We start from the raw sequence: 57671 nt of genomic DNA, 5'->3' as shown, positions 1-57671 counted from the left end.
GATTAAGATGATGACGTGGACGGAAGCATTCGGCGAATTCTCCGGCCACGGCTTCCAAAAAACAGGCTTCCCTCAGGATTGGACGGTGTTCTACTGGGCATGGTGGCTGGTGTTTGCGCCGACCATCGGTTTGTTTATCGCCAAAATTTCCAAAGGCCGCACCATCCGTCAAATGGCGGTCGGCTCGATTTTCTTCGGCTCGCTCGGCTGCTCGGTGTTTTTCATCATCTTGGGCAACTACGGCATGTATCTGCAATTGACCGGCGCGCTCGATGTGGTGGCCGTGTTGAATGAGCAAGGTGCTACCGCCACTATTTTTGCCGTATTGAACACCTTGCCGATGGCGAAATTGGTGATTGCCGTGTTTACCGTGTTGGCGATTATCTTCACTGCCACCACGTTCGACAGCATTTCCTACATTCTTTCTTCGGTGGTGCAGCATGAAGTCAACGACGAGCCACACCGCTGGAACCGCTTGTTCTGGGCGTTTACTTTATGCTTCATGCCGGCGGTGTTGATGTTTATCGGCGACTTGTCCACCCTTCAGACGGCCTCGATTTTTGCCGGTGCGCCTTTGCTGATCATCATGAGTTTAATCATGTTGGCAACCATCAAAGCAGCCAAATACGATTTACACTACCAACCGGATTATTCACTCAGCACCATTCACATCGAAACCGTGCCGGATAATGCACCGTGGGAAGACGGCGATACTTCGCAGGCACCGGAAGGCTCGGTATTGGCGCAACAGGCGATTTATGAAGAAATGCGCCAGCAAAACAATGAAAACAATAAGAACCCTTAACTCGGCTTTCAGACGGCCTTTTGATGCGCATCAGGCCGTCTGAAAAGCCTGTCCCCTTGCCAATTGAATGTCTTTCGATAAGGGCGTATATTAATTATTCAAAATAAAATAATTTAATACCATCCAACAATCTTGGAGAAAATCATGTCGAAACAACTTACTGTTTTGAATATTTCTGCTGTATTGATTGTGGCGATTACCGCCATCGGTTTGATGTTTCCCGCAGCCTTCGGCCACTACGCCGATGTGATTTACCAATACATCGCGGCGCATTTCGGCTGGCTGTATATGCTGTCGGTGTTTGTGTTTGATGTGTTTTTAATCGGGCTGATTTTCACGCGCTACGGCAAATTGAAGCTGGGGCGTTTCGATGAGAAACCGGAATTCAGCACCGCTTCATGGATCGGTATGCTCTTTTCCGGCGGCTTGGGCGTAGGGATTGTGTTTTGGGGCGTGGCCGAACCGATGACGCATTTTGCCAGCCCGCCGCTGCCAGGTGTTGAGCCGGGTTCGATTGAGAGCGCACGCATGGCGATGGGCTATACTTATTTCCACTGGGGTTTGTCGCAATGGTCGATTTTTGCCATTGCCGGCCTGATTATCGGCTTATTTCAATACCGGATTAAGAAAGACAGCTTGGTATCGACCTCGATGGAAACGCTGTTTGGCCACAATTACCCGACCTTTTGGCGCCGCACGGTCGATATTTTAGCGGTGATTGCCACCGTGATGGGTATTGCTACGTCCATCGGCATGGGCGTATTGCAGATTAACGGCGGCCTGACCTATGTGTACGGCCTGCCGGGCAATCCGTGGACACACGCGGCGATTTTGGCGGTGATTACGGTGATTTTCGTGATTTCGGCCTCGTCGGGCTTAAGCCGCGGCGTGAAATGGCTGTCAAACATCAATATGGCGATTGCGCTCGGTTTGACGCTGTTTATCATGATTCTGGGGCCGACTTCGGTGATGTTGAAATCGCTCGTGACCGGCATCGGCGATTATTTGACGCACTTTATCGATTACAGCCTGCGCCTTGACCCGTTCCGCAAAGAAAGCAACTGGGTAGAAAAATGGACGGTGTTTTACTGGGCATGGGTGATTTCATGGAGCCCGTTTATCGGCGCGTTTATCGCCCGCATTTCGCGTGGCCGCACCATTCGTGAATTTGTTGTGGGCGTGTTGATTGTGCCGCCGCTGATTTCGTTTTTATGGATTGCGGCATTCGGCGGCACGGCGATTTATCAGGATTTGTATGCCAATGCGGGCTTGGCGCAGGTAGTGGCCAATGATTACACGCTGGCGATGTTTGCCTTTTTGGAGCAATTCCCACTGCACACATTTACTTCTACCGCCACGCTGGTGTTGATTGCCACCTTCCTGATTACCTCTGCTGACTCGGCCACACATATTCTGGCCAGCATGAGCAGCGGCGGTGCGCTCAATCCGACATTGCGCCTGAAAATTGTCTGGGGCTTTTTGCTGTCGGGCATCATTATGGCGCTGCTGGTGGCGGGCGGTTTGAAAAGCCTGCAAGCGGGTTCGATTGTGGCCGGTTTGCCGTTTACGATTATTCTGATTTTGATGTTATTCGCGATTATCAAAGTGCTCCGCATCGAAGCGCATTTGGTGCTGCCGGACACATTGCCGATTAAGCGCCCTGCCGAAGAAGCGGAACGCTATCACCGCGGTGAAGAAGAAGTGCCGACCCACCGCCCAAGCGAAGAATTTCCCGATTAAGTTTCATCTTCAGGCCGTCTGAAACCTGGATGCTTTTCAGACGGCCTTATCCCCCGACAATAATCAATCAAACATAAGGAGAAAGCCTATGCAGAATTCCGCGTTTTCCGGCGGCGCCAAGCTAGCGGTGAATAAAACCGTGTTTTTGGCATCGTCTGTGATTACGGTGGCGCTGATTTTGTTCACCATTTTATTTCCTGCCGTCAGTGAAACCGTGCTCGGCGGTGCGCTCAAATGGGTATCCGACCATTTCGGCTGGTATTACATGCTGGTGGTGGCTGCTTACGGCGTGTTTTCGCTGTTTGTCGGCGTCTCGCGCTACGGCGACATCAAACTCGGGCAAGACCAAGACAAACCGGCTTTTCCGTTTTTGGCGTGGGCGGCGATGTTGTTTTCCGCTGGTATCGGCATTGATTTGCTGTTTTTCGGCGTATCCGAACCGCTCACCCACTACCTTGCACCCAATATCGGCGAAGGCAGCACACCTGAAGCGGCACGCGCGGCCTTGGCGCAAACTTTTTTACACTGGGGTTTGCACGGCTGGGGCATTTACGCGCTGATCGGCATGGCTTTGGCTTATTTTGCTTACCGTAAAAACATGCCGCTGGCTTTACGCAGCGCCTTGCTACCGATTTTCGGGCAAAAACGCGTCAACGGCTGGCTCGGCAACACCGTCGATATTTTCGGCGTGGTGTGCACCCTGCTCGGCATTGCCACCAGCTTGGGTATCGGTGTATTGCAAGCCAATGCAGGTTTGAACCATGTATTCGGCATCGACACCAGCAAAACGGTTCAGACGGCCATTATCTTGGGCGTAGTCGCAGCAGCAGCGTTATCGGCCATGTCGGGCGTGGACAAAGGCGTGCGCCGTCTTTCCGAAATCAATATGCTGGGCGCGACAGGCTTGTTGATTGCGCTGTTGGTGATGGGGCCGACGGTGTTTCTGTTCAACGGCTTGGTGGACAACATCGGCAGCTATTTCCAAACCATCATGGACAAAACCTTCCGCGTGTATGCTTATGAAGGCGAATCCGGCGCGGAATGGAAATCGGCTTGGACTATTTTCTTCTGGGCTTGGTGGGTGGCATGGGCGCCGTTTGTCGGCCTGTTTATCGCGCGCATTTCACGCGGCCGCACGCTGCGCGAATTTGTGTTCGGCGTGATGTTTATCCCGTTGGGCTTTATCTTTGCGTGGTTCTCGATTTTCGGTAACAGCGCCATCGATTTGGTCAACAGCGGTCAAGCGGCCGATCTGGCCAAAACCGCAGTCGAAAATCCGGCGATGGGTATGTTTTTGCTGTTTGAACATTATCCGCTGGCCGGTTTGTGGTCGACCATGGGCGTGATTATCGGCTTGATTTTCTTTGTGACTTCTGCCGACTCGGGCGCTTTGGTATTGGCAAATTTGAGTTCGCGCGATTTGGCTTCCACCGCCGATGCGCCGGTGTGGCTGCGTTTATTCTGGGCAGCCGGCACAGGCTTGGTGACATTGGGCTTACTGTTTGCCGGTGGGTTTGCTTCTCTGCAATCGGTGTCGGTGGTAGCCGGTTTGCCCTTCTCGCTGATTTTGGTGCTGTACATGATTTCGATGTGGATCAGCCTGCGCCAAGAAGGCATGAAGCGCAAAGCAGGCCAAGTTGACCGCGCATTGGTGCTCGACAACGGCCTAAACTGGCGCAACCGCTTAAGCCGTTTGACCAACTTCCCTGACCTTCAGACGGCCAAACATTTCATGACCCATACATTGGAACAAGCCATGGCGGAAGTGGCGATTGAATTGGAAAAAAAACGCCTTGAAGTCGAGCTCACCACCGAAAACGGCGGCTTGGTGCATCAAATTGCCGTTCGTTACCCTGAACAAAGCGATTTTATCTATCGTGTGGAACTGATTGAAGCAGAAAAACCGATTTTCGCGCTCGGCCAAGCAGGCAATTTGGCTTCCAGCCAAGAGCATGAAAAATACTACCGCGCCGAAGTCTTTTTGATTGAAGGCAGTCAGGATTACGATATTCTCGGCTACACCAAAGAGCAGGCGATTATCGATATTTTGAATCAATATGAACGCCATATTCAGTTTCTGTATATGGATCGCTAAGCGCTAAAACATCAAGGCCGTCTGAAAATCCTTTTTCAGACGGCCTTGAGTATATCCAGCGTAACAACCATTAGGCAGCTTCTTTTTGTTCCGCCTTATCCACGGCTTTACGCTCTTGTTCACGTTTTTCACGTTGCTGGCGCATTATTTTGCGCGCTTCCCGATTACGGCGGGATTTTTCGATTCTGTCGGAAATGCGCTGGTTGAGCGTTTTTTCCGGGCGTTTGGCCGCAATCACATCATCTGCCACTTGGCTCAAAGTCACATCGTTCAGATCAAATACTTGTGCTTTATCCAAAGAAGCGGCATTTACAGATGCGGCGAGCATCAACACCGGCACCCACCATAACAATCGGCTTGCGTTGTTCATATCGTTCTCCTTCACAGTTTTCAGACGGCTTCACATTCATGCCCTTGCCTGATGGATTTATGATAGCAATTTCACCACTCGAATGCATGCGCTTTTTTGTCTCAACCTGTATGTAAAGGCCGTTTGAAAAACTATTTCCAAACGGCCTGAAACCATTATCATCTTCTTAGCCTAACGTTACCATTTCAATCTGCTCCATGCTTCGACCCAAGAAACGCTCGCCGATGGTTCGGAAACGCAGCGGAATGTCGCTGACATAAAAGCGGTAATCCGGTGCGGGATTGTCGGTATTGAGCAATCCGGCTTCGGTTAAGGCTTTGGCGGTGGCTTCGGCAGTAGTGATGGCCGAATCGACCAGAGTCACGTTTGGCGCTTCCTGACTGATGAGCGGCTTGAGCAGCGGAAAGTGGGTGCATCCCAGCACCAGCGTATCGATGTCGTCCACCAGCAGGGGTTTCAAATATTCGCGCACGGTCAGACGGGTGACTTCATGCTCAAGCCACCCTTCTTCCACCAGCGGCACCAGCAAAGGCGAGCCGCTCGATTTGCAGGTGTACGGCAAAGACATCACGCTCAACGGCAGCCACACCGTTGCATTGGAAAAATAAGGAGGGCGCAAAATGACTTTTACCGCAGTGCTCTTTGATCTCGATGGCGTCATCACCGACACCGCCGAGTACCACTACCGCGCATGGAAAAAGCTCGCCACAGAACTGGGCATCAGCATCGACCGCAAGTTTAACGAGCAGCTCAAAGGCGTATCGCGCGACGATTCGCTCAAACGCATCCTCGCACACGGCGGCAAAACCGTCAGCGAAGCCGAGTTCGCCGAACTGACCCGCCGCAAAAACGACAACTACGTTGAGATGATTCAAGCAGTCAAACCCGAAGACGTGTATCCCGGCATTTTGCCCCTACTGGAAGCATTGAGGGCAAACGGCAAAAAAATCGCCCTCGCGTCCGCCAGTAAAAACGGCCCATTCCTGCTCGAACGCATGGGGCTGACCCACTTCTTCGACGCCATTGCCGACCCTGCCGCCGTCGCGCATTCCAAACCTGCCCCCGACATCTTCCTCGCCGCCGCCGAGGGCGTGGACGCAGACATCCGCCAATGCATCGGCATTGAAGACGCCGTCGCCGGCGTCGCCGCCATCAAAGCCGCCGGCGCCTTGCCCATCGGCGTGGGCAAAGCCGAAGACTTGGGCAGCGACATCGCGCTAGTGTCCGACACCGCCGAGCTAACCTACGCCTACCTGCAAAACGTGTGGGCACAGTCAGGCAGATAAAATACTCAGGAAGTAGAAAGGCCGTCTGAAAAATATTTCAGACGGCCTTTCTACTTTTAGAACAAAATAATAACCCAACTTACGCAACCCTAAAAACTGAATGCCAATTTCTCAACCATGCTATTCAAATTTATTTGAACGATTTTTTTCTAACCAGCCAACCTTAACAATCCCTATTAAAATGCGCGCCAATATTTTGCCGTCTAGCGTATGCGGCTTGGGCGACAGCGAGGCTGCATTCGAGTAGGTTGCGGTTTTCGTATTCGGACGCGGTGTGCGGTTCGGCTTGGTTTTGCTTCCAAAGCCGCAGTTGGGCGATAGCATGGCGTAGGTCGGTATCGTTGCGTAGGATGCCCAGATGGCGTTGGTTGAACGTTTGCAGGACGGGGCGGCTGAATGTGTTTTGAAGGTCGTCTAAAAAGATGTCTGTTTCGGCGGTGGGGTTTTCAGACGACCTTTTGGACGGTACGGTTTGGAACGCTTGTCCGTCCGCGATGGTTTGGGCGGCAAGTCTGGCGGTAACGACGCATTCGAGCAAGGAGTTGCTGGCGAGGCGGTTGGCTCCGTGCAAGCCGGTGCAGGCGGTTTCGCCTAAGGCGTAGAGCTGTGGCAGGGAGGTTCTGCCGCTGGGGTCGGTTTGGATGCCGCCGCAGGTGTAGTGTTGCACTGGGCGGACGGGGATGGCTTGGTGCGTGATGTCCAAGCCGCATTGGGACAGGCAGTGCCGATGGATGGACGGGAAATGCTGACGGACGAACTCTGCGGGTTGATGGCTGATATCGAGTGAGACGAAGTCTTGCGTTTGCTTGGCGATTTCGGCGGCGATAGCGCGGGCAACGATGTCGCGCGGCGCAAGTTCGGCGCGGCGGTCGTAATGCGGCATAAACCGTTCGCCCGATTGGTTGGTCAGGATGCCGCCTTCGCCACGTACGGCTTCGGAAATCAGGAAGGTGCGGCCGTTTTCAGACGGCCTTGCCAGGCCTGTGGGGTGGAATTGGATAAATTCGAGGTTTTCGACTGCGCAGCCTGCGCGTATCGCCATGGCGATGGCGTCGCCCGTGCATTCGGGTGGCGTGGTGGTGGCGGCGTAAATCTGTCCCAAGCCGCCGCCTGCAAGTACGGTATGGCGGGCGCGGATGCGGTAGGTTTCTTGCGTTCGACAGTCGAGGACGGTCAGCCCGCACGCCGCGCCTGATTCGATTTGAATGTCCAACGCCATCTGCCGCTCGCAAACGCGGATGTTCGGGTGGCGGCGTATTTGGGCAATCAGGCTCTGCATGACGGCTTCGCCCGTGTAGTCGGCGACGTGGGCGATTCGGCGGCAGGTGTGCCCGCCTTCGCGCGTCAGGTGCAGGTCGTTATTATTTTGGTCGAACGCCACGCCCTGCGCCAGCAGCCATTCGATTGCCGGTTTGCCCTGCGACAGGATGGTGCGGACGGCGGCTTCGTTGCACAAACCTGCACCCGCTTCCAAAGTATCGGCGACGTGTTTTTCGATGTCGTCCTCTCCCGACCACGCCGCCGCAATCCCTCCTTGCGCATGACGGCTTGCGGTGTCGTCCAGCCGGTTTTTACACAAAATGACGATGCGGAACGACTCAGGCAGCGACAGGGCGAGCGTCAGTGCCGCCAGCCCGTTTCCGGCAATCAATACGTCGCAATCGGTTTGCATGGTGTTGTCCTTGTTTGAGGGGTCGTCTGAAACGGCAATATGGACGGAAAATCAGGCGGGGCCCATACCGTTGAACACATCCCCGCGCTTGAGTCCTGCCGCGAAGTCGAGCATACGCTGCAAGGGCAGTTTGGCGGCTTCGCCCAGCTTCCTGTCCAACAGAATTTCGTTGTGTCCGCTTGTCAGGGCGTATTTGATGCCGCCCAGCGAATTCATCGCCATCCACGGGCAGAACGCGCAGCTTTTGCAGCTTCCGCCGTTGCCCGCCGTCGGTGCGGCGATAAATTCTTTGTCGGGCGCCTGCTTTTGCATTTCGTGCAGGATGCCCAAATCGGTCGCCACGATGAATTTTTTTTCAGGACGCGATACGGCGGCCTTGAGCAATTTGCTGGTCGAGCCGACCACGTCGCCCAGCTCGATGACGCTTTGCGGCGATTCAGGATGAACCAGCACCACCGCGTCGGGGTGTTCCGCCTTCAACGCCGCCAGTTCCTGCCCCTTGAATTCGTTGTGGACGATACACGAACCCTGCCACAGCAGCATATCCGCGCCCGTTTCGCGGCGGATGTAGTCGCCGAGGTGGCGGTCGGGTCCCCAAATCAGCTTCTCGCCGCGCGATTTCAGATACGACACGATTTCCAACGCCACCGAAGACGTTACCACCCAGTCGGCACGCGCTTTCACGGCGGCGGAAGTGTTGGCGTACACCACTACCGTGCGGTCGGGGTGTTGGTCGCAAAACGCTGAAAACGCCTCTTCCGGACAACCCAAATCCAAAGAACATTCCGCTTCCAAATCAGGCATCAGCACCGTTTTTTCAGGGCAGAGGATTTTCGCGCTCTCGCCCATGAATCGCACACCCGCCACCACCAATGTACCGGCTTCGTGTTCCGCGCCGAAGCGTGCCATTTCCAGCGAATCTCCCACACATCCGCCCGTTTCCAAAGCCAAATCCTGAATCAACGGATCGACGTAATAATGCGCCACCAAGACCGCATTTTTCTCCTTCAGCAAGGCCTTGATTTCGTCTTTCAGACGACCTGCCGTTTCGCGGTCGGGCGTGTCGGCAACCTTTGCCCACGCCTGACGGATTTGGCAGGCAGAAGTCGGCGTTTGGATGAGTGGCATATCATAATCGAACGAGCGGCGGGCGGCGGTTTGCATGAGACTTCCTTATGGCTGGTTTTTCAGACGGCATAAAGATTTGCCGTTTATATTTTGAAATATTTTTATATTATGCTCAAATTGAGTATAATAAGCAAGGTCGTCTGAAAACCGCTTTGGTTTACAATAAGGTTTTCTCTTGAATGAAAGCCACGCATGGATGCCTATCCTGAAACAGCAGCCAATACGCAAAGTATCGTCGAGCTTGTTCCTGTACTGATCGCCATTACAAACGACAGCTTGAGGGTTTTGACAGTTGCCAAAGGAGAGCTATTACCCAATGGCCTGCTTGCACCGCTTCGCCACTCTCTACAAGCAGGAGTCAGGATGTGGGTTGCCAAACAGACATCACAGCCTATGGGCTATGTGGAACAGCTTTATACGTTTGTAGATACGCGCCGTCAAAACGAGCAAGGCCTACCTGTCTTGTACGTCAGCTATTTGGGGCTGGTGCGCGAGGCAGCCGACAGCATCCTGCACCCCGACGCAAAATGGCAGGACTGCTACGGCTATTTTCCATGGGAAGATTTGCGTACCGACGACGGGCTGCGCGACGCCATCGTCAGCCGCCTGCGCATTTGGGCAAACTCGGCGGATACGGAGGAAGTGCGCCAAAAGCGGCTCAAGCGCATTCATTTGTGCTGGGGGGTCGAACCGGAAAACTGGTCGGAAGAATACGTTTTGCAACGCTATGAAATGCTGTATGAAAGCGGCCTGATAGCGGAAGCCGCCGAGCCGCAGGTAAACTTCGACTTCGCGCTCACGGGGCAGCCCATGCGCCACGACCACCGCCGCGTATTGGCGACAGCTTTATCCCGCCTACGTGCCAAAATCAAATACCGTCCCGTGATTTTTGAACTGATGCTGCCCGAATTTACACTACTGCAACTGCAAAACAGCGTCGAAGCCATCAGCGGCAGATTGCTGCACAAGCAAAACTTCCGCCGCCAGATTCAGCAGCAAAACCTCATCGAGCCGTCGGATACCGGCGTATCAGGCAGCAAAGGCCGTCCTGCACAGCTTTACCGATTCCGAGATGACGTTCTGCCCGATCAGCTGATTTCTGATATCGGACTGCCGCTGGGTAGCTGCTAACTGATTTTCAGACGGCCTCAAATGAAGTTTTGCCCCATCGGGCAATATCAATATTTTTCAACAAAGGAACCTTCATGTCGTCTGAAAACAATCTTCTTCCTCTTCCCGATACCCTGTTGCGCCCCATGGTAGAACAAGCCTTAAGCGAAGATCTGGGCAGGCGAGGAGATATCACGTCCGCAGCCGTTATAGCGCCCAATAAAACTGCCAAACTTTTCCTGATCAGCCGCGAAGATGGCGTAATAGCAGGCATAGATTTGGCGCACCTTGCCTTTCAGACGATGGATCCGTCCGTCCGTTTCCAAGCTGAAATTCAAGACGGGCAAGCCGTTCGCGCAGGTCAGACGCTTGCCGCCGTCGAAGGCAACGCCCGCGCGCTGCTCACCGCTGAACGCACCGCGCTCAACTACCTCACGCACTTAAGCGGCATCGCCACCGCCACCGCGCATGCCGTTGCCGAAGTCGCCGAATACGGTACAGACATCGTGTGCAGCCGCAAAACAATCCCACTGCTTCGTGTCCTGCAAAAATATGCCGTCAGAGCAGGCGGCGGCGTAAACCACCGCATGGGCTTGGACGACGCCATCCTTATCAAAGACAACCACCTCGCCTATTGCGGCAGCATCGCCCAAGCTGTGCAGCAGGCAAAGCAGGCAGTCGGACCGTTGACCTGCGTGGAAATCGAAGTGGACACGCTGGCACAACTGGACGAAGCCATCGCGGCGGGCGCGGAACGGATTTTGCTGGACAATATGGACGACGAAACCTTAAAAGAAGCGGTAAACCGCTGCCACACACAAACCGCCCACCCTCACACCGTCTATTGCGAAGCATCGGGCGGCATCGGCTTCAACCGCCTGAAACGCGTGGCACAAACCGGCGTGGACGGCATCGCCCTCGGCTATCTGACCCACAGCAGCCGCTCGTTGGACATAGGCTTGGATTTCTTGGCTTAAGTTGGCTATAAAGCAAAGGCCGTCTGAAATTCCAGACGGCCTTTAATATCACCCATCAACCCAACGTTACCATTTCAATCTGCTCCATACTCCTACCCAGGAAGCGTTCACCGATGGTGCGGAAGCGCAATGGGATGTCGCTGACGTAGAAGCGGTAATCCGGGTTGTCGTTTTCTGTATTTAGCAAACCTGCTTGCGCCAAGGCTTTGGCGGTGGCTTCGGCGGTGGTGATGGCGGAATCGACCAAGGTGACGTTTTGCGCTTCGCGGCCGATAAGCGGTTTGAGCAGTGGGAAGTGGGTACAACCCAACACCAGCGTGTCGATGTCGTCGGCCAAGAGTGGCTTCAGGTACTCGCGTACGGTCAGGCGGGTGACTTCATGCTCAAGCCACCCTTCTTCCACCAGCGGCACCAGCAAAGGCGAAGCCTGGGTGCGCACCAAGGTATCGGCATTTTGCGCGTGAATGGCGCGGGCATAGGCATTGCTGTTGACGGTGGTGTTGGTGGCGATGATGCCGATTTTATTGTTGCGCGTAGTCGCCAGCGCGGCTTCGGCACCGGCGGAAATCACGTCCAATACGGGCATGTTACCGGCTTTTTGGCGGATTTTCGTGCCGGCGGTCGCCGCAATGGTATTGCAGGCGATGACCAAGGCTTTGACATCGTGTTCCAATAAAAAATCAACGATTTGCAGAGAAAAGGTTTCGATAGTGGCGCGTGATTTGGTGCCGTAGGGCACGCGGGCGGTATCACCGAAATAGACGATGTTTTCCATCGGCAGCCGCTCCATCAATGCGCGAACATTGGTCAGGCCGCCGACGCCGGAATCAAATACGCCGATGGGGCGTTGTTTGCTGATACTCATGATTGGTTGGGTTTAAAAGTCAATATGGCGGTTATTGTACACGCTTTCAGACGGCATTTTAATAGCCGTTTCGGCTGATGTTTTATCCGTAAACCCAGGCCGTCTGAAAGCAGCCCACCTGTATTTTTTAATCAACCCTGCTTCTCTACTTGGCTTTTACGCCAACTTTATCTAAATTTATCATTTGTAAGGTTTGCAAATCGGCGAGTTTCCAGCATAATTTATACTTTATATCACAATAACAAGGCTGAATTTTATGACTGATGGTGCGGGCGTGAGCCGTTTTCTCGCCGACGAAGAAGCGACTTTGGCGTTGGGCGCAAACTGGGCGAAATCGCTGAGTGCACCGTTGGTGGTTTATCTGCAAGGTGACTTGGGCGCCGGCAAAACCACGTTTACACGCGGTTTGCTGCGCGGTTTAGGGCATCAGGGTGCGGTAAAAAGCCCGACTTATGCCATTGTCGAATCCTACCCGCTCGCCGATTTTACACTGCACCATTTCGATCTCTACCGCTTCAGCACACCTGAAGAATGGGAAGATGCCGGCTTAGACGATTTATTCGACGGCCAAAGCGTTTGCCTGATCGAATGGCCGCAGCAAGGCGGCGAATTTACGCCCGCCGCAGACATCACCCTTTCATTAAATCACGCAGAACACGGCAGAACAGTAGTGTTCACCGCCCACACCACTCACGGCCGAAAAAGTTTGGAAGCATGGTTAAACTGACACGACGACAAATAGTCCGCCAAGCGGCGGGTTTGTTTTTTACACTGACGCCGGTTTCTGCCGCGTTGGCCAAAACCGCCAAGCCCGTTCAATTTGTGGCCGCCCGTATCTGGCCGGCACTCTCCTACACACGTGTGACGATTGAAGCATCTGCGGTATTGCGGTTTCAGCATTTTTTGCTCGACAACCCCAACCGACTGGTCGTGGATATTCAAAATGTCAACATCAATACCGTTTTACAAGGCATTTCCAAAAAAGTGTTGGCCGACGATCCTTTTATCCGCAGCATCCGAGTCGGCCAAAACACGCCGACCACCGTGCGCATCGTGATTGATTTAAAACAAAGCGTGCATCCGCAAGTGTTTGCACTGGCGCCGGTGGGCGGTTTCAAACACCGCTTGGTAATCGATCTTTATCCACACGGCGTAGATGTCAATGATCCAATGATGGCTTTGCTCAACGGCAATGCTTCTTCAGATCCATTACGCCCGCGCAGAGTGAATACCCCATCCCCGCCAAGCAACAGCAAAACACGCCGCCCTATCATCATGCTTGACCCCGGTCACGGTGGCGAGGATCCCGGAGCCATCAGTAAAGGGGGACTGCAAGAAAAGAACGTCGTCTTGTCTATCTCGCGCGAAGTCAAAAAACGACTGGAAGCCTTAGGCTATACAGTTTACATGACACGTAACGAAGATGTTTTTATTCCGCTCAATGTTCGCGTAGCCAAAGCCCGAGCAAAAAAGGCCGATTTATTTATCTCGATACATGCTGACTCATTTACCAGTCCCACCGCCCGTGGCACCGGTGTGTATATTCTCAACCCGCGCGGAGCCAGCAGCGCAGCAGCCAAATTTCTGGCACAAACCCAGAATAACGCCGATGCCATCGGTGGTGTCCGTGCCAGCGGCAACCCCTTCGTAGATAATGCCTTGCTCGATATGGCGCAAACCGCCACCATGCGCGACAGCCGTAAGCTCGGCCAATCGGTGTTGACGGAATTAGGTAAGCTCAATCAGCTTCACAAAGGCCGTGTGGATGAAGCCAACTTTGCCGTATTACGTGCGCCTGATATTCCATCGATTTTGGTCGAAACGGCATTCCTGTCCAACCCGATTGAAGAAAAGCTGTTGGCCGATGCGTCTTTCCGCATCCGCTGCGCCCAAGCGATTGCCACAGGCGTGCAGAAATATGTCAATTCAGCGATTTTGCGCCGTTAAGATAAATAAGATAAAGAGGCCGTCTGAAATTCAGACGGCTTTTTTTCTTCAATAAAATCAATCCAAAATCTTCTTACCCAAAATCACAATATCTGCCAACTGCGTTTCCAAATCGCACACCTGCGGCAAACGCCCCCATTCTTCAAAACCAAACGAACGGAACAAGCGAATACTGGCGTGATTGTGACCGAAAATCACCGCCAACACATTGCGGATGCCCAACGACGGCGCACGCTCCAGCATATAGCGCAGCAACACTTTACCCACGCCGACACCGCGTACATCCTGCCGCACATACACGCTGATTTCCGCGCTGATGTGGTAGGCTTGGCGCGGATAATAATCGCTGAAGCTGCCCCACGCCACAATCTCGTTGCGCACATCCCTTAACACCAGCAACGGCCGTTTGCCGCCATGCGCATCAAACCACGCCTGCCGCTCGGCTACCGTCACCGACTGTAAGTCTGCCGTCGATTGGCGCGACTCAATCGTGCTGTTGTAAATAGCGACAATGGCAGGCAAATCGTCCTGCACCGCTTCGGCAACCACATATTGCATTTCAGACGGCCTTTACTGAATCAGTTTCGATACAGTTTTAAACGCCGGATGCTTCGCGTCGCCCAATAATTGGAACAACACGCTTTCGCTGTTGCTCACCACCGCACCTGCATCGCGCATTTGCTGCAACGCATTGTCTTTATTGGCCGGATTACGCGAAGTGGTGCAATCAAACGGCACATACACCGCCAAGCCCTTAGCGCGCAAATCCAACACCGTTTGCAGCATGCACACATGCGCTTCGGCACCAAGCAAAATCACGTTTTCAATTTTCTTCTCATTCAACACAGCTTCCACTTCGGCAATCACCGCCGAAAAACGCGTTTTCTCAAACACCGCTGCCCCATCGCCCAACAAAAGCTGCACCGCCGGCACGGTTTTACCCAAGCCCTTCGGATACTGCTCCGTCGCTACCAACGGCACGTCCAAAGCCTGCAAACCCTGAATCACCACACGGCTGCGCTCAACCATCGACTCCGCATCGTGCAACGCAGGCAGCAAACGCTCCTGAATATCGACCACGATGCATAATGTATTTTCCGGTTTCATGATTTTTTCTCCTTTTTCAGACGGCATAAATAATGTGATTGGATTGTACCGTAAACGCAGGCCGTCTGAAAAATATTGCGTTTCAGACGGCCTTAAATCACACCCCCAAGTACCCTTCCCGGCTGCTCAACCACCGATCCAAGTGCGCCTGCACAATATCCGGCCGTTCGGCAATCAGTTTCGGCGCAATTTCGCGGGCTTGTTCGAGCAGGTGCAAATCTTCTTCCAAATTGGCAAACCGCAGCATCGGTACGCCGCTTTGACGTGCGCCTAAGAATTCGCCGGGGCCGCGGATATTCAAGTCTTGGCGGGCGATTTCAAAGCCGTCGGTGTGTTCGTAAATCACTTTCAGGCGCGCTTTGGCCAGTTCGCTTAATGGCTCGGTAAACAGCAGCACGCAGGCGCTGGCGGCGGCGCCACGCCCCACACGGCCGCGCAGCTGGTGCAATTGCGCCAAGCCCATGCGTTCGGCGTGTTCAATCACCATCAGGCTGGCATTGGGTACATCGACACCAACTTCAATCACGGTCGTCGCCACCAACACATTCAGACGGCCTGCGATAAATTCGGCCATCACTTCGGCTTTTTCGGCGGGTTTCATGCGGCCGTGCACCAAGCCGATGTTGAGTTCGGGTAAGGCCGTCTGAAGCTCGGCAAGAGTATCAACGGCGGTTTGCAGTTGCAGCGTTTCGCTCTCTTCAATCAGCGGACACACCCAATACGCCTGCTGCCCTTTTTGGCAAGTGCCCAACACCAGCCCTTCGACTTCGGCACGGCGCACGCTATTCACCAGCCGTGTTTTAATCGGCGTGCGGTTGGGCGGCAATTCGTCGATGACGGACACGTCCAAATCGGCGAAAAAGCTCATGGCCAATGTGCGCGGAATCGGCGTGGCCGACATCATCAGCTGATGCACGTCGTTGCCTTTGTTTTTTAGGGCCAAACGTTGCGCCACGCCGAAGCGGTGTTGCTCGTCGACAATCACCAAGCCGAGATTGTGGAAGGCAACATCGTCTTGAAACAGCGCATGCGTGCCAACGGCGATTTGGGCAAGGCCGTCTGAAATAGCGGTTTTGTTGCTGTCTTTTTCTTTTTTGCGCTGGCTGCCGGAAAGCCAAGCCACGGTCAAACCGAGTGACTCAAACCATTGTTTGAACTTGATAAAGTGTTGTTCGGCCAAAATTTCGGTCGGCGCCATTACCGCGACTTGCGCACCGGCTTCGATGGCGGTGAGTGCGGACAAGGCGGCGACAATGGTTTTACCGCTGCCGACATCGCCTTGCAGCAGGCGGTGCATGGGAAAGGTTTCGGTCAAATCTTGCTTGATTTCGCCCACCACGCGCTGCTGCGCTTGAGTCAGGGAAAATGGCAACGAGTCAAGCAGCTTTTGCACCAAGCTGCCGTCGCCGTTTAACGGTGCCGCTGCGCCGCTGACGCGTTTTTGCCGCGCCAAGCGCATGGACAGTTGCTGCGCCAACAGTTCGTCAAATTTCAGCCGCTGCCATGCGGGCAAGGTGCCATCTGAAAGCTGGTGTATGGTGAAGCTCGGCGGCGGCGAGTGCAGCAGGCGCAGGCTTTCGGCCAAGTGTGGCAGTTTCAGACGGCCTAATAAATCGTCGGGCAAGGTGTCGTGCAAAGGAATGCTGTCTAAGGCCGTCTGAACAATGCGGCGCAGGGTCGGCTGGTTTAAGCCGCTCACCGTCGGGTAAATCGGTGTAAGGCTTTCGGCCAAACCGGTACTCTCGGCATCGCGGATTTTCGGGTGAATCATCTCATCGCCGTAAAACCCGCGCTTGATTTCGCCCACCGCGCGAATGCGTTTGCCCACCGCCATTTGCTTTTGGTGGCTGGCGTAAAAATGAATAAAACGCAAATGCAACACGCTGCCAGAACCATCGGCAATCTGCACCACCAATTGCTTGCGCGGCTTGAAGGTCACTTCCTGATGCACCACTTCCCCTTCCACCTGACACGGCACGCCCACCGGCGCATCGGCAATCGGCATGATGTGGGTTTCGTCTTCATAGCGCAAAGGCAGGTGCAGCGCCAAATCCCACGCGCTGTTTAAATTCAGCTTGTCGAGCTTTTTGGCGGTGGTGTCGGTGACTTTGAGCTGTTTTTGGGTTTCGGGTGTCATCATGGCGGTTATATTCAAAGCAATCGTGTTTGCCGTATTTTAACGGAAAAAAGGCCGTCTGAAATTCAGACGGCCTTTTGATGAAACATCAAGACTGCAAATTAAGCATTGCCTTCTTGCTGTTGTTGGTACATCGCTTCGAAGTTGATTGGTGCCAACAATACCGGTGGGAAGCCGGCACGGGTCACGGTTGAAGAAATGGCTTCGCGCGCGTATGGGAACAAGATGTTCGGACAAGCCACGCCCAACAGCAATTGGGTGTCTTCTTCCGGAATATTTTCCAAACGGAAAATGCCGCTTTGGGTCACTTCGTTCAGGAACATGGTGCGCTCTGCGTTCAGCTTAGCGGTAACGGTCACGGTTACGTCAACAGCGTAAATGCCCTCTTCCAGCTTTTGGCTGGCGGTTGACACGCGCATATCGACTTCAGGATCGCCTTGCTCCAAGAAGATTTGTGGTGCGTTAGGCACTTCCAAAGACAAATCTTTTACATACAAACGCTCAATGCTGAATACAGGTTGCAATTCTTCTGCCATTTTGTTTTCCTATCTGTTTAGGGTTATGGGTTGAGTAATTCAATTAATTCGCCTTGCTGTTGCAAGCGATTTGACGTCCTTCCCTCCCTGAAGGGAGGGAATTCCTACGGCGATTTGTGAACGGCATTGAGCCATTCACAAATCGCTTCGGTGGGTTTCTGCTGCTGACCGCCTTACTGCACGGTTCACTTCACAGACGCTACGGGCACGTCCTGCCCTGAAACTTCATTTTACTTTTGCGCTGCCAAAATCTCTTGACCGCGCTTTAACACATTGATTGCACCCACAATATCCGCATTGTTTTGATAGCCACATTGCACACATTCAAAGTTTGCCTGTGTTTGACGGTTATCTTTGGCAGTATGTCCGCAAGCTGGGCAACAACGACTGGTATTTTGTGGCGGAACAGCCACCAAATGCCCACCGCGCCACAACAGCTTATAGTCCAACTGACGGCGAAACTCAAACCAAGACTGGTCTAAAATCGCACGGTTTAAGCTTGATTTGGCAGCAACGTTTTTTCCATGCTGCACGGCGTTGCCTTTAGCGGATTTGGACATATTCGCCACCTGCAAATCTTCCACATACACAATCGCGTGGTTTTGGCTGATTGCGCTGCTGATTTGGTGCAGGTAGTTTTTACGGATATTGCTGATTTTGTGGTGCAAACGGCTGATTTTTGCTTTCAGTTTCTGCCAGTTTTTGCTGAATTTGGTTTTGTGTTTGAACTGTTTTTGCAGTTTTGCTAGTTTGCCTTTCAACGTTTTGAATGCGTTGATTGGCTCAAAAAACTGACCATTGGACAATGTTGCAAATTTGGCAACACCCATATCAATCCCAGTTTCGCCACCGTTTGGCTGCGCGATTTCCTGCTCGGTTTCGGTTTGCATAGATACAAACCATTTACCGCATTTTTGCGATACGGTTACGTTTTTCAGGCTGCCTGAAACGTGTCGGCTGTTGCGATAGCGCACCCAACCGATTTTGGGCAAATAGATACGATTATTTTGCTGCTCCAATTTACAGCCTTGCGGAAAGCGGAAACTGTCTTTTTCGCCTTTGCGTTTGAATTTGGGGAAATCTGCGCGTTTGGCAAAGAAGTTTTTGAATGCGCTTTCCAAGTCTTTCAAACTTTGCTGCAAAACTTGGCTGTGGCAGTCTTTTAGCCAGTCTAATTCTCGTTTCCATTCAGGCAGCAAATTTGCGATTTTGGTGTAGCTAAATTTGAACGAATTATCTTGTTGATATTGTTCGTTTTGATACGCCAAAGCACGATTGAATACGAAACGCGAACAACCGCAAAATTGTTTCATTTTGCGGATTTGCTCGCCGTTTGGCATCAGTTCAAATTTGAATGTTTTGAGTATTAACATGATTTCATGGATAATGGAATTTTTAGCAATTTTACACTTGGTCTATGGAAAAAGAAACTGATTTAAGACGTGGTCGGCACGTTGTTTTTAATCTTCATGTACATTTGGTATTTGTCGCAAAATATCGCCGAAAAGTGTTCACAAAAGAAATTTTGGACGATATGCGCGGTATTTTTGAGAGCGTCTGCACCGATTTTGAAGCGCAACTGGTGGAATTTGACGGCGAAGATGACCATGTTCATTTACTTGTGAACTATCCGCCCAAAGTGTCTATTTCAAAACTGGTGAACAGCTTGAAAGGTGTATCTAGCCGCATGATTAGACAGAAAAATTATCCAAGCATCAAACAAAAATTATGGGGCGGTGCGTTGTGGTCGCCGTCTTATTTTGCAGGTAGCTGTGGTGGTGCGCCGATTACGATTATTCGGCAGTATATTGAACAGCAGAAAACGCCTGATTAACTGAATATCAACGGTTTTAGGACTGCTACGCAGTCCGCGCCTTATATCTCCGCCGTGAACGGCGAAGTTTTACGGCGCAGCCTGATAAATCGTTAAAACCGCCGACATGGGTGTCGCCGATAAAAATTTGCGGAATGCTGCGCTGACCGCTCAATTGTTGCATTTCGGCAAAATCGGCCGGATTTTTATCCACACGGATTTCTTTGATTTCGGTCACGCCCACGGCGGCCAAAAGCTTTTTTGCCATGGTGCAATATGGGCAAAACGCGCCAGTGTACATGGTTACGGGTTGCATAATGCGCTTTCTTGAATGCTTTTAAACACTATATGGGCATAAGGCGCATTTTACAAGTGGGCGTGTGAATGGATGATGAATTCAGATAAGCGGTCGTGCTAAAGGTTGGCGATGTTTGCTGCTACGTTTTCAGACGGCCTATCGGGTGCTTATAAGACCATCATAGTCATGGCAGGCAAACGGCTTTTGAAGTATCATTACCAAGGCAAGACAAAGCTACTTTTGCAATCTGTTTGCCCCCAGCGGGCAGATTGCAAAAGTATTTTTTATATTCTTGGAAATTCAATATGTTAGCAGGTATTCCGATTCCTAAGGACACCATTCGTCCGCCCGAAACCGTCTTGGTCAACATCACCCCGCAGGAAACGCGTGTGGCGGTTTTGGAAGAAAACAACATTTGCGAGTTGCACATCGAGCGCAACACCGGCCACAGCTTGGTCGGCAACATTTATTTAGGCGTGGTGCGCCGCGTTTTACCCGGCATGCAAAGCGCGTTTATCGACATCGGCTTAGAGCGTGCGGCTTTCCTGCACATCGTCGATGTTTTGGAGCAACGCCGCAATCCCGACGAAACACAGCGCATTGAGCATATGCTGTTTGAAGGGCAAACCATTTTGGTGCAGGTCATCAAAGACCCAATCAACACCAAAGGCGCGCGCCTTTCTACGCAGATTTCGCTGGCCGGCCGTTTTTTGGTGCATTTACCTCAGGAAGAGCATATCGGCATTTCGCAACGCATTGAAGACGATGCCGAGCGCACCATTCTGCGCGAGCGTTTGCTGAATTTACTGCCCGAAAGCGCGTGCCACGGCTACATCATCCGCACCAATGCGGAAAACGCCACCGACGAGCAATTGCAGGCCGATATTCATTACCTGACCAAAGTGTGGGAACACATTCAGCACCAATCGAAAACCCAGCCGCCTGAAACCCTGCTTTACCAAGATTTGTCGCTCAACTTGCGCGTATTGCGTGATATGTTTAGTGTGGATACGCAAAAAATTCTGGTCGATTCTACTGAAAATTTCCGTCGTATGACTGAGTTTGCGCAATTGTATGTGCAAGGTGCGGTGGACAAATTGGAATTGTTCAAAGGCGACCGCCCGCTGTTTGAAACCCACAACATCGAGCAGGAAATCAGCCGCTCGCTGCAACCGCGCGTGAATCTGAATTTTGGCAGCTATTTGATTATCGAATCGACTGAAGCGATGACCACCATCGATGTGAACACTGGCGGCTTTGTCGGCGCACGCAATTTTGATGAAACCATCTTCCGCACCAATCTCGAGGCCTGTCACACCATCGCCCGCGAGCTGCGTCTGCGCAATTTGGGCGGCATCATCATCATCGATTTCATCGATATGGCCAAAGAAGAACACCGCGAAGCCGTGTTGCAGGAACTGGCCAAAGCCTTGAGTTTCGACCGCACCCGTGTCACGCTCAACGGCTTTACCAGCCTAGGTTTGGTCGAACTCACTCGCAAACGCTCACGCGAAAACCTAAACCAAATCTTGTGTGAGCCCTGCCCTTCCTGCCAAGGTAGAGGCCGTCTGAAAACACCACAAACCGTGTGCTACGAGATTCAACGCGAGATTGTGCGTGAAGCCCGCCGCTTTGATGCCAAGGAATTCCGCATTCTCGCCGCGCCGAATGTGATTGATTTGTTTCTTGATGAAGAATCTCAATCGTTGGCCATGCTGATTGATTTTATCGGCAAACCGATTTCGCTGGCCGTAGAAACTGCTTACACGCAAGAACAGTATGATATTGTTTTAATTTAACTTTCTTAAAATAAACAGGCCGTCTGAAACAGCAAAGTTTCAGACGGCCTTTTGTATAACCGATTACTCTTCTTCCGGCAATCGAGTGATTTTCACGCGGTCGATGCGCTGGCCTTCTTTTTCAATCACTTCAAAACGCCAGCCGTGGAAATCGGCAAAATCACCAACGTTCGGCAGGCTCTCCAGCTCTTCCATAATCAAGCCGGCGACGGTATGGTAGTCCGCATCTTCATCTTGTGGCGGCAAGCCTAATTGTGGCGCCAAATCGACGTATTCCAAAGCGCCGTCCACCGTCAGGCTTTCGTCGTCGGCATTGGCCTGCATCATCGGCTCTTCTTCACGCTCGAATTCTTCAGGGAATTCACCGGCGATGGTTTCGAGCATGTCTTTCATCGTCACCATACCCAATACCGCACCAAACTCATCGACCACCAAAGCATAATCCGCACTGCTTTGGCGGAACAATTCAATCGCACTCAGCGCAGTAGTCGTTTCCGGCAAAATCAGCGGCTGGCGTAAGGCCGTCTGAATATTCAATTCGCCGCCTTGCAATAATTGGGTCAGCAAATCTTTTTTGTTGATGTAGCCCAACGGCTCGTCCACACCTGCTTTACCGACCACCAGCAAACGGCTGTATGGCGTATTTTGCAGTTGTTCACGCTGCTCTTCTTTGCTTTGCGAAATATCCAAGCGCTCAATTTCACGGCGCGGAATCATCACACCTTGAATCGGACGTTCGGCCAACGTCAACACGCTGCGAATCATGGATTTTTCGTTTTCTTCAAAATGGCTGCTGTCCTCTGCCTCATCACCATTTTTCGCTAAAATCGTTTCACGGATACCCATCATGCCCAACACGTTTTCAGCCGTGCGTTTACGCCATGAGCTGCTGATGTAATCGTTTTTACGGCTGTTTTTCTGCGAAACTTGGTTAAACACCTCAATCAGAATCGAGAAGCCGATGGCGGCATACAGATAGCCTTTAGGAATGTGGAAATGGAAGGCTTCAGCAATCAGGCTGAAACCAATCATCAGCAGGAAGCCCAAGCAGAGCATCACCACTGTCGGGTGTTTTTCCACAAATTCGGTCAACGGTTTGCTGGCAATAATCATCACGGTCATCGCCACGACTACAGCCGCCATCGCCACCACAATGTGATCCACCATGGCCACGGCGGTAATCACCGAGTCGATGGAAAATACTGCGTCCAACACCAAAATTTGCACCACGACTGCACCAAATGCAGCGTGTTTCTTCTGCGTTTCGGCAATGGCAAAATGGTTGTGACCTTCCAAGCGCTCGTGCAATTCGGTAGTCGCCTTATAAAGCAAGAACAGACCACCGGCGAGCATAATTATATCTTTCCCTGACACCGGCCAGTCGCCAATGTGAAACAGCGGTGCGGTCAAGGTCATGATGTGCGCCATAAAAGCCAGCATGATGACGCGCATCACCACAGCCAAGCCTAAGCCGGTAATCCGTGCTTTATCGCGCAGCGAAGGTTTGACCTTATTGGCCAAAATCGCGACAAACACAAGGTTATCAATGCCCAAAACCACTTCGAGCACCAAAAGCGTTGCAAAGCCTATCCAAGTATGTGGGTCGGCTAACCAACTGAAATCCATGATTTTTCTATTCCTTTAAATGTGAAAAAGCAGCCCGATGAATCAGATTCATCCGGCTGCTTCAAATACGGGACATACACGAAGGACGTAATATCGAACTATCCTGCTCTGCGTCTTTCATGGAATGTGTATGCCTCTATCAAAATAACGATTTGAATAGTTTATCAGTTTGAAACCATCGTGGCAAAGTTTTACTGAAAATATTTGTTAGGCCGTCTGAATTGTGGGTATTTTTCAGACGGCCTTTGGATATCGTCTTAAATATAAACCTGAAACCTTTGAAAAACTTGAGGTTTGAGTACCGTTCAAAGTTAGCCAACCGCAGAAAGCTCAGGCATATTATGATGAAAATTTTGCAAAGGCTTCAGCCTATGCTTTTGTTTCTACCAGCACCACCACCATGCGCGACAAGCCTTGCGCGAAACCTCTGCTGTATCGGCGCGGCACATAGCCGCTGATTTTGCCGTTTTGCACCGTGGTTTCATAGCTGCACACCAACCGCTCTTGTGGCAGGGTTCGAATGCTGCCATCGGCTTGTAGCTTAGGCGAAACTTTACTGTATAGTTTCCAAATCACTGCGCTGCCATCAGGCAAGGGATATGGAGCTTCAAAATGCGAGCTACCCTCATCGCAACCGATGTGGTTGTTTTTAAAGTCCTTCATTTGCGTATCGCTGAATGTTTGTGCGCCATGAAAACCAAAAATGCGGTCATGTCCATGCACGCTTTGGCGCACATACGCCCAAATATGGTCGCGCAGGAAAAATTGGTCGGCAAAGTGGCGGGATTCCAACGGCTGCTGCAAATAGTTTTGAATTTTTCCGGCCATATCGGGCACAGCCTGCCCTACTGCACCCCATAATCCGGCCAAAATTAATTCTGTATGTGTCCCTGCATCGCGAATGGTGTGAAACAGTTTCCCGCTTTCCATCCATTCTGCAACGGCTTGCGCTTCGCGCTGCGAAATCACCGAATCAGCATCACGGAAAATCACATAAGCCACTTCCGGATCATCAATCGCCAGAAAACGCCATAAAGTGCCCGGCCATTGGGCTTGTTCTCCGTTGACTTCAATAATCTCCGCACCATTTTGCGCCATGCGTTGACGTGCAGATTCAGGTACTCTTTGATCAACATAAAAGCGACACACCCAACTCGGATAGATTTCCGCAGCCAATTCAGTATTCAGAACTGCTGGTTCAATATAGGCCGAACTGTTGCCGAACAATGAAAATGAGATGATTTTTTTACCGTCTGCTTTCGGTGTTACCGAAGGCAGCTCAGGTGCAGTTTGCGCAGCGACTTTTTGATCGCGCAATTGCAATGCTTTTAAGCCATAAATAGCGGCATTGTCCCAATCTTCCAAGCCACCATACGCATGCGACAAGGCATCGTAGGAATTGATGTGTTCGGCATTGCGCTGTATGGCCTTTTTCGCATACACGATCGCATCTTGAAACAAGCCTCCCTTAACGGCGGCTGTAGCGGCATCGCTCAAGGGGGTAACGGAAGCCGGAATCAGCTTATGCGCACGCATGGCCTCCGCCGCTGCTTGGGCATAATTGCCGGCAGCCATGTTTTTCTTAAACGCGGTAGAAATGATATCGAGCTGCTTTTGGACTTTTTGTAATTGGGGCGTGAGTTTCTTTTTCATAATGTACAAATATTTCAGACGGCCTGTGCATATTGCAAGGCCGTCTGAAATATTCCGTATGGATTCAGATAGTCAATTATACCCGAGAGCGATTGGCTTCTGCCAATAATGCCAATAATTCTTCGGTGCTGTCCCAACCGATACAAGCATCGGTGATACTTTGACCGTAGTTTTCCGGCTTATCCTGACGCCCCTCCATCAAGTGGCTTTCCACCATCACGCCCATGATGTTGTTTTCACCATCGCGTAATTGCTGAGCAACATCTTGTGCCACTTCCATTTGGCGTTTATAGTCTTTACGGCTGTTTGCATGGCTGAAATCAATCATCACTTTTGGCGTTTGACCGGCTTGGGTTAACTGCTCTGCTGCCGCTTTCACATGCTCATTGCTGTAATTTGGCTCTTTACCACCGCGCAAAATCACATGGCAATCGGGATTACCCGCAGTATGCACAATGGCGGAATGACCGGTTTTGGTTACGGACAAGAAGTGATGCGGATGACTCGCTGCACCAATGGCATCAATGGCAATTTTCAAGTTACCATCTGTACCATTTTTAAAGCCAACTGGGCAAGACAAGCCGCTCGATAATTCGCGGTGAACTTGGCTTTCTGTGGTACGCGCACCAATTGCGCCCCATGAAATCAAGTCGGCATAGTATTGCGGCGTAATCATGTCTAGAAATTCGGTTGACGCCGGCATACCCATATTATTTAAAGTCAGCAGTAAGCTGCGTGCCTGACGCAGGCCATAGTTGATATCAAAAGTACCGTCTAAATAAGGGTCGTTAATCAAGCCTTTCCAGCCGACTGTGGTACGCGGTTTTTCAAAATATACACGCATCACAATCAATAATTCTTTTTCATATTTTTTGCGTAACGGCAACAAGCGCTCAGCGTATTCCAAGGCTGCTTTGGTATCATGAATAGAACAAGGGCCGATAATAACCAATAAACGGTTGTCTTTACCATGTACTAAATCAGCAATTTCTTGACGGGTTTGATGAACCAATTCAGCAGCTTTTTCGCTAATCGGCAATTCATATAAATGGGCAATCGGTGGCAATAATTCGGCTACTGCTTTAATTCTGACATCATCTGTTTGGCGTGGTTGATTCATTAGATTAAACTTTCTGTTCTATTATTCATTAAGTATGTATAGGTTACCTTCTTTACATGAATTAAACAAGCATTAAAATTTATATATTGCAATTTTATATCAAAAGACTAATTTTCAAGCCTGTATAGTTATATAATTTTCTAATTTTTATAATTATTTAGAATTTTATTCTAATAATATTTTCAAGACACCTTAGTGGTAACGACTGTTATTATATTTAATCGATTTGTCGTTTTTAAATGATTCATTAAGATAATTCATCAGATATAGCTTATTTTATATTTTATCTCAAAATTAACCTGCTAAAAAACAAACAAAAAGCCGTCTGAACCCAATAAGTATTTCAGACGGCGTCCTTCTTTCTCATAAGCCAGCCTGCTGCTACTTCTTAACAGCAGGCTGAGCAGCTTTCTTAGCCGGCGCAGCGACAGTGGCTTCATTCTTTAATTTCGAGAAGATTCCTTCACCAATGCCTTTGACGTTTTTCAGTTCGTCCAAGGTCTTAAAGCTACCATGCTGTTTGCGATACTCTACAATCGCTTTGGCTTTGGCAGGGCCTACACCCGGCAGTGCCGTCAGTTCGCTTTCGGAGGCGGTGTTGACATTCACTGCGGCAGCAGAGACAGAAGCAACTAAAGTGGTCAGTGCGTAGAAGATGATTTTCTTCATCGGATTCATGCGTTTTCTCCTGAATGTGTTGATAGTATCGTAGATTATATTTACTCAATATTAATAATGCAAATATTATCTACTGATTATTTCATGACTGTTTCATCATGACCACGCTTTTACTTAGTTACAGTTGTATCAAACGTAAAGAAGCCTCTGACATTCATCAGAGGCTTCGGAATGGGTGTTTGGCAGTGACCTACTTTCACATGGAAGAACCACACTATCATCGGCGCTGAGTCGTTTCACGGTCCTGTTCGGGATGGGAAGGCGTGGGACCAACTCGCTATGGCCGCCAAACTTAAACTGTACAAATCGGTAAGCCGTTATGCAGTCTCCTGCACTTATTTATTCTTTAATCAACTGTTGGTGATGACTGAATCATCAGTAAGCTTTTATCTTTGAAGTTCTTCAAATGATAGAGTCAAGCCTCACGAGCAATTAGTATCGGTTAGCTTCACACATTACTGCGCTTCCACACCCGACCTATCAACGTCCTGGTCTCGAACGACTCTTTAGGAGGATTAAATCCTCAGGGAAGTCTCATCTTCAGGCGAGTTTCGCGCTTAGATGCTTTCAGCGCTTATCTCTTCCGAACTTAGCTACCCGGCTATGCCACTGGCGTGACAACCGGTACACCAGAGGTTCGTCCACTCCGGTCCTCTCGTACTAGGAGCAGCCCCCGTCAAACTTCCAACGCCCACTGCAGATAGGGACCAAACTGTCTCACGACGTTTTAAACCCAGCTCACGTACCACTTTAAATGGCGAACAGCCATACCCTTGGGACCGACTACAGCCCCAGGATGTGATGAGCCGACATCGAGGTGCCAAACTCCGCCGTCGATATGAACTCTTGGGCGGAATCAGCCTGTTATCCCCGGAGTACCTTTTATCCGTTGAGCGATGGCCCTTCCATACAGAACCACCGGATCACTATGTCCTGCTTTCGCACCTGCTCGACTTGTCGGTCTCGCAGTTAAGCTACCTTTTGCCATTGCACTATCAGTCCGATTTCCGACCGGACCTAGGTAACCTTCGAACTCCTCCGTTACTCTTTGGGAGGAGACCGCCCCAGTCAAACTGCCTACCATGCACGGTCCCCGACCCGGATTACGGGTCTGGGTTAGAACCTCAAAGTCACCAGGGTGGTATTTCAAGGACGGCTCCACAGAAACTAGCGTCTCTGCTTCTAAGCCTCCCACCTATCCTACACAAGTGACTTCAAAGTCCAATGCAAAGCTACAGTAAAGGTTCACGGGGTCTTTCCGTCTAGCAGCGGGTAGATTGCATCTTCACAACCACTTCAACTTCGCTGAGTCTCAGGAGGAGACAGTGTGGCCATCGTTACGCCATTCGTGCGGGTCGGAACTTACCCGACAAGGAATTTCGCTACCTTAGGACCGTTATAGTTACGGCCGCCGTTTACTGGGGCTTCGATCCGATGCTTGCACATCTTCAATTAACCTTCCAGCACCGGGCAGGCGTCACACCCTATACGTCCACTTTCGTGTTAGCAGAGTGCTGTGTTTTTAATAAACAGTCGCAGCCACCTATTCTCTGCGACCCTCCAATGCTTACAGAGCAAGTCTTTCACATCGAAGGGCATACCTTCTCCCGAAGTTACGGTATCAATTTGCCGAGTTCCTTCTCCTGAGTTCTCTCAAGCGCCTTAGAATTCTCATCCTGCCCACCTGTGTCGGTTTGCGGTACGGTTCTGATTCAACTGAAGCTTAGTGGCTTTTCCTGGAAGCGTGGTATCGGTTACTTCAGCACCTTGGTGCCTCGTCATCACTTCTCGGTGTTAAGAAGACCCGGATTTGCCTAAGTCTTCCACCTACCGGCTTAAACAAACTATTCCAACAGTTTGCTAACCTAACCTTCTCCGTCCCCACATCGCATTGAATCAAAGTACAGGAATATTAACCTGTTTCCCATCGACTACGCATTTCTGCCTCGCCTTAGGGGCCGACTCACCCTACGCCGATGAACGTTGCGTAGGAAACCTTGGGCTTTCGGCGAGCGGGCTTTTCACCCGCTTTATCGCTACTCATGTCAACATTCGCACTTCTGATACCTCCAGCACACTTCTCAATGCACCTTCTTCGGCCTACAGAACGCTCCCCTACCATACGTGTAAACACGTATCCGCAGCTTCGGTTATAGATTTGAGCCCCGTTACATCTTCCGCGCAGGACGACTCGACCAGTGAGCTATTACGCTTTCTTTAAATGATGGCTGCTTCTAAGCCAACATCCTGGCTGTCTGGGCCTTCCCACTTCGTTTACCACTTAATCTATCATTTGGGACCTTAGCTGGCGGTCTGGGTTGTTTCCCTCTTGACAACGGACGTTAGCACCCGCTGTCTGTCTCCCGAGGAGCAACTTGATGGTATTCTTAGTTTGCCATGGGTTGGTAAGTTGCAATAACCCCCTAGCCATAACAGTGCTTTACCCCCATCAGTCTCATACTCGAGGCACTACCTAAATAGTTTTCGGGGAGAACCAGCTATCTCCGAGTTTGTTTAGCCTTTCACCCCTATCCACAGCTCATCCCCGCATTTTGCAACATGCGTGGGTTCGGACCTCCAGTGCGTGTTACCGCACCTTCATCCTGGCCATGGATAGATCACTCGGTTTCGGGTCTACGCCCAGCAACTATTCGCCCTATTAAGACTCGGTTTCCCTACGCCTCCCCTATTCGGTTAAGCTCGCTACTGAACGTAAGTCGTTGACCCATTATACAAAAGGTACGCAGTCACGGAACATGTCCGCTCCCACTGTTTGTATGCATCAGGTTTCAGGTTCTATTTCACTCCCCTCCCGGGGTTCTTTTCGCCTTTCCCTCACGGTACTGGTTCACTATCGGTCGATGATGAGTATTTAGCCTTGGAGGATGGTCCCCCCATATTCAGACAGGATTTCACGTGTCCCGCCCTACTTGTCGTACGCTTAGTACCATTGATCAGATTTCGAATACGGGACTATCACCCACTATGGTCAAGCTTCCCAGCTTGTTCTTCTATCTCAACAATTATCACGTACAGGCTCCTCCGCGTTCGCTCGCCACTACTTGCGGAATCTCGGTTGATTTCTTTTCCTCCGGGTACTTAGATGGTTCAGTTCTCCGGGTTCGCTTCTCTAAGCCTATGTATTCAGCTTAGGATACTGCACAGTATGCAGTGGGTTTCCCCATTCGGACATCGCGGGATCAAAGCTTTATTGCCAGCTCCCCCACGCTTTTCGCAGGCTTACACGTCCTTCGTCGCCTATCATCGCCAAGGCATCCACCTGATGCACTTATTCACTTGACTCTATCATTTCAAGAACCTCTTTGACTTAATCCGCACTACCGTTGACAAGTAGTGGAACTAGATGTTTTTACTTTGATAAAGCTTACTGCTTTGTTGTGTCTTAACCCTGCCTTTTGTGTTTCAGGGTTAAGTCGATACAATCATCACCCAAATACTGTGATTTACTTCTTCACAACAATCAGCCATTTGCAAATAGCTAATTGTCAAAGTAAATCAACATTGTCTTTGTTTGTTGATTTCGGCTTTCCAATTTGTTAAAGATCGATGCTTTTCAATATTGCTATTGACTTCGCAAATCAAAATGAGCTGGCCATTATATCAGCCTTCTTTTTGCAGTCAAGCTTTTTCAGTCGTTAAACAAAAAATCAGCGCTAAGCGCTTTTTTATTTAACTTCTGCCAACTGACTTTGATTTGGGAAGTGTGTGGTGGAGGCAAACGGGATCGAACCGATGACCCCCTGCTTGCAAAGCAGGTGCTCTACCAACTGAGCTATGCCCCCAGTATGAGTTGTGGTGGGTCTGGGAGGACTTGAACCTCCGACCCCACGCTTATCAAGCGTGTGCTCTAACCAGCTGAGCTACAAACCCAAGGTCGTTATTTTGAAATCGTTTAAGTTCAGCTTTTAAACCGTTCTTTTTCAATCTCTCAATATCTTTTGCATCTTCTACAGTTTACCGATAAGTGTGAATGCGAGAAGCCTCTTCTTTTCTCTAGAAAGGAGGTGATCCAGCCGCAGGTTCCCCTACGGCTACCTTGTTACGACTTCACCCCAGTCATGAAGCATACCGTGGTAAACGGGCTCCTTACGGTTACCCTATCTACTTCTGGTATCCCCCACTCCCATGGTGTGACGGGCGGTGTGTACAAGACCCGGGAACGTATTCACCGCAGTATGCTGACCTGCGATTACTAGCGATTCCGACTTCATGCACTCGAGTTGCAGAGTGCAATCCGGACTACGATCGGTTTTGTGAGATTGGCTCCACCTCGCGGCTTGGCTACCCTCTGTACCGACCATTGTATGACGTGTGAAGCCCTGGTCATAAGGGCCATGAGGACTTGACGTCATCCCCACCTTCCTCCGGCTTGTCACCGGCAGTCTCATTAGAGTGCCCAACTGAATGATGGCAACTAATGACAAGGGTTGCGCTCGTTGCGGGACTTAACCCAACATCTCACGACACGAGCTGACGACAGCCATGCAGCACCTGTGTTACGGTTCCCGAAGGCACTCCTCCGTCTCTGGAGGATTCCGTACATGTCAAGACCAGGTAAGGTTCTTCGCGTTGCATCGAATTAATCCACATCATCCACCGCTTGTGCGGGTCCCCGTCAATTCCTTTGAGTTTTAATCTTGCGACCGTACTCCCCAGGCGGTCAATTTCACGCGTTAGCTACGCTACTAAGCAATCAAGTTGCCCAACAGCTAATTGACATCGTTTAGGGCGTGGACTACCAGGGTATCTAATCCTGTTTGCTACCCACGCTTTCGAGCATGAACGTCAGTGTTATCCCAGGGGGCTGCCTTCGCCATCGGTATTCCTCCACATCTCTACGCATTTCACTGCTACACGTGGAATTCTACCCCCCTCTGACACACTCTAGCTAGCCAGTTCAAAACGCAGTTCCCAGGTTGAGCCCGGGGATTTCACATCTTGCTTAACTAACCGTCTGCGCTCGCTTTACGCCCAGTAATTCCGATTAACGCTCGCACCCTACGTATTACCGCGGCTGCTGGCACGTAGTTAGCCGGTGCTTATTCTTCAGGTACCGTCATCACACAGTGATATTAGCACTATGCTTTTCTTCCCTGACAAAAGTACTTTACAACCCGAAGGCCTTCTTCATACACGCGGCATGGCTGGATCAGGCTTGCGCCCATTGTCCAAAATTCCCCACTGCTGCCTCCCGTAGGAGTCTGGGCCGTGTCTCAGTCCCAGTGTGGCGGATCATCCTCTCAGACCCGCTACTGATCGTCGCCTTGGTAGGCCTTTACCCCACCAACTAGCTAATCAGATATCGGCCGCTCAAATAGCGCTAGGCCCGAAGGTCCCCAGCTTTCCTCCTCAGAGAATATGCGGTATTAGCTAATCTTTCGATTAGTTATCCCCCACTACTCGGTACGTTCCGATATATTACTCACCCGTTCGCCACTCGCCACCCAAGAAGCAAGCTTCTCTGTGCTGCCGTCCGACTTGCATGTGTAAAGCATGCCGCCAGCGTTCAATCTGAGCCAGGATCAAACTCTTATGTTTAATCTCTAACTTATTTAACTTCTGGTCTGCTTCAAAGAAACTGACAAAGTATAGATAAATCTACATCTTGTCTGTTTTTGTCGCAGTGTGAGGCTTGTCGCACTCACACTTATCGGTAATCTGTTTGTTAAAGAGCAAGAACCGAATTATACATCACTCAAACTGCTTGTCAACTCTTTTTTCAAAATTCATCGAAAAATCAAATCAACCGTGCTATAATTATAAGTTCGTTTCGCCACTGCGTCAGCAGCGAAGAACCGAACTATACCCCTCTCCCCCAAAACCGTCAACTCCAACAAACAACAAATTTCTACAAAGTCCAACAAATCGCTGTTTTACAATCAAATTTAATTTCAACTAATTTGTAAAAAACTACTCCAACTACCCAAACTTATTCCCCTATATGCAAAAGCCGTCTGAAATGAAATTTTTCAGACGGCTTTTAACTTGTCTTTTTACGACATATTTCTATCAGAAGCCACAGCTTTCAGACGGCCTTGATGCTTATATAGGGAATTTTTTGGTATGATTCAGGCTACTTTTATCTTTTTTATCCATCAGGCTTTTGATTATGTCGGTCTATACGAGTGTTTCAGATGATGAGATGCGTGCGTTTCTCACTCAATATGATTTAGGTGATTTTATTTCTTTGCAAGGTATCGCCCAAGGAATTACCAACAGCAATTATTTTTTAACTACCACAACAGGGCGATATGTATTAACTATATTTGAAGTACTCAAACAAGAAGAATTGCCTTTTTTCCTACAATTGAATTTACATTTAAGCAATAACGGTGTTGCCTGCCCAGCTCCGATTATTCGTAAAGACGGTAAATTAGATTCTACTTTAGTTGGCAAACCGGCTTGCTTGGTAACTTGCTTGAAAGGCTCCGACACCAGCTGGGCGACGGAAGCTCAATGTTTTAATACTGGCGCGATGCTGGCGAAGATGCATTTAGCCGGCCAAGACTTTCCGTTAACGATGGAAAACCCGCGTTATGATCGCTGGTGGCATGAAGCCTGCACTCAGCTCTTACCCGTTTTAAGTAACGAAGATGCACAGTTATTGCAACAGGAAATCGCTTTTTTAGATCAAAATTTAGGCCATCACCTACCTTCCGGCATCATTCATGCTGATTTGTTCAAAGATAATGTTTTGCTGGATGGTGAACAGGTTGCCGGCTTTATTGATTTTTATTATGCCTGCAACGGTAACTTTATGTATGACTTAGCAATTGCGGTAAACGATTGGGCACGAGCAGCCGATAATCATTTGGATGTATCTTTACGTGATGCCTTTATTAAAGGTTACGAAAGCATACGGCCATTATCTGATGAAGAACGTGCTTACTTCCCAATTGCCCAACGTGCAGGATGCATTCGCTTTTGGGTATCACGCTTATTGGATTTCCATTTCCCACAATCTGGAGAAATGACTTTCATTAAAGACCCAAACGCTTTCCGCGATTTATTGTTGAATCTAAATGCATAATTAAAAGGCCGTCTGAATATTCAGACGGCCTCTATAAATACCACTTCGCATATTTTTCAAAAATCTGCTCAATCAAAGCATCTGCAGCAGCCCAATCTATACTATCTGCTTCCGGCAAAGTTGTGTTTCGCTCCGCAGTCGCTGCCATATTTTTACCGGTCCCCGCAGAAGAAATGTCTACTGTTACCGTCATCGATAAGCCGACTCGTAATGGATTGGCCGCCAATTCTTTTTCATCTAAACTGATTCGAACCGGCACACGTTGTGCCACTTTAGTCCAACTATCGGCTGAATTTTGAGTAGGTTGTAATGCAAATGCGTTGCCTGTCCCTGCAGACAAGCCCATTACTTTCCCATGATAGACAACTTTATCACCATACAAATCGGTCACCATTTGCACCGGCTGGCCGATTTTCATTTTACGCAATTGCGATTCTTTAAAATTTGCATCGACCCACAAATTGTGTAACGGCACCACCGCCATTAATGCTGCACCTTGTTGAATACGCTGCCCCCCACTTGAATGCTCCGTTTAGCAATTTGTCCGGCCATAGGAGAACGGATTTGTGTACGCTGCAGATTCAGCCAAGCATCTTTAATATGGCTGACAGCCGTCTGAACCGCCGGTTGTTGACGCAATGGAATATTATTTCCCAAAGCCGCTTGAGCAGCCGCTTCTTGTGCTTCTACCGCCTTTAATGCCGCTTGCGCCTGAACCACAGCCGCCCGTGCGTGACTCAATTCTTCTCCTGAAATGGCATCCGTTCCCGCCAATGCCTCGCGTCGGCCTAAATCCGACTGAGCTTTGGCTAATTCAGCCTTACGCAACAAAACTTCTGCCTGCACTTGCGAATTGCTTGCCGTTTGCTGCTTGTTTTGACGAATCGCTTGAATCAATTCATTTTGTGCACGATCATAAGCCAATTGGAAATCGGTGCCATCCAAGGAAACCAGCACATCACCTTTTTTGACCACATCGGTATCATCAACCATCACCTTACGCACGGTACCATTCACCTGCGGGGTAATCTGCACCAAATGGCCGGCGACATAAGCCTCGTCTGTAGCCTCCTCTTTTTGCAGCATCAAGAAATACACCAATGCCGCACCCAAGGCCAACACAATAAAAAATAAGGTAATAATCGTCAGATTGCGTGTCCGATGATCATGCGTGTTCGAGATAGCTTGCGCAGGAGGTGGATTTGGCGTTTGATTATTGTCTTGCTGGTGATCCATGAGTGTACTTAATCCCGATGTCAAAAACGTGAACTATTTATATTTATGTTAAATAGCAATTGCTTATGATTTGATTTAAATGATATTAAATAAGCCAAATAGGTTCAGTATTTTATAATCTGGCGCCATACTCAATCAAGTTACTTTTTGTATTGGTGTTATCTTCAAACATTCTTTCAATACAAAACGACAATTCTTTTACTACTTTGTTTTTAAGAATAAAAATTCAGACGGCCTTTTTAAGGCCGTCTGAACACTTGAAACTTATACATTTATTTACTGCTTCTAAAGCCGCCACCCAATTGCATATGCACATTACTCCATGCCGTCAACAATTGCGCCTGTTGCTGAGCCTGATTCATTCTTAATTGAACAGCCTCATCCTGCTGCTTCAACACCGACAAACCATTTTCCAAACCTGCTTTCACACGCCCTTGCGCTGCGCGTACTGATTTCTCCGAGGTTTTCAGCATTCTCTCCCATACCGGCTTTTGCGCTTGCAAACTTTGATAATCTACAATGGCATCGGCCGATGCGCGCATGGCGTTTAAAACCGCCTGATCATACACAGCCACCTGCTCATTGTATTGCGCGCGCTTACCAGCCAAACGGGATTGCAAGGCACCGGAAGTGAAAATCGGCAGATTCAGCGCCGGCACGACGCCTAACATACCAGAGGCTTTGTTCCGCACCACATTAAACGCATCAATATGACCTAAACCGGCCAATACTTTCAATTCAATATTCGGATAAAACTCAGCTTCAGTTGATTTAACCTTATGCAGGCGCGCGCTTAACAGGGCTTTTTGCGCCGCCACATCCGGACGTACTGCCAATAAATCGGCATGCAATTTACCCACCGGCAACACCGGTGCATTTGCCAGCTTTTCCGGCGCAGAAACGGCTAAACCCATCGGCGTGGTACCGGTTAATGCAGCCAAGCTGTGGCGCACTTTCAGCTGCTGTTGCGCTAAGGTCAGCTTTTCCAACTCCAATTTTTGTTGCGCCATTTCAATCGGATAAACCGATTCAGACGGCATCAATTTCGCACCAATCCGACGCTTAACCAATTGCAACATTTTGTCGGATAAAGCCATACGCTGCTCAATCAACGCCTGCTGTTCCGCCAAGGCCTACCAAGCAAAATATTGCGCCGCTACCGCATGCGCTAAGGCAATCCGCGCCTGATGTGCTTCATATAACACAGCCTGACGCTGGCCTAAAATTGAGGTCAATTGCTCACGGTTTTTTACCCCAGAAATCAAAAGTCCAGCTACCTTGCACCACCAAATTGGCCAACAACAATTGATTGTCTGTTTTGCCCCGTGTAGTCGGCCTGACAACAAGCGCAACGCATTAACTAATTCGACTTGTGAAAAACTCATTGTATGCTCTCTTATTCAGATGGCTAATTTGTTTTGAATAAAGCAGGATGAATAATGACATATTCATTTACCTTAATATACCAGATACTTACTTTTCAACACTATATTAATTCAGCTGATTATTTTTCTAATGAAAATCTGATAATCGGTTTACCCAAATTACAAACGGGTTGCATTATGCATAATTACATCTGATTAACCGCAATAATAACCGATAATCTTATTTTAAATGCATGACTATTACATAAATACACTATCTCTTAAGAAATATAATTGTCATATAAATACTCTAGTTTAGAAGCACAATCCGTATATTAGTTCATTCAACGTGACACTATTTCATCATTCTTCCCTGCCAACTTGAAATTAAACCCCCACACAGAAACAAATTTTTATATTAAAATTAAAGGTTACGTGGTTCGAAAACCTCCCACATTAAAAAACTAAGGAAATCAAAAATGTCCCGCAACACCGAAGAGCTAAACGGTATTTCCCTATTGGGTAACCAACACACCCAATACCCCACCGAATACGATCCCAACATCTTGGAAGCATTCGACAACAAGCATCCCGGTAACGATTATTTCGTCAAATTCATCTGTCCGGAATTTACCAGCCTGTGCCCAATGACCGGCCAGCCGGATTTCGCTACCATCTATATCCGCTATATTCCGCACATCAAAATGGTGGAAAGCAAATCACTGAAACTCTATTTATTCAGCTTCCGCAACCACGGCGATTTTCATGAAGACTGTGTCAACACCATCATGAAAGACCTGATTGCACTAATGGATCCGAAATACATCGAAGTTTATGGCGATTTCACCCCACGCGGCGGCATTGCCATTCATCCTTTTGCCAACTACGGCAAAGCCGACACCGAGTTTGAAAACTTGGCGCGCAAACGCCTGTTTGAACACGACGCACACTAAACCCATTTTAAAAGATCCCATATCCTTTTCAGACGGCCTCATCATGCAAACAGGCCGTCTGAAAGCCGTTTCCGAAAGAAGCTCATGTATCAATTTACCCAAGCACAACAGAAAAAAGCCCTGTTTTGGCTCGTTTTATTCCATATTCTCATCATCGCTTCCAGCAATTATCTGGTGCAGTTCCCTTTTGAAATTTTTGGCGTGCATTCCACTTGGGGTGCGCTTAGCTTTCCGTTTATCTTCTTAGCCACCGACCTGACCGTACGCATTTTCGGCTCACACCTAGCCCGCCGGATTATTTTCCGCGTGATGTTCCCTGCCTTATTGCTCTCTTATGTATTTTCCGTTTTATTCAGCCAAGGCAGTTGGACAGGCTGGGCATCGTTGGCCACATTCGACACCTTCGTCGGCCGAATCGCCCTTGCCAGCTTTGCCGCCTATGCGCTCGGTCAAATGATGGATATTTTTGTATTCAACCGCTTACGCCGTCTGAAATCATGGTGGGCTGCACCAACTGCATCAACCTTAATCGGCAATGCCTTAGATACATTGGTTTTCTTCGGCGTCGCCTTTTATGCCAGCAGCGATGCCTTTATGGCACAGCATTGGCCGGGCATCGCCTTTATTGATTACTTATTCAAACTCGCCATCTGCACCCTGTTTTTCCTGCCTGCTTATGGCGTAATTCTGAACTTCCTCACCAAGAAACTCACCACCTTGCAAGCAAACCATGCCGATAGCTCCGCTACACTGGTGGCACAAGAATAAAGTTAGGCCGTCTGAAAATTTCAGACGGCCTCTTTTATTTTTAAAACAACAATGCCGTCTGAAACTTTTCAGACGGCATTGATATAATTGGCCTCGCCAACAGGAATCGAACCTGTATTTTACGCTTAGGAGGCATACGTTCTATCCGTTGAACTATGGCGAGCGCACTAAACTTTTCCGGCAATAAATGACAATATCCCTGCTGCAATCAGCGGCCCAACAGGGATACCACCGAAAAAAGCCACGCCGGCGATGGTGCCGATTAACAAACCGGTTACTAAAATTGGTTGGCTGCTCATCAAAGGCACGCCATGTCCGGCAATCCACGCCACAAAAATACCGACAGCAACTGCAGCCAACATTTTAAAATTTAGAAAGGCCGCAAGGTTAGGCAGCTGCACTTTGCCCGAAACCAAAGGGCTTAATACGCCGATGGTCAGAAAAATAATGCCGACGCTCAAGCCGTATTTCTCCGCTAAAGGAATGTATTTTGCCAAGGCGGTTTGTTGCATCAACAATAAGACAATCGCAGAAATCGTAATCGAATTATTGTTGCTCAACACGCCCAGCAAAATCAGCGCCACCAAAAAAAGCGGAATAAAACTGAAATTCATGTCACGCTCTTTTTAAGACACACGTGCCAATGACTCTTCAGCAAGCTGACGCATGGCTTCGGTAATTTCGCTTTGCGGCAAAATATCCAAACACGCAATCGCTTTTTCAACTGCCTTACGTGCCTCGCTTACTGAATACGGCAACGCATCTGAATTAACCACATGATGATGGATTTTCTCAAAATAGCTGCGGTCGGCATTTTCCAAAGCATGGCGCACATCGTTCGCCGCTTGCTCCGAACCATTACGCATCAGATAAATCAGCGGTAAAGTCGGTTTACCTTCAGCCAAATCATCGCCAACGTTTTTGCCGATTTCTTCGGTTTCACCCGAATAATCCAACACATCATCAATAATCTGGAACGCCGTGCCGACATACATACCGTAATCTTTCAACGCCTGCTCTTGCTCCGGCGTGGCTTGACCCAAAATCGCACCAACTTGCGCCGCTGCCTCAAACAGCTTGGCCGTTTTGTATTGAATCACCTGCACATATTCGGCTTCCGTAATATCAGTGTTGCCGATATTCATTAGCTGCATCACTTCGCCTTCAGCAATAATGTTGGTTGCGTCTGCCATCACTTCCAAAATCTTCATGCTGCCCGAGCCGACCATTAATTGAAATGCGCGGGTATATAAGAAGTCACCCACCAACACTGCCGCCGCATTGCCAAACAAATTATTAGCGGTTTTACGGCCACGGCGCAAATCACTCTCGTCCACCACATCGTCATGCAGCAGCGTTGAGGTATGGATAAATTCCACCATCGCTGCCAGCGAATACAGTCTCTCATCATCATAGCCCACGGCCTTACCCGCCAAGATGGTGATAATCGGGCGCAGTCGCTTGCCGCCGGCGCTGATGATGTAGGTACCGATTTGGGAAATCAGCGCCACATCCGACTGAACGGCTTGATTAATCACAACATTGACTTTGGCTAAATCGTCAGGCAGATGACGTTGGAAATAAGGCAGATTTTCGAGCATGACCGGAATTTCTAGAAAATTATTAAAAGAGAGTGTTGCATAAAAATATCATAATCCAGCGCGCGATTATAGCAGCAAAGACCGTTTTACACACCTTTCAGACGGCATTTTCATCACAACAGAAATAAACTTTGACAAAACAGCAAAATACACATAAAATTCAATGTTTCGCACATGGGGTGCGAATGATTTAACCATAATTCTCATGGAGTTGAGTATGTACGCGGTCGTAAAAACCGGCGGTAAACAATACAAAGTTACCGTTGGCGAAAAATTGAAAGTAGAACAGATACCAGCCGAACTCGACAGCCAAATCGAACTGAACGAAGTTTTGATGATTGCTGACGGCGAGTCTGTAAAAGTAGGCGCACCTTTTATCGAAGGCGCAAAAGTAACAGCTAAAGTAGTGGCTCACGGTCGTGGCGAAAAAGTCCGCATTTTCAAAATGCGTCGTCGCAAACACTACCAAAAACGCCAAGGCCATCGCCAAAATTTCACCCAAATTGAAATCGTGGCAATCGCCTAATTTAACACAAGCTAAGGAGTATTCAACATGGCAAGTAAAAAAGCAGGCGGTAGCACCCGCAACGGTCGCGACTCAGAAGCCAAACGCTTGGGCGTAAAAGCCTTCGGCAGCGAACTGATTCCGGCAGGCTCTATCATCGTTCGTCAACGCGGCACTAAATTCCACGCCGGCGACAACGTAGGCATGGGCAAAGACCACACTTTGTTCGCTAAAGTTGACGGTTACGTAGAATTCAAAACCAAAGGCGCGTTAAACCGCAAAACTGTAAGCGTTCGCCCTTACACCGGTTCTGAAGAGTAATCCACTCAAATAAAACCGCTTCTTACTCAGAAGCGGTTTTTTCTTATCTTTAATTTCCTACTTCCGCCGCGTTAATTTATATTAACCCTCTGAGACCTTTGAAAAACCCTAGATTTGAGTACAGTTCAAAGTTGTAGCAGCGAAGAAAGCGAAGACATATCACAAAGATAGGCAAGCTTTCGAGCAGCGCACAACGAAGAAATGTGCCAAAGATAGGGATTTTGCAAAGGTCTCCAGCTTTCTTACTCAGCAAGTATTCCTGCCCCTACCTTGATAATCCACACTTGATATACATTAAAGCCCACGTAAAAACTTGCATACCGAATGAATCTTTGCTTTATTCTATAAGCAATTTTGCTATAATTTATCAATTATTCTGGATTACCCCTCAACTGCCAAAACACAGTACACTTAAGGCCGTCTGAAAATAATCCACAGCCATTACAATAAAGGATACCTCCATGAGCTTACACAGCGATATTCTTGTCGTCGGCGCAGGCCCGGCCGGCCTCAGCTTTGCCGCAGAACTGGCAGGCAGCGGTTTAAAAGTAACCCTTATCGAACGCAGCCCACTGGCCGTGTTGCAAAATCCGCCATACGACGGCCGAGAAATCGCGCTCACCCACCTTTCCCGTGAAATCATGCAACGCTTAGGCATGTGGGAGCGTATTCCGGCAGACGAAATCTACCCATTACGCGATGCTAAAGTATTAAACGGCCAATCCGATTACCAACTGCACTTCCCACAGCCCACCCAAGCACGCGGCGAACCGGCAGACTGCTTAGGCTACTTGGTTTCCAACCACAACATCCGCAAAGCCGCGTATGAAGTGGTCGCCACACTCGACAACGTCACTATTCTGACCGAAACCAACGTCAAAGACGTCAAAGTATCCGATCAAGAAGCGCAGGTCATCCTTGAAAACGGCGACACCCTGACCGCACGCCTGCTTTTGGCCGCCGACAGCCGCTTCTCACAAACCCGCCGCCAATTGGGCATTTCATCTGATATGCACGATTACAGCCGCACCATGTTTGTCGGCCGTATGAAACATACCCTTTCCAACGACCACACCGCCTATGAATGCTTCCACTACGGCCGTACCATTGCCCTGCTACCGCTGGAAGAACACATCACCAACACCGTTATCACCGTTGATGCCGACAAAACCGACTCCATCAAAGCCTTAAGCAATGAAGAATTGGCCGCGATGGTCAAAGCCCAATTAAAAGGCCGCTTGGGCGATATGGAAGTAGTCAGCACATTCCACAACTATCCGCTGGTCGGCATGATTGCCCAACGTTTCTACGGCAAACGCAGCGCCCTCATCGGCGATGCTGCCGTTGGCATGCACCCCGTCACCGCGCACGGTTTTAACTTAGGCTTATCCAGCGCCGATATTTTGGCCAAACTCATTTTAGAAGCCGAACAACGCGGCCAAGACATCGGTTCAAGCACCCTGCTGGAAAAATACAACAGCAAGCACATGCTGCACGCCCACCCGATTTACCACGGCACCAATATGCTGTTGAAACTCTTCACCAACGAAACCGCCCCAGCCAAAATACTACGCGGCTTGGTGTTGCGCGCCAGCAATAATTTTCCACCGATTAAGAAACTGATTACCAAGCAGTTGACTGGTTAGGAAATTAAATAATAGTAAAAGGCCGTCTAAAAATTCAGACGGCCTTTTACTAAAGCAAAAATATTTTCTCTAAAAAATAAAACGGGATAAAAATAAAGAGCCATTAAACAAAAAAAATCTTTTAGGTTTAACCAAACTAAATCTGGTTACTCTTTACAAGATACTGGCAAGAAATAAGGATCCATAGTACCACTACATCCCCAAATAGTATTGCCTTTTTCATTTTTTCCTGTATTTTTTGCAAAACTCGGGATTAAATAAACCTCTGTATTTTGAATAGGTGTAGCAGCAGCTGTACCAATCTTTGCAACAATCGTCCCATTTTCTTCAACTCGCACTACCTTAACATAATGCCCGGCATCTGCTTTTTCTGAAACAGTAACAGAAATGGGTAAACTCCCCTTATCTGCAAAAGCTTCTTCAATCTCAGATTTCATACTTGCTGCCAACATAATCCCTTCAGCCACTTGCGCACGAGCGACATAATTTTGATAAGCAGGTAAAGCAATCACAGCTAAATACCGATAATAGCAATCACAATCATCAGCTCAAGCAGAGTAAAGCCTTTTTGCTGCAACGCCCTAATTAACCCCATTTTCATTAAATTCAATCCTAAGAATATTTATTTTTCTTATTTATCATATCAAATTATTAAAAAAGCGGAGAAAAATCCCCGCTTTTTTAGCATCATAATTAACGACAAGATGATGGCAAGAATTTAGCTGGTAAACCATCTTTAGCACCTGATTTACAAGTCCAAGAAAATGAACCAGCTTCTTGCTTAGGCACTAAGATAACTGTCTTCCCTTTAACATCTTTATTTACACCAGCAGATTTCATAGTTGCAGTAATAACACCATCTTTGCCTTCTACTGTTACTTTTGCAGTATATTTACCAGTAATAGCAGTAGCATCTGCAATACCAGCATCTTCATTTTTAGTAGGCCATTTACCTTTATCAGCATAATATTCTACTACTGCAGATTTTTGACCTTCCATCAAGCCAATAGCTTCAGAAACTTGGGCACGACCAGTATAGTCTTGGTATGCTGGCAGAGCGATTACGGCCAAAATACCGATAATTGCGATTACGATCATCAACTCGATCAGGGTGAAACCTTTTTGGATTGCTTTCATTTCATTAACTCCAGTTAAAAATTTGTGAATAATAGGTTGTGTATTATATTTTAAAAATCCGTAATGCGCTTGGCACTTTCGTTTACTGCGTATGAGTAAAACCATAAAGAAGAAGGAATATACAGCTTCCGACTCAGTATCCGTTGCGCTTCAACTTTGCCGGACATTTTATATCAAGCAACAGACGTGCCAATTTTTAAGAAATCTTAAAAATTTCTCACATTTTATTAAAAGTTATTGTTTTATCAGGCTGCGCCGTAAAACTTCGCCGTTCACGGCGGAGATATAAGGCGCGGACTGCGTAGCAGTCCTAAAACCGTTGATATTCAGTTAATCAGGCGTTTTCTGCTGTTCAATATACTGCCGAATAATCGTAATCGGCGCACCACCACAGCTACCTGCAAAATAAGACGGCGACCACAACGCACCGCCCCATAATTTTTGTTTGATGCTTGGATAATTTTTCTGTCTAATCATGCGGCTAGATACACCTTTCAAGCTGTTCACCAGTTTTGAAATAGACACTTTGGGCGGATAGTTCACAAGTAAATGAACATGGTCATCTTCGCCGTCAAATTCCACCAGTTGCGCTTCAAAATCGGTGCAGACGCTCTCAAAAATACCGCGCATATCGTCCAAAATTTCTTTTGTGAACACTTTTCGGCGATATTTTGCGACAAATACCAAATGTACATGAAGATTAAAAACAACGTGCCGACCACGTCTTAAATCAGTTTCTTTTTCCATAGACCAAGTGTAAAATTGCTAAAAATTCCATTATCCATGAAATCATGTTAATACTCAAAACATTCAAATTTGAACTGATGCCAAACGGCGAGCAAATCCGCAAAATGAAACAATTTTGCGGTTGTTCGCGTTTCGTATTCAATCGTGCTTTGGCGTATCAAAACGAACAATATCAACAAGATAATTCGTTCAAATTTAGCTACACCAAAATCGCAAATTTGCTGCCTGAATGGAAACGAGAATTAGACTGGCTAAAAGACTGCCACAGCCAAGTTTTGCAGCAAAGTTTGAAAGACTTGGAAAGCGCATTCAAAAACTTCTTTGCCAAACGCGCAGATTTCCCCAAATTCAAACGCAAAGGCGAAAAAGACAGTTTCCGCTTTCCGCAAGGCTGTAAATTGGAGCAGCAAAATAATCGTATCTATTTGCCCAAAATCGGTTGGGTGCGCTATCGCAACAGCCGACACGTTTCAGGCAGCCTGAAAAACGTAACCGTATCGCAAAAATGCGGTAAATGGTTTGTATCTATGCAAACCGAAACCGAGCAGGAAATCGCGCAGCCAAACGGTGGCGAAACTGGGATTGATATGGGTGTTGCCAAATTTGCAACATTGTCCAATGGTCAGTTTTTTGAGCCAATCAACGCATTCAAAACGTTGAAAGGCAAACTAGCAAAACTGCAAAAACAGTTCAAACACAAAACCAAATTCAGCAAAAACTGGCAGAAACTGAAAGCAAAAATCAGCCGTTTGCACCACAAAATCAGCAATATCCGTAAAAACTACCTGCACCAAATCAGCAGCGCAATCAGCCAAAACCACGCGATTGTGTATGTGGAAGATTTGCAGGTGGCGAATATGTCCAAATCCGCTAAAGGCAACGCCGTGCAGCATGGAAAAAACGTTGCTGCCAAATCAAGCTTAAACCGTGCGATTTTAGACCAGTCTTGGTTTGAGTTTCGCCGTCAGTTGGACTATAAGCTGTTGTGGCGCGGTGGGCATTTGGTGGCTGTTCCGCCACAAAATACCAGTCGTTGTTGCCCAGCTTGCGGACATACTGCCAAAGATAACCGTCAAACACAGGCAAACTTTGAATGTGTGCAATGTGGCTATCAAAACAATGCGGATATTGTGGGTGCAATCAATGTGTTAAAGCGCGGTCAAGAGATTTTGGCAGCGCAAAAGTAAAATGAAGTTTCAGGGCAGGACGTGCCCGTAGCGTCTGTGAAGTGAACCGTGCAGTAAGGCGGTCAGCAGCAGAAACCCACCGAAGCGATTTGTGAATGGCTCAATGCCGTTCACAAATCGCCGTAGGAATTCCCTCCCTTCAGGGAGGGAAGGACGTCAAATAATAATTATACATTTTTAAATTTCAGACGGCCTAAAATATCCGTGCTTAAAGCTGAGTTGAAAAATTTCAATATGACATTTTTTGTCAGTTTTCATGGATATTCGTCATATTTATCTTTGCCAATTTGTGCATGTGCCGTTTTTTGTCACTTTCCAACCAACATTAATAATATATTAAATATTAAGATGGACGGTTATAATCATAATCCGAGATAAACGCGATATGACAATAAATATTGAATTTTATACCACTGTTTTTAATATGTTTATTTATAGGCAAAAAACAATTAAGCCAAAATTAGGCGTTTACGCTAACTTTGGCTTAGTAAAGAATTTATTTAGTTAAATATTGAATAAATATTTAATATGACTATAGAATAATATATTTGCATAAATTAATGGCTAACGATAAAGCCGTCTATAGGTGCATAGGCCACAAAATCTGCATGTTGGTCAAGCAAAACAATCCAATCTTTATTAAAACTACTGGTAAAAGGTAAGTAATAAAGCTGCTCATTAGATTTTACTGAAGCAGTCGAAAGAATTTCTGCTTCACTTAAGCCTCGCGCTTGCGCCAATACCGATAAAGGTTTCATTTTGGCGCGAATTTTGGCACGCTCTTGCTCATTATCCTCAAGCCACCAATTCGGTCTCATGCTTGGCTCAATCCCTTGCAAAGACATGGATAAACTTTGATTGGCCTCTTCCAAATTCACAGGTTCACGCAAACCCACGCGCTTTACGCCAAACCATGATAATTGCTGCAAACCTTCCGGCGCATTGGATAGTTGCTCATAATCAATTTCAGCAGCGGTAACCACCATGATTCTGTCTTGCTCAAATGCAGCGATTACCGGACGCGCTTGAGACACGCTGTAAAGCCCATACAATAATGCTGCCAATTGGATCGCACCAATTAAACTAAAATCTATTATGCGTTCTTTCGTGGATTTCTTGGGACTGGCCAATACCAAGGTTAATAATGGACCGCATATCACATCAACCATCACAACTAATTTATATAACGCCAAACCTCCGGTTAACTCCGCATAGGGGTGCGGATACCAGATTTTAAAAACCAATAGCGCTGCAGCACCTGCGACAAAAAGGCTGATTAATAAGTGCCAAGCTGCACTTTTAAGCGCAAATTTAAATCGGGATGTCGGGGGAGTTGTGTCGGTTATCATTGAATATAATGTGTTTTAAGTGAGTGTTGTTTTATCAAAATTGGAAAATTATTTTCAGACGGCATATTATCTATTTCGTTGCTTATTTTCAACTGATGCATGAATACCTGATATCCTACTGCACCAATACACAAAATTTATTCATAAAAAAAGACCACCTATACGGTGGTCTTTTTAAATTTGGCTCCCCGACCTGGGCTCGAACCAGGGACCTGCGGATTAACAGTCCGTCGCTCTACCGACTGAGCTATCAGGGAATAAGAAATAGATTATATTTAATCATATAAAATCTGTCAACAGTTTATTTTAATCTTTTAGATAACCCAATGTTTTAAATTATAAAATTTCAGAAATGTGCTTAGCTGCACGTTTAGCGTCCAGCAGAATCAAACCTAATTTGCCGCTTTCTTTGGCCATTAAAGCCAATACAGCATTATCACCGGCTTGGCTCATTGACGTCCTTCCCTCCCTGAAGGGAGGGAATTCCTACGGCGATTTGTGAACGGCATTGAGCCATTCACAAATCGCTTCGGTGGGTTTCTGCTGCTGACCGCCTTACTGCACGGTTCACTTCACAGACGCTACGGGCACGTCCTGCCCTGAAACTTCATTTTACTTTTGCGCTGCCAAAATCTCTTGACCGCGCTTTAACACATTGATTGCACCCACAATATCCGCATTGTTTTGATAGCCACATTGCACACATTCAAAGTTTGCCTGTGTTTGACGGTTATCTTTGGCAGTATGTCCGCAAGCTGGGCAACAACGACTGGTATTTTGTGGCGGAACAGCCACCAAATGCCCACCGCGCCACAACAGCTTATAGTCCAACTGACGGCGAAACTCAAACCAAGACTGGTCTAAAATCGCACGGTTTAAGCTTGATTTGGCAGCAACGTTTTTTCCATGCTGCACGGCGTTGCCTTTAGCGGATTTGGACATATTCGCCACCTGCAAATCTTCCACATACACAATCGCGTGGTTTTGGCTGATTGCGCTGCTGATTTGGTGCAGGTAGTTTTTACGGATATTGCTGATTTTGTGGTGCAAACGGCTGATTTTTGCTTTCAGTTTCTGCCAGTTTTTGCTGAATTTGGTTTTGTGTTTGAACTGTTTTTGCAGTTTTGCTAGTTTGCCTTTCAACGTTTTGAATGCGTTGATTGGCTCAAAAAACTGACCATTGGACAATGTTGCAAATTTGGCAACACCCATATCAATCCCAGTTTCGCCACCGTTTGGCTGCGCGATTTCCTGCTCGGTTTCGGTTTGCATAGATACAAACCATTTACCGCATTTTTGCGATACGGTTACGTTTTTCAGGCTGCCTGAAACGTGTCGGCTGTTGCGATAGCGCACCCAACCGATTTTGGGCAAATAGATACGATTATTTTGCTGCTCCAATTTACAGCCTTGCGGAAAGCGGAAACTGTCTTTTTCGCCTTTGCGTTTGAATTTGGGGAAATCTGCGCGTTTGGCAAAGAAGTTTTTGAATGCGCTTTCCAAGTCTTTCAAACTTTGCTGCAAAACTTGGCTGTGGCAGTCTTTTAGCCAGTCTAATTCTCGTTTCCATTCAGGCAGCAAATTTGCGATTTTGGTGTAGCTAAATTTGAACGAATTATCTTGTTGATATTGTTCGTTTTGATACGCCAAAGCACGATTGAATACGAAACGCGAACAACCGCAAAATTGTTTCATTTTGCGGATTTGCTCGCCGTTTGGCATCAGTTCAAATTTGAATGTTTTGAGTATTAACATGATTTCATGGATAATGGAATTTTTAGCAATTTTACACTTGGTCTATGGAAAAAGAAACTGATTTAAGACGTGGTCGGCACGTTGTTTTTAATCTTCATGTACATTTGGTATTTGTCGCAAAATATCGCCGAAAAGTGTTCACAAAAGAAATTTTGGACGATATGCGCGGTATTTTTGAGAGCGTCTGCACCGATTTTGAAGCGCAACTGGTGGAATTTGACGGCGAAGATGACCATGTTCATTTACTTGTGAACTATCCGCCCAAAGTGTCTATTTCAAAACTGGTGAACAGCTTGAAAGGTGTATCTAGCCGCATGATTAGACAGAAAAATTATCCAAGCATCAAACAAAAATTATGGGGCGGTGCGTTGTGGTCGCCGTCTTATTTTGCAGGTAGCTGTGGTGGTGCGCCGATTACGATTATTCGGCAGTATATTGAACAGCAGAAAACGCCTGATTAACTGAATATCAACGGTTTTAGGACTGCTACGCAGTCCGCGCCTTATATCTCCGCCGTGAACGGCGAAGTTTTACGGCGCAGCCTGATAAAACACGCTGAATGTTGGGGAACACGATCAATACCGGTTTGCCTTGATGCAAAACGGCAATATCTTGATGACCTTGGCTGGCAAATTTCAACGCGCCCAGCAAACCTTTTTGCGGATTGAAACGGCGAATGGTTGCTTTGCGCGTACCATCGGCTTGAATTTGCCCTGCTTCTTGACTGGAGGTTACGCCGTCTGAAACGGTAAAAATCTGTCCGCCTTGTGCCAAGCTGCGCAAGATAGGGAATAAGGTGTCAAATTTGATTGGTTTCGGCAGATAAGGTGTGGTAACGGTCGGTTCTGATGAAGAGAACATGGCTACCGGTGTTTCAGGATAGGCTGCTGTTGCTGCCTTCCATGCTTCCATCCCTTGTTGTGAGTCGGTATCCACCAAAATCAAATCCGGTTTATCGGCTGATTCAGGCGTGACAATTTCGTAATTCGTCGTATTGTGCATTTTAAAAGCCATACGGAATACGGCCTCTTGCTGCTCACCCACTTCTTGCAGCATGATCCGTATGGTTTTAATCTTAGGTAACAGATTGTCCATTATTGGTACTCTCTTGGGTTATTTTATTTTATTAGAATGTTGGTTGACACGTTGCAACAAGCGGCTCATGGCCAAAACGACTTCTTCCGGCAAGCTTACGGCGCGTTCGCGCAATAAACGTAAGAATTGTTCCAAACGCGCCCAATCTTCAGCACGCTCATAAAGATCAAACAACATAACGTAAAGCTGTGATTCTTGCGGATATTGCAATACAGCCTGCTCCAAGGTACCAATCGCTTGATCCAGCTGACCATACATCAGCAAAGATTCCACTTCTTTCAATGCCTCGTCGGCAGGTGAATTATTTGCGCTGATGATAGAAGAATCTTTTTGTACCAAGTCGCGGTATTTGGCTTTCATTTGCAAGGCAGTTGGTTGCAAATAACCACGTGATAAGCCGATTTCGAGCACTTGCTGCTCGCTCGGGCTGCGTTCCAAATCATCGAAAAGCTCATGGTAGCCTAAGCTGTAGCCCCAGCCCAACATACGCTCTTTAACTTGGCGACCATACTGACCCAAAGAGTAATAAAGCTTCCACAAGTGCTTGGCAAACTGACCGACTTCTTCGTTTTGATAATCCAGTTTCAAGGCATCAATAATCAGGCTTGCAGGTTTGGCAGAGTGATGAATCGCGCGGTTGTACTGCTCTACCGCCGTTTCATAATTCACTTTATCTTTCAGAATCTTGGCACTTTGCTCCGGTTTCACAAAGCCGATGACTGCGCTCAACTCTTCAGGGGTAATATCGCTGAATTCTTTTTTACCCAAAACAATTGGCGCACGTTTAGAAAAGCCATTAGCAGCTTGTGGATTGGCAGAATCGATGGTAAGAACAGGATTGGTGACGATATTTTCATCCAGACCGTTGTTTTCACCGATTTGACGAGCCACTTCCTGCATGTTCCAGCCCAGTTTGCTCTCTGCCAAAACGCGCAGACGCAAATGGGTAGGCTCAGCCATCAGACCCAGCTTCACATATTCAGCCAAACTGTCTTCAGGCAAAGCAGAACCGTGATTTTCTAAGGTTTCGGCTAATTTATCGATATTACCAACACGCAGATTTAAGCCGACCAATTCATGAACTAATTTTTCAGGTGCGCCACCAGGTAAGCCATTGAGATAGCTGGCAAGAGATTCGGCTGCTTTGCTTTCATAGCCGAATTGCTTATAAACTTGATATTCGGTTAATGGATCGACTTCCTGAGCGGATACGGAAGCCGTAGATGTGCCGCTGCCGCCTTCTGTGCCCCACTCCCAATCTTGGTTGTCGGTATTGGAAACAGATTGATTGACTTTATCCATCCAATCTGCACCATCAGAAGCTTCGTCAGCCTGATTTTGATGATTATTTTGTCTTGATGCTTTAGCCGCTTTGCTCGGTTTTTTTGCCGTCGCACCGCCTTGTTTATAGCGCACGAACAACAAGACCAGCAACAAAAGCGCCAGCAAGATGATTAAAAGCGAATAATTCAAGAACACCTCCCGATGATGCACGAATGCGCATCACGCTGCCAATGTATTAATATGTTCGACACTCATTTATTTATGCTATCGAATCATGTAATCCCCTAGATTAATTATGATAGCATGACTCCCCAGATAATTACATTAAAAACCATTTTACAGACGGCCTTATTCTGTCGGCTCACCGCTCAAACACACCGATGGATTCGACATGGGCGGTTTGCGGAAACATGTTCATCACGCCGGCAGACTTAAAAACATAGCCTTTCTCAATTAAAACAGCAGCATCGCGCGCAAATGTCGCAGGGTTGCACGACACATAAACAATGCGTTTGGGCAGATAAGGCGAATGTAGCGATTTGACGACAGCATAAGCACCACTACGCGGCGGATCAAGCAACATCTTATCGAATTGCCCCCATGACGCCACCGTCGCTTCATCTGTTTCAAATAGATCGGCCACCTGAAATTCAAGCTGATCTGCACAGCCATTTGCGATGGCATTTTGTTGCGCACGATTAACCAAATAATCTGCACCTTCAATGCCAACCACAGTTGCGCCACATTTTGCCATAGGTAAACTGAAGTTGCCCAATCCGCAGAACAAATCGGCAATTCTTTCGCCTGAACGGATATTCAGTAGCTGGATAGCGCGATGAATCATCAGTGCATTTAAGTCGGCATTGATTTGCGTAAAGTCACCCGGCCGATAAGGCATAGTCAGATTATATTCAGATAAATCATACGACAAATCAATATGATGGCTTGGGTAAAAAGCCTTGGCCGATTCTTTTCCGCATTGCAGCCACAACTGCCAAGTTTTGTTTTGCTGTTTTAAAGATGCATCAAACCATTCTCTTAATTGGCGCTCTGTTTTTTCAGACGGCCTTTTGAAAAAACACAGATTCAACACGGTTAGTTTTTTACTGCGGTGAAACTCGACAAATTTGATTCCTGCGCCCGAATCCACTAATTTTTGCAGCAAGATTTTCACCGAAGGAATCTGCGCCGAAATATGCAGCGGCAACACTTCACAAGACTCAATATCGACCACATCATGGCTGCGCTTGGCCTGAAACCCGAGTTTGACTTCACCCGAAGCATCAATAGCAACACTCAATCTGGCTCGATCACGGTAATGCCAAGGTGTGGCATAAATCGGCGGCAAGATTTGCTCTGGGAACACTTTGCCGATACGCGCCAATTGCTCTTCCAAAATTCGCTGCTTTAATGCCACCTGCGCATTCGACTCAATATACTGCAGCACGCAACCACCACATGTATCGAAATAGCGACACTTTGGTTTAACCCGTTCATCCGATGGCTTTAAGACAGATTCTACTTCCGCTTCATCAAATTGTTTTTTAGATTTGGTTACACGGTAGCTAACGGTTTCAGACGGCATGGCACCTTTGATAAAAACCGTTTTTCCGTCTGCCCGCGCTACCCCACGTCCTTCGTAATCCAAAGAAAAAACGTCCGCCACATTCTTCACATGCCCACCTTTGACCATCTATTCATCATTACTCAAATATTCATCTTAAATAACCGTTTACCGGTTATTACTTACCGAAAAGGCATATTTTCGCACAGTTACCATTATATTAAGGTATGATTTACCAAAATCATCTTTTAACCCCTTGTTAAAATACAGACAAATACATGAAAAAAATCAGCTTAAGTTTATTTGCACTGACACTGACCACCACCGCATTTGCCAACACGCCGCTGCCTGATGTTGCACCGGCAACCGAAGGCCAACACGTTTTCATCAATATTCCGCAACAGCGCCTGTTTTTGTACACCAACGGCAAGCTGACGAAAGCTTACCCTGTTGCCGTCGGTAAAGCCATGACCCAAACCAATTTGGGCGAACATAAAATCGGCGTTAAAGCCTTTAATCCGACATGGCACATTCCCAAATCGATTCAAAAAGAGCGTGGCGACAATGTGAAAACCATTCCGCCGGGTCCGAAAAATCCTTTAGGCCCAGTATTCGTTCGCCTTGGCGACCCAAAATTGGGCTTAGGCATTCATGGCACCAATGCGCCATCTAGCGTACCCGGTGTGCGCAGCCACGGCTGTGTGCGCATGAAATCGCCTGATGCCTTGGAATTTGCCAAAACCATTTCCACTGGCTCCCCAGCCCACGTGATTTACCAAATGGCGACTTTAAATGAAGATGCCAATAAAAACTTATGGCTCGCCGCTTACCGCGACCCATACAATAAGAAAAATCTCGATACTGCTGCATTGAAAAAGAGCATTGCGGCATGGGCAAAAGCACACGGCAAAAACATCAACACCAAGCGTGTTGAAGCGATTTTGAAAAACCGCACCGGCCAAGCCAACTGTTTAACTTGTGCCAAGGGCGTGAAGCTCAAAGGCCCATTAAAATCTTTGGCTTGGACAGCCGGCTCATCTGCTTACAGCAAACCAAAAGCCATGCCAAAACCGGCTCCGGTTAAAGATGATGTATTACCTTCAGGCTCGGAAATCGAAATCGATGCCGGTGATGATACTGCAAAACCAGTTGTCCCGACGCCGGCAACACCACAACCGACTCAATCGGTTGCACCAAGCAATGCAGCGGCTTCTGAGGTTAATCTGCCTACTCCGGCATCAAGCTATGTTCCTGCACCAGCTTATCCGACACAGGAAATTCCGGCTGATGCCGAGCCGACCGAATTGCTGTTTTAATGTCTAACTAAACATTCAGGCCGTTTGAAAAAGAAACTTTGGTTTCGCTTTTTTCAGACGGCCTGAAACCTTTGTAAAACTCCAGATTTGAGTGCAGTTCGAAGTAAGCAAACACAGAAAGCGCAGACATATCACAAAGATAGGCAAGCTTTCGAGCAGCGCATAACGAAGAAATGCGCCAAAAATGGGGATTTTGCAAAGGTCTCAGCCTTTTCTTATTTAATATACTAATAAGTGATTCGGCCAATAATTTATGGCCGACCACCCTTTTCAGACGGCCTGCCAAGCCTTAAACTACCCCACTATCGAATTTGCCCTTATTGGAGATACAGATGAACGCCAAAATCAAAGTCGGCATTGTCGGCGCAACAGGTTATACCGGTGTTGAATTATTACGCTTGCTGACCACCCACCCCAATGTTGAAGTCACCGCCGTCACCAGCCGCGGCGAAGCCGGCATTGCGATTGCCGATTACTTCCCAAGCCTGCGCGGTATTTATGATTTGGTTTTCCAAACACCCGATGAAGCCGGTCTTGATCAGTGCGATGTGGTCTTTTTCGCCACACCCAACGGCGTCGCCATGAAAGAAGCTCCGGAATTACTGGCCAAAGGTGTGCGCATTGTCGATTTATCGGCCGACTTCCGCATTCAAGACATTCCGACATGGGAACAATGGTACGGCATGGCACACGCTTGCCCCGATATTGTGCCGCAAGCCGTTTATGGTTTATGTGAAATGAACCGTGATGCCATTGCCAAAGCGCAAATCGTAGCCAATCCGGGCTGCTACCCGACCTGTGTATCGCTGCCCTTGTTACCATTATTACAACAAGGCCATCTGAAAACCAATATGCCGCTGATTGCCGACTGTAAATCCGGCGTATCCGGCGCCGGCCGCAAAGGCAATGTCGGTTCATTATTGTGCGAAGCCGGCGATAATTTTAAAGCTTACGGCATCGGCGGCCACCGCCACTTACCCGAAATCAAGCAAACCATCAGCAGCCTGCAAGCCGATGTAGCGGAAGGTTTCGTATTCGTGCCACACTTAACCCCAATGATTCGCGGCATGCACGCCACCGTTTACCTGCATTTGGAAGACAACGTCAATCCATACGAAATCTTGAGCGAATTCTACCAAGACAGCCCTTTTGTGGATGTAATGAAACCGGGCACCACGCCTGAAACCCGCAGCGTACGCGGTGCCAACATTTGCCGCATCAGTGTACAGCAAGCACCGCAAAGCCAACTGTGGGTTGTGTTGTCGGTGATCGATAATTTGGTTAAAGGCGCTGCCGGACAAGCCGTTCAAAACATGAACATTATGTTTGGCTTTGACGAACGCTTAGGTTTACAAGCCGCACCGTTATTACCTTAATTTAAAATAATGTTTTGAAAATAAACTTGAGGCCGTCTGAAATGCTGCATATTTCAGACGGCCTCAAGCTTTACTGCGGGTTTCTACTGTATTTTTTCGATCTTAATCGATTTATTCGTAAACCACACCTGCTACGAATTCCTGCTCGTTGAGGCCGCCATATTGCTGCTCCCAATCATGCGATGCTTCAACAATGTCACACTCGCGCGCGAATTTACGCTGCTTGACATTCATGTTTTCCAAAACCAAATGGCTCAATTGCTCGCACTCTAATGCAGAGAGCGACATATTAGAAGACTGCGCTTCTGAATAGCTGACAGGAAACGCTACCAAGCCTAAAGCCAAAGCCATTACTGCCAACCAAGTATTTTTACGATAGCCTGTCATTTTGATTCCTTTAATTAAAGTACAAAAATAATCCCATTCTTTCGAAATCAATCAGATTAAGCTTATAAGCCCCTCTCCATACACTATACGCAAGGTATATAACAGAATAAATACAGAGATAAACTCAAAAATACAGCAAGGAACTTTAGTTAATCTTCACTTTCCGACATAGTACTAAGAAAAAATAAATGATGCAATACTTTTTCTTAGTTATGCTAATTTTTTTCTTACATTATTCCAAAAAATGAAGTAAAATATAAAGCAATTAATCAGTGTGTATCCAAAATCACACTTTCACCTAAGGAATATCATGGATACCTTTAAAGACAGACTGGCCTTTTTATGGAAAGGCGAAGCCAAGCAAGCAAAAATTGCAGCCGATATCGATATGACCATCGCGGGATTTAGCCGTATTTGGAATGAAGGCGGCCTACCGAAATCAGAAACCTTAAAAAAAATCAAACAATTAAAAGGGTGCAGCATTGATTGGCTGCTGACTGGTGAAGGTGAACCCTTCCCCGACCAAGTTGCACCTAACACCACGGCTTACGACACACTCGGCAATCCAGTGGATGTTGAAGAATTTGTCTTTGTACCGCGTTACGACATTCAAGCCGCTGCGGGACACGGCCAATTGGTGGGCGATGAAAAACCTGTCTTTACCATGGCGTTCCGCCGCTATTGGATTGAAAACTACGTCACCCGCGATACCAAAAATTTATCCGTGATTTCCGTTAAAGGCGATTCGATGGAAGGTGTGCTCAACGATGGTGATTCGATTTTGATTAACCATAGCGAAACCACACCGCGCGACGGACTGTATGTTTTACGCCTCAATGAAAATCTGTTGGTCAAACGTTTGCAGTTGATGCCTGGTGGCATTGTGAATGTCATTTCTGCCAACGAAGCCTACCCGACCTTTGAAATCGATTTAAACCACCTAGGAGACGACATCGCCATCATCGGGCGCGTGGAATGGTTTGGGCGCAATATCTAATTTTTATATGGGCTATTGAATTTTAAGTCATTGTCCCAACTTGCCTTACTGAGCGGATTGCGCGACAATACACATAACATTCATATAAAAGGAATCACATCATGTCAGATGAAAGCCCTATCCTCTTCACCGATAGCTGCTGCACCAAAGTGGCAGATCTTATCGCTGAAGAAAACAATCCCGAACTCAAACTGCGTGTTTTCGTGAACGGTGGCGGTTGCTCCGGCTTCCAATACGGCTTTACCTTCGATGAAATCAAGAACGATGACGATTTTGAAATCGAAAAAAACGGCCTGACTTTCTTGGTTGACCCAATGAGCTACCAATACTTAGTTGGTGCTGAAATCGACTACACCGAAAGCCTGCACGGCTCCCAATTCGTGATTCGCAATCCAAATGCCGAAACCACTTGCGGTTGCGGTTCGTCATTCTCAGTGTAATTGCTCATTCAGATAGATTGGATTTGCATCAAGATGGCCAATATTTCAGCCAATCACAAAGGTTGACATTAACTATCGCTTGAAACTTTTTCCGACAAAATGCCGTCTGAATGCTTCAGACGGCATTTTTATGGTATCTTGTTCAAATATGTATCCGTTTTGTGCAATTTATGATATATATAAAATAATTGACTAATATATTATCCATTATTGAACAATTATACTAACTGAACAATAAGCGCTTATAAACCTGATTTTTTAGTTTTATTACACTAGGCTATTTTACCCCTAGAAATTACCCTTTATCCGTTGCAGAAGACATGCAACCCTATAACACTTATACTTTTAGAACAATAGAAAATCTCCTGATAAAGCACACACCAAAAACAACATAAGCTGTTTTATCAATTGTACAAATGGGATACCGATGAACCAAAAAGCTAAGCTTTACGACGTATACGTTTCTTATCCGCCCGATGTCGATCGCGAGCGGATTAATGCTTGTTTGTATGACAATCTACCGGAAAACGAAGCAGAGGATTTGGTGCAGGCATTGGCAGAGCGCCCGCAAGCCATTATTGCTGAAAACTGCACGCAAGAAGAGCGCGAAAATGCCCAACATTATTTCAATTACTTGGGCTTAGATGTCATCGTTCGCTATTCCTTAGAACTGGCGCCTAATTCCCTTAATCCTGATTCGGAAGAAGCGGCTCCCGCAGAAATCAGCCAATGTCCGGTGTGTCTGACCATTGTTGAAGATCCAACCGAACCCAATTGTGTGGTCTGCGATTTTCAGTTTTCCAGCGCCACCCCTCAAGTGGTTGACCGCA

The 57671-nt window shown here is 47.9% G+C and carries 48 protein-coding genes, 4 tRNA genes, 3 rRNA genes, 5 pseudogenes and 1 riboswitch (2 of these 61 running past the window's edge); of the genes and pseudogenes, 23 read left to right on the top strand and 37 right to left on the bottom strand.

Going from position 1 to position 57671, the window contains the following annotated elements:
* The 3 genes from GJV52_RS07905 to betT all read left to right on the top strand — a co-directional run.
* Positions 1 to 805, top strand: partial view of a BCCT family transporter gene (locus GJV52_RS07905; RefSeq protein WP_229439401.1) — the 3' portion only. It extends 428 nt beyond the left edge of the window; the window shows 805 of its 1233 coding nt (coding positions 429–1233); the start codon falls outside the window, past its left edge; its stop codon occupies positions 803 to 805.
* 144 nt (positions 806 to 949) lie between these two features.
* Positions 950 to 2545, top strand: a complete 1596-nt coding sequence (locus GJV52_RS07900; protein WP_100564288.1) for a BCCT family transporter — start codon at positions 950 to 952, stop codon at positions 2543 to 2545.
* Positions 2546 to 2633: 88 nt separating this feature from the next.
* Positions 2634 to 4640: a choline BCCT transporter BetT gene (betT, locus tag GJV52_RS07895; RefSeq protein WP_095503568.1), complete on the top strand. Its 2007-nt coding sequence runs from the start codon at positions 2634 to 2636 to the stop codon at positions 4638 to 4640.
* 70 nt (positions 4641 to 4710) lie between these two features.
* Here the strand turns inward: betT and GJV52_RS07890 are convergent, their stop codons facing one another.
* Both GJV52_RS07890 and GJV52_RS07885 read right to left on the bottom strand, forming a co-directional pair.
* Complete coding sequence (locus tag GJV52_RS07890) at positions 4711 to 5010, bottom strand: hypothetical protein (protein WP_095503567.1); 300 nt, start codon at positions 5008 to 5010, stop codon at positions 4711 to 4713.
* A gap of 166 nt (positions 5011 to 5176) precedes the next feature.
* Positions 5177 to 5545 (bottom strand): annotated as a pseudogene (locus tag GJV52_RS07885) (glutamate racemase); the annotation flags it as partial.
* A gap of 85 nt (positions 5546 to 5630) precedes the next feature.
* On the opposite strand from GJV52_RS07885, the gene pgmB reads away from it, so the two are divergent.
* Positions 5631 to 6296 (top strand): beta-phosphoglucomutase, encoded by a 666-nt coding sequence (gene pgmB / locus GJV52_RS07880; protein WP_095503566.1) that lies wholly within the window; start codon positions 5631 to 5633, stop codon positions 6294 to 6296.
* 163 nt (positions 6297 to 6459) lie between these two features.
* On the opposite strand, the gene nadB is transcribed toward pgmB, so the two are convergent.
* On the bottom strand, positions 6460 to 7968 hold the full coding sequence (gene nadB / locus GJV52_RS07875; protein WP_095503618.1) for an L-aspartate oxidase: 1509 nt from the start codon (positions 7966 to 7968) through the stop codon (positions 6460 to 6462).
* A gap of 51 nt (positions 7969 to 8019) precedes the next feature.
* Complete coding sequence (nadA, locus tag GJV52_RS07870; protein ID WP_070655630.1) at positions 8020 to 9132, bottom strand: quinolinate synthase NadA; 1113 nt, start codon at positions 9130 to 9132, stop codon at positions 8020 to 8022.
* 156 nt (positions 9133 to 9288) lie between these two features.
* Between nadA and GJV52_RS07865 the strand changes: the two genes are divergently transcribed.
* Both GJV52_RS07865 and nadC read left to right on the top strand, forming a co-directional pair.
* Complete coding sequence (locus tag GJV52_RS07865) at positions 9289 to 10227, top strand: NUDIX hydrolase (RefSeq protein WP_095503616.1); 939 nt, start codon at positions 9289 to 9291, stop codon at positions 10225 to 10227.
* A gap of 74 nt (positions 10228 to 10301) precedes the next feature.
* Positions 10302 to 11183, top strand: a complete 882-nt coding sequence (gene nadC / locus GJV52_RS07860) for a carboxylating nicotinate-nucleotide diphosphorylase (protein WP_095503615.1) — start codon at positions 10302 to 10304, stop codon at positions 11181 to 11183.
* Between the two features lie 55 nt (positions 11184 to 11238).
* On the opposite strand, the gene murI is transcribed toward nadC, so the two are convergent.
* Positions 11239 to 12048, bottom strand: coding sequence for a glutamate racemase (gene murI, locus GJV52_RS07855; protein ID WP_154143257.1), 810 nt, complete (start codon positions 12046 to 12048; stop codon positions 11239 to 11241).
* Between the two features lie 256 nt (positions 12049 to 12304).
* Between murI and tsaE the strand changes: the two genes are divergently transcribed.
* Positions 12305 to 12775 (top strand): tRNA (adenosine(37)-N6)-threonylcarbamoyltransferase complex ATPase subunit type 1 TsaE, encoded by a 471-nt coding sequence (gene tsaE / locus GJV52_RS07850; RefSeq protein WP_095503613.1) that lies wholly within the window; start codon positions 12305 to 12307, stop codon positions 12773 to 12775.
* Positions 12763 to 13995 carry an N-acetylmuramoyl-L-alanine amidase gene (locus GJV52_RS07845; protein WP_100564290.1) on the top strand — a complete coding sequence of 411 codons (1233 nt, stop codon included), beginning with the start codon at positions 12763 to 12765 and terminating at the stop codon, positions 13993 to 13995. Before tsaE ends, GJV52_RS07845 begins: the two co-directional genes overlap by 13 nt.
* 57 nt (positions 13996 to 14052) lie before the next feature.
* Here the strand turns inward: GJV52_RS07845 and GJV52_RS07840 are convergent, their stop codons facing one another.
* From GJV52_RS07840 to GJV52_RS07820, 5 genes are all read right to left on the bottom strand, one after another.
* Positions 14053 to 14553 carry a GNAT family N-acetyltransferase gene (locus GJV52_RS07840; protein WP_095503611.1) on the bottom strand — a complete coding sequence of 167 codons (501 nt, stop codon included), beginning with the start codon at positions 14551 to 14553 and terminating at the stop codon, positions 14053 to 14055.
* 12 nt (positions 14554 to 14565) lie between these two features.
* On the bottom strand, positions 14566 to 15102 hold the full coding sequence (locus GJV52_RS07835; protein ID WP_095503619.1) for an isochorismatase family protein: 537 nt from the start codon (positions 15100 to 15102) through the stop codon (positions 14566 to 14568).
* Positions 15103 to 15199: 97 nt separating this feature from the next.
* The gene (gene recG, locus GJV52_RS07830) at positions 15200 to 17242 is read right to left on the bottom strand and encodes an ATP-dependent DNA helicase RecG (RefSeq protein WP_100564292.1); all 2043 of its coding nucleotides are present in this window, start codon (positions 17240 to 17242) and stop codon (positions 15200 to 15202) included.
* A gap of 98 nt (positions 17243 to 17340) precedes the next feature.
* Positions 17341 to 17775, bottom strand: coding sequence for a protein-export chaperone SecB (gene secB / locus GJV52_RS07825; protein WP_095503609.1), 435 nt, complete (start codon positions 17773 to 17775; stop codon positions 17341 to 17343).
* Positions 17776 to 18005: 230 nt separating this feature from the next.
* Positions 18006 to 19148: an RNA-guided endonuclease InsQ/TnpB family protein gene (locus tag GJV52_RS07820; protein ID WP_095503172.1), complete on the bottom strand. Its 1143-nt coding sequence runs from the start codon at positions 19146 to 19148 to the stop codon at positions 18006 to 18008.
* A 44-nt stretch (positions 19149 to 19192) separates the two neighbouring features.
* On the opposite strand from GJV52_RS07820, the gene tnpA (GJV52_RS07815) reads away from it, so the two are divergent.
* Positions 19193 to 19609, top strand: a complete 417-nt coding sequence (gene tnpA, locus GJV52_RS07815) for an IS200/IS605 family transposase (RefSeq protein ID WP_095503171.1) — start codon at positions 19193 to 19195, stop codon at positions 19607 to 19609.
* Positions 19610 to 19634: 25 nt separating this feature from the next.
* On the opposite strand, the gene grxC is transcribed toward tnpA (GJV52_RS07815), so the two are convergent.
* Positions 19635 to 19904 carry a glutaredoxin 3 gene (gene grxC / locus GJV52_RS07810; RefSeq protein ID WP_100564544.1) on the bottom strand — a complete coding sequence of 90 codons (270 nt, stop codon included), beginning with the start codon at positions 19902 to 19904 and terminating at the stop codon, positions 19635 to 19637.
* A gap of 287 nt (positions 19905 to 20191) precedes the next feature.
* On the opposite strand from grxC, the gene rng reads away from it, so the two are divergent.
* Positions 20192 to 21685, top strand: a complete 1494-nt coding sequence (gene rng / locus GJV52_RS07805) for a ribonuclease G (RefSeq protein ID WP_095503606.1) — start codon at positions 20192 to 20194, stop codon at positions 21683 to 21685.
* A gap of 63 nt (positions 21686 to 21748) precedes the next feature.
* Here rng and GJV52_RS07800 read toward each other — a convergent pair whose 3' ends face one another.
* From GJV52_RS07800 to GJV52_RS07760, 9 genes are all read right to left on the bottom strand, one after another.
* Positions 21749 to 23311 (bottom strand): TerC family protein, encoded by a 1563-nt coding sequence (locus tag GJV52_RS07800; RefSeq protein ID WP_100564546.1) that lies wholly within the window; start codon positions 23309 to 23311, stop codon positions 21749 to 21751.
* 369 nt (positions 23312 to 23680) lie between these two features.
* A complete protein-coding gene (locus GJV52_RS07795) occupies positions 23681 to 24964 on the bottom strand; it encodes a hypothetical protein (RefSeq protein WP_100564548.1) in 1284 nt (427 codons plus the stop codon).
* A gap of 76 nt (positions 24965 to 25040) precedes the next feature.
* On the bottom strand, positions 25041 to 26084 hold the full coding sequence (gene aroG, locus GJV52_RS07790; protein ID WP_095502448.1) for a 3-deoxy-7-phosphoheptulonate synthase AroG: 1044 nt from the start codon (positions 26082 to 26084) through the stop codon (positions 25041 to 25043).
* 381 nt (positions 26085 to 26465) lie between these two features.
* On the bottom strand, positions 26466 to 26753 hold the full coding sequence (locus GJV52_RS07785; protein WP_095503827.1) for a ComEA family DNA-binding protein: 288 nt from the start codon (positions 26751 to 26753) through the stop codon (positions 26466 to 26468).
* Positions 26754 to 26939: 186 nt separating this feature from the next.
* A 5S ribosomal RNA gene (gene rrf, locus GJV52_RS07780) occupies positions 26940 to 27053 on the bottom strand.
* Between the two features lie 120 nt (positions 27054 to 27173).
* Positions 27174 to 30065 (bottom strand): 23S ribosomal RNA (locus GJV52_RS07775).
* Between the two features lie 424 nt (positions 30066 to 30489).
* A tRNA-Ala gene (locus GJV52_RS07770) sits at positions 30490 to 30565 on the bottom strand.
* Positions 30566 to 30576: 11 nt separating this feature from the next.
* Positions 30577 to 30653, bottom strand: a tRNA-Ile gene (locus tag GJV52_RS07765).
* Between the two features lie 127 nt (positions 30654 to 30780).
* Positions 30781 to 32321, bottom strand: a 16S ribosomal RNA gene (locus GJV52_RS07760).
* Together the 16S, 23S and 5S rRNA genes with 2 tRNA genes alongside form the textbook arrangement of a ribosomal RNA operon.
* A 571-nt stretch (positions 32322 to 32892) precedes the next feature.
* Here GJV52_RS07760 and thrB point away from each other — a divergent pair.
* Positions 32893 to 33813, top strand: a complete 921-nt coding sequence (gene thrB, locus GJV52_RS07755) for a homoserine kinase (protein ID WP_100564484.1) — start codon at positions 32893 to 32895, stop codon at positions 33811 to 33813.
* 31 nt (positions 33814 to 33844) lie between these two features.
* Here the strand turns inward: thrB and GJV52_RS07750 are convergent.
* From GJV52_RS07750 to GJV52_RS13265, 3 genes and pseudogenes are all read right to left on the bottom strand, one after another.
* Positions 33845 to 35049 (bottom strand): annotated as a pseudogene (locus GJV52_RS07750) (efflux RND transporter periplasmic adaptor subunit).
* Between the two features lie 272 nt (positions 35050 to 35321).
* Positions 35322 to 36179 carry a TolC family protein gene (locus tag GJV52_RS07745; protein WP_229439400.1) on the bottom strand — a complete coding sequence of 286 codons (858 nt, stop codon included), beginning with the start codon at positions 36177 to 36179 and terminating at the stop codon, positions 35322 to 35324.
* Positions 36180 to 36182: 3 nt separating this feature from the next.
* Positions 36183 to 36434 (bottom strand): hypothetical protein, encoded by a 252-nt coding sequence (locus tag GJV52_RS13265; protein ID WP_229436936.1) that lies wholly within the window; start codon positions 36432 to 36434, stop codon positions 36183 to 36185.
* Between the two features lie 408 nt (positions 36435 to 36842).
* Positions 36843 to 36887: riboswitch (PreQ1 riboswitch) on the top strand.
* 5 nt (positions 36888 to 36892) lie between these two features.
* Here GJV52_RS13265 and queF point away from each other — a divergent pair.
* Together queF and GJV52_RS07735 are read left to right on the top strand one after the other, a co-directional pair.
* Positions 36893 to 37366 (top strand): preQ(1) synthase, encoded by a 474-nt coding sequence (gene queF / locus GJV52_RS07740; protein ID WP_095503234.1) that lies wholly within the window; start codon positions 36893 to 36895, stop codon positions 37364 to 37366.
* An 84-nt stretch (positions 37367 to 37450) separates the two neighbouring features.
* Entirely contained in the window at positions 37451 to 38134 is a 684-nt protein-coding gene (locus GJV52_RS07735) for a 7-cyano-7-deazaguanine/7-aminomethyl-7-deazaguanine transporter (RefSeq protein ID WP_095503235.1), read from the top strand.
* An 88-nt stretch (positions 38135 to 38222) separates the two neighbouring features.
* Here GJV52_RS07735 and GJV52_RS07730 read toward each other — a convergent pair.
* The 3 genes from GJV52_RS07730 to ispB all read right to left on the bottom strand — a co-directional run bounded on the left by GJV52_RS07730 (position 38223) and on the right by ispB (position 39735).
* Positions 38223 to 38297, bottom strand: a tRNA-Arg gene (locus GJV52_RS07730).
* Positions 38298 to 38301: 4 nt separating this feature from the next.
* On the bottom strand, positions 38302 to 38748 hold the full coding sequence (locus GJV52_RS07725) for a DUF441 domain-containing protein (RefSeq protein ID WP_095503236.1): 447 nt from the start codon (positions 38746 to 38748) through the stop codon (positions 38302 to 38304).
* A gap of 12 nt (positions 38749 to 38760) precedes the next feature.
* Entirely contained in the window at positions 38761 to 39735 is a 975-nt protein-coding gene (ispB, locus tag GJV52_RS07720) for an octaprenyl diphosphate synthase (RefSeq protein WP_100564482.1), read from the bottom strand.
* A gap of 217 nt (positions 39736 to 39952) precedes the next feature.
* Here ispB and rplU point away from each other — a divergent pair, with 217 nt between their 5' ends.
* From rplU to ubiM, 3 genes are all read left to right on the top strand, one after another.
* On the top strand, positions 39953 to 40261 hold the full coding sequence (rplU, locus tag GJV52_RS07715; protein WP_095503237.1) for a 50S ribosomal protein L21: 309 nt from the start codon (positions 39953 to 39955) through the stop codon (positions 40259 to 40261).
* Between the two features lie 27 nt (positions 40262 to 40288).
* Positions 40289 to 40561 carry a 50S ribosomal protein L27 gene (gene rpmA / locus GJV52_RS07710; RefSeq protein ID WP_095503238.1) on the top strand — a complete coding sequence of 91 codons (273 nt, stop codon included), beginning with the start codon at positions 40289 to 40291 and terminating at the stop codon, positions 40559 to 40561.
* Positions 40562 to 41022: 461 nt separating this feature from the next.
* Positions 41023 to 42207, top strand: a complete 1185-nt coding sequence (gene ubiM, locus GJV52_RS07705) for a 5-demethoxyubiquinol-8 5-hydroxylase UbiM (RefSeq protein ID WP_100564479.1) — start codon at positions 41023 to 41025, stop codon at positions 42205 to 42207.
* A 146-nt stretch (positions 42208 to 42353) separates the two neighbouring features.
* Here ubiM and GJV52_RS13260 read toward each other — a convergent pair.
* The 3 genes and pseudogenes from GJV52_RS13260 to tnpA (GJV52_RS07690) all read right to left on the bottom strand — a co-directional run bounded on the left by GJV52_RS13260 (position 42354) and on the right by tnpA (GJV52_RS07690) (position 44091).
* Positions 42354 to 42802 (bottom strand): annotated as a pseudogene (locus GJV52_RS13260) (pilin).
* A 98-nt stretch (positions 42803 to 42900) separates the two neighbouring features.
* The gene (locus tag GJV52_RS07695) at positions 42901 to 43344 is read right to left on the bottom strand and encodes a pilin (RefSeq protein WP_100564486.1); all 444 of its coding nucleotides are present in this window, start codon (positions 43342 to 43344) and stop codon (positions 42901 to 42903) included.
* Positions 43345 to 43674: 330 nt separating this feature from the next.
* Complete coding sequence (tnpA, locus tag GJV52_RS07690; RefSeq protein WP_095503171.1) at positions 43675 to 44091, bottom strand: IS200/IS605 family transposase; 417 nt, start codon at positions 44089 to 44091, stop codon at positions 43675 to 43677.
* A gap of 44 nt (positions 44092 to 44135) precedes the next feature.
* On the opposite strand from tnpA (GJV52_RS07690), the gene GJV52_RS07685 reads away from it, so the two are divergent.
* Positions 44136 to 45278 (top strand): RNA-guided endonuclease InsQ/TnpB family protein, encoded by a 1143-nt coding sequence (locus GJV52_RS07685; protein WP_095503172.1) that lies wholly within the window; start codon positions 44136 to 44138, stop codon positions 45276 to 45278.
* A 557-nt stretch (positions 45279 to 45835) separates the two neighbouring features.
* Here the strand turns inward: GJV52_RS07685 and GJV52_RS07680 are convergent.
* From GJV52_RS07680 to GJV52_RS07670, 4 genes and pseudogenes are all read right to left on the bottom strand, one after another.
* Positions 45836 to 46627, bottom strand: a complete 792-nt coding sequence (locus GJV52_RS07680) for a fimb protein (protein WP_100564634.1) — start codon at positions 46625 to 46627, stop codon at positions 45836 to 45838.
* A gap of 181 nt (positions 46628 to 46808) precedes the next feature.
* Positions 46809 to 46884: transfer RNA gene (locus GJV52_RS07675), tRNA-Asn, on the bottom strand.
* A 79-nt stretch (positions 46885 to 46963) separates the two neighbouring features.
* Positions 46964 to 47083: pseudogene (locus GJV52_RS13570) on the bottom strand (roadblock/LC7 domain-containing protein); the annotation flags it as partial.
* A 156-nt stretch (positions 47084 to 47239) separates the two neighbouring features.
* Entirely contained in the window at positions 47240 to 48382 is a 1143-nt protein-coding gene (locus GJV52_RS07670) for an RNA-guided endonuclease InsQ/TnpB family protein (protein WP_095503172.1), read from the bottom strand.
* Positions 48383 to 48426: 44 nt separating this feature from the next.
* On the opposite strand from GJV52_RS07670, the gene tnpA (GJV52_RS07665) reads away from it, so the two are divergent.
* Complete coding sequence (gene tnpA / locus GJV52_RS07665) at positions 48427 to 48843, top strand: IS200/IS605 family transposase (protein WP_095503171.1); 417 nt, start codon at positions 48427 to 48429, stop codon at positions 48841 to 48843.
* 85 nt (positions 48844 to 48928) lie between these two features.
* On the opposite strand, the pseudogene GJV52_RS07660 reads toward tnpA (GJV52_RS07665), so the two are convergent.
* The 3 genes and pseudogenes from GJV52_RS07660 to rlmD all read right to left on the bottom strand — a co-directional run.
* Positions 48929 to 49477, bottom strand: a pseudogene (locus GJV52_RS07660) (response regulator); the annotation flags it as partial.
* Between the two features lie 18 nt (positions 49478 to 49495).
* Positions 49496 to 50956 carry a 23S rRNA methyltransferase gene (locus GJV52_RS07655; protein WP_100563120.1) on the bottom strand — a complete coding sequence of 487 codons (1461 nt, stop codon included), beginning with the start codon at positions 50954 to 50956 and terminating at the stop codon, positions 49496 to 49498.
* Positions 50957 to 51122: 166 nt separating this feature from the next.
* Complete coding sequence (gene rlmD / locus GJV52_RS07650; RefSeq protein WP_097784581.1) at positions 51123 to 52454, bottom strand: 23S rRNA (uracil(1939)-C(5))-methyltransferase RlmD; 1332 nt, start codon at positions 52452 to 52454, stop codon at positions 51123 to 51125.
* Positions 52455 to 52603: 149 nt separating this feature from the next.
* Between rlmD and GJV52_RS07645 the strand changes: the two genes are divergently transcribed.
* Together GJV52_RS07645 and argC are read left to right on the top strand one after the other, a co-directional pair.
* Entirely contained in the window at positions 52604 to 53641 is a 1038-nt protein-coding gene (locus GJV52_RS07645; RefSeq protein WP_095502103.1) for a L,D-transpeptidase, read from the top strand.
* Positions 53642 to 53973: 332 nt separating this feature from the next.
* Positions 53974 to 55017 carry an N-acetyl-gamma-glutamyl-phosphate reductase gene (gene argC / locus GJV52_RS07640; RefSeq protein ID WP_095502102.1) on the top strand — a complete coding sequence of 348 codons (1044 nt, stop codon included), beginning with the start codon at positions 53974 to 53976 and terminating at the stop codon, positions 55015 to 55017.
* Positions 55018 to 55128: 111 nt separating this feature from the next.
* Here argC and GJV52_RS07635 read toward each other — a convergent pair whose 3' ends face one another.
* Positions 55129 to 55404 (bottom strand): hypothetical protein, encoded by a 276-nt coding sequence (locus tag GJV52_RS07635; RefSeq protein ID WP_095502101.1) that lies wholly within the window; start codon positions 55402 to 55404, stop codon positions 55129 to 55131.
* 310 nt (positions 55405 to 55714) lie between these two features.
* On the opposite strand from GJV52_RS07635, the gene GJV52_RS07630 reads away from it, so the two are divergent.
* The 3 genes from GJV52_RS07630 to GJV52_RS07620 form a co-directional block, all read left to right on the top strand.
* Complete coding sequence (locus GJV52_RS07630; RefSeq protein ID WP_095502100.1) at positions 55715 to 56401, top strand: S24 family peptidase; 687 nt, start codon at positions 55715 to 55717, stop codon at positions 56399 to 56401.
* 101 nt (positions 56402 to 56502) lie between these two features.
* Complete coding sequence (erpA, locus tag GJV52_RS07625; RefSeq protein WP_095502099.1) at positions 56503 to 56841, top strand: iron-sulfur cluster insertion protein ErpA; 339 nt, start codon at positions 56503 to 56505, stop codon at positions 56839 to 56841.
* 427 nt (positions 56842 to 57268) lie between these two features.
* Positions 57269 to 57671, top strand: the 5' portion of a protein-coding gene (locus GJV52_RS07620; protein ID WP_100563118.1) for a hypothetical protein. The gene runs 272 nt beyond the window's last position; the window shows 403 of its 675 coding nt (coding positions 1–403); its start codon is at positions 57269 to 57271; the stop codon falls past the right edge of the window.

Source organism: Neisseria brasiliensis (genome assembly GCF_009671065.1).
In the GTDB taxonomy this organism is placed as follows: domain Bacteria; phylum Pseudomonadota; class Gammaproteobacteria; order Burkholderiales; family Neisseriaceae; genus Neisseria; species Neisseria brasiliensis.
The sequence above is the reverse complement of the archived record's forward strand: the minus strand, read 5'-3'. Positions and strand labels throughout refer to the sequence as shown.

Bases quoted from the DNA above. Each gene is read 5' to 3' on its own strand.
- GJV52_RS07900 (WP_100564288.1), top strand. From the start codon at position 950: ATGTCGAAACAACTTACTGTTTTGAATATTTCTGCTGTATTGATTGTG.
- betT (WP_095503568.1), top strand. From the start codon at position 2,634: ATGCAGAATTCCGCGTTTTCCGGCGGCGCCAAGCTAGCGGTGAATAAA.
- GJV52_RS07890 (WP_095503567.1), bottom strand. From the start codon at position 5,010: ATGAACAACGCAAGCCGATTGTTATGGTGGGTGCCGGTGTTGATGCTC.
- pgmB (WP_095503566.1), top strand. From the start codon at position 5,631: ATGACTTTTACCGCAGTGCTCTTTGATCTCGATGGCGTCATCACCGAC.
- nadB (WP_095503618.1), bottom strand. From the start codon at position 7,968: ATGCAAACCGATTGCGACGTATTGATTGCCGGAAACGGGCTGGCGGCA.
- nadA (WP_070655630.1), bottom strand. From the start codon at position 9,132: ATGCAAACCGCCGCCCGCCGCTCGTTCGATTATGATATGCCACTCATC.
- GJV52_RS07865 (WP_095503616.1), top strand. From the start codon at position 9,289: ATGGATGCCTATCCTGAAACAGCAGCCAATACGCAAAGTATCGTCGAG.
- nadC (WP_095503615.1), top strand. From the start codon at position 10,302: ATGTCGTCTGAAAACAATCTTCTTCCTCTTCCCGATACCCTGTTGCGC.
- murI (WP_154143257.1), bottom strand. From the start codon at position 12,048: ATGAGTATCAGCAAACAACGCCCCATCGGCGTATTTGATTCCGGCGTC.
- tsaE (WP_095503613.1), top strand. From the start codon at position 12,305: ATGACTGATGGTGCGGGCGTGAGCCGTTTTCTCGCCGACGAAGAAGCG.
- GJV52_RS07845 (WP_100564290.1), top strand. From the start codon at position 12,763: ATGGTTAAACTGACACGACGACAAATAGTCCGCCAAGCGGCGGGTTTG.
- GJV52_RS07840 (WP_095503611.1), bottom strand. From the start codon at position 14,553: ATGCAATATGTGGTTGCCGAAGCGGTGCAGGACGATTTGCCTGCCATT.
- GJV52_RS07835 (WP_095503619.1), bottom strand. From the start codon at position 15,102: ATGAAACCGGAAAATACATTATGCATCGTGGTCGATATTCAGGAGCGT.
- recG (WP_100564292.1), bottom strand. From the start codon at position 17,242: ATGATGACACCCGAAACCCAAAAACAGCTCAAAGTCACCGACACCACC.
- secB (WP_095503609.1), bottom strand. From the start codon at position 17,775: ATGGCAGAAGAATTGCAACCTGTATTCAGCATTGAGCGTTTGTATGTA.
- GJV52_RS07820 (WP_095503172.1), bottom strand. From the start codon at position 19,148: ATGTTAATACTCAAAACATTCAAATTTGAACTGATGCCAAACGGCGAG.
- tnpA (WP_095503171.1), top strand. From the start codon at position 19,193: ATGGAAAAAGAAACTGATTTAAGACGTGGTCGGCACGTTGTTTTTAAT.
- grxC (WP_100564544.1), bottom strand. From the start codon at position 19,904: ATGCAACCCGTAACCATGTACACTGGCGCGTTTTGCCCATATTGCACC.
- rng (WP_095503606.1), top strand. From the start codon at position 20,192: ATGTTAGCAGGTATTCCGATTCCTAAGGACACCATTCGTCCGCCCGAA.
- GJV52_RS07800 (WP_100564546.1), bottom strand. From the start codon at position 23,311: ATGGATTTCAGTTGGTTAGCCGACCCACATACTTGGATAGGCTTTGCA.
- GJV52_RS07795 (WP_100564548.1), bottom strand. From the start codon at position 24,964: ATGAAAAAGAAACTCACGCCCCAATTACAAAAAGTCCAAAAGCAGCTC.
- aroG (WP_095502448.1), bottom strand. From the start codon at position 26,084: ATGAATCAACCACGCCAAACAGATGATGTCAGAATTAAAGCAGTAGCC.
- GJV52_RS07785 (WP_095503827.1), bottom strand. From the start codon at position 26,753: ATGAAGAAAATCATCTTCTACGCACTGACCACTTTAGTTGCTTCTGTC.
- thrB (WP_100564484.1), top strand. From the start codon at position 32,893: ATGTCGGTCTATACGAGTGTTTCAGATGATGAGATGCGTGCGTTTCTC.
- GJV52_RS13265 (WP_229436936.1), bottom strand. From the start codon at position 36,434: ATGAGTTTTTCACAAGTCGAATTAGTTAATGCGTTGCGCTTGTTGTCA.
- queF (WP_095503234.1), top strand. From the start codon at position 36,893: ATGTCCCGCAACACCGAAGAGCTAAACGGTATTTCCCTATTGGGTAAC.
- GJV52_RS07735 (WP_095503235.1), top strand. From the start codon at position 37,451: ATGTATCAATTTACCCAAGCACAACAGAAAAAAGCCCTGTTTTGGCTC.
- GJV52_RS07725 (WP_095503236.1), bottom strand. From the start codon at position 38,748: ATGAATTTCAGTTTTATTCCGCTTTTTTTGGTGGCGCTGATTTTGCTG.
- ispB (WP_100564482.1), bottom strand. From the start codon at position 39,735: ATGCTCGAAAATCTGCCTTATTTCCAACGTCATCTGCCTGACGATTTA.
- rplU (WP_095503237.1), top strand. From the start codon at position 39,953: ATGTACGCGGTCGTAAAAACCGGCGGTAAACAATACAAAGTTACCGTT.
- rpmA (WP_095503238.1), top strand. From the start codon at position 40,289: ATGGCAAGTAAAAAAGCAGGCGGTAGCACCCGCAACGGTCGCGACTCA.
- ubiM (WP_100564479.1), top strand. From the start codon at position 41,023: ATGAGCTTACACAGCGATATTCTTGTCGTCGGCGCAGGCCCGGCCGGC.
- GJV52_RS07695 (WP_100564486.1), bottom strand. From the start codon at position 43,344: ATGAAAGCAATCCAAAAAGGTTTCACCCTGATCGAGTTGATGATCGTA.
- tnpA (WP_095503171.1), bottom strand. From the start codon at position 44,091: ATGGAAAAAGAAACTGATTTAAGACGTGGTCGGCACGTTGTTTTTAAT.
- GJV52_RS07685 (WP_095503172.1), top strand. From the start codon at position 44,136: ATGTTAATACTCAAAACATTCAAATTTGAACTGATGCCAAACGGCGAG.
- GJV52_RS07680 (WP_100564634.1), bottom strand. From the start codon at position 46,627: ATGATAACCGACACAACTCCCCCGACATCCCGATTTAAATTTGCGCTT.
- GJV52_RS07670 (WP_095503172.1), bottom strand. From the start codon at position 48,382: ATGTTAATACTCAAAACATTCAAATTTGAACTGATGCCAAACGGCGAG.
- tnpA (WP_095503171.1), top strand. From the start codon at position 48,427: ATGGAAAAAGAAACTGATTTAAGACGTGGTCGGCACGTTGTTTTTAAT.
- rlmD (WP_097784581.1), bottom strand. From the start codon at position 52,454: ATGGTCAAAGGTGGGCATGTGAAGAATGTGGCGGACGTTTTTTCTTTG.
- GJV52_RS07645 (WP_095502103.1), top strand. From the start codon at position 52,604: ATGAAAAAAATCAGCTTAAGTTTATTTGCACTGACACTGACCACCACC.
- argC (WP_095502102.1), top strand. From the start codon at position 53,974: ATGAACGCCAAAATCAAAGTCGGCATTGTCGGCGCAACAGGTTATACC.
- GJV52_RS07635 (WP_095502101.1), bottom strand. From the start codon at position 55,404: ATGACAGGCTATCGTAAAAATACTTGGTTGGCAGTAATGGCTTTGGCT.
- GJV52_RS07630 (WP_095502100.1), top strand. From the start codon at position 55,715: ATGGATACCTTTAAAGACAGACTGGCCTTTTTATGGAAAGGCGAAGCC.
- erpA (WP_095502099.1), top strand. From the start codon at position 56,503: ATGTCAGATGAAAGCCCTATCCTCTTCACCGATAGCTGCTGCACCAAA.